A 57,671-nucleotide genomic window follows, 5' to 3' on the forward strand; every position below is an offset into this window, starting at 1 on the left:
TCCCATAAAAATTGCTCCCTCTATAGTAATGACAGTTTTATTATTTTAACTGTCTACTATAAAGGGAGCATATCAATTTTTGATTTGCAACTGCTTTTTTTAAATCATTTTTTCAAACTCTTCCTCTGATAGTACAGTAACGCCTAAATCCTGAGCTTTTGTAAGCTTAGAACCTGCTTCTTCCCCTGCTATGACATAGTCAGTTTTTTTACTTACACTACCAGATACCTTTGCACCTAGTGATTCTAATTTAGCTTTAATTTCGCCCCTAGAATACTTTTGTAAGGTTCCTGTAACTACTACTGTTTTCCCATTAAATGAGCTTTCAATTATTACTTTCTCTTCAAATATAGGACTTACTCCTAAACTTAATAATTCTTCTATAGTATTTAATACTTTTTCCTCATGGAAAAACTCTAAAACACATTTAGCTACTATATCACCAACATCTTGAACAGATACTAATTCGTCAAATGTGGCATTCTTTAATCCTTCAATAGATTTAAACTTATTAACTAAATCCTTGGCTGTTTTAACACCTACATTAGGTATTCCTAAAGCATAAATAAATCTATATAGCTCTGGATTTTTGCTTCTTTCAACTGCGTCTAATAGGTTTTGAGCCTTCTTTGGCCCAAACTTATCTAAAGTCAATAACTCCTCATAATTTAACTTATATAAATCTGCAATTGATCTTATATCAAGCTTTTCAAATAATTGCTCTGCAGTTTTTTCTGAAAATCCTTCAATATTCATAGCATCTCTACAAGCAAAATGAACTATGCTTTTTACCATTTGTGGTTTGCAAGATAATGTATTTTCACAGAAATAATGTGCTCCATCTAAAACTAAATGACTTCCACAAGCTGGACAAGTTTCTGGAACCTTAATTTCAGTAGCATTTTCTAAGCTTGACTCAACAACTCCCATAATCTCTGGAATAACATCATTAGATCTTCTGATAAATACTTCTGAGCCTATCATTACACCTTTTCTTTTAATATCATCCATATTATTAAGTGTAGCTCTCTTTACTGTAACCCCAGCAAGTTCAACTGGTTCAAGTATTGCTGTAGGTCCAACCCTACCGCTTCTACCTACATTCCATTCAACATCTAAAAGAGTAGTTGTAGCCTCTTGAGCTTCAAACTTAAATGCAATAGCCCATTTTGGGAATTTAACAGTATATCCTAAAAGTTCTCTAGTTCTTATATCATCTATAGCAATAACTACTCCATCAATATCATAATTTAAATCAAATCTCATATCCTTAATTTCATTTATGTATTTTTTAACTTCTTCTAAAGTAGTTGCATACCTTATATAATCATCCATAGGTAAGCCTTTTTCTTTTATAAACTCAAGCATTTCTTCATAGCTTTTAAAGTTTTGTCCATCTTTATAACCTACATCATAAAAGAATGCTGAAAGCCCCCTTCTAGCAGTTTCTCTAACATTTAAATTTCTTAAGGCCCCAGCCGCACCATTTCTTAAATTTTTAAGTGGTGTCTCTGACGTTGCATTATACTTTTCAAAGGCTTCAACAGTCATTATAGCTTCACCATGAACTTCAAATAAATCTCCTCTTGAAGTCCTTAATGGGATTTCTTTTATTGTCTTAACTTGAGCCGTTACTTCTTCTCCAGTTTCACCATTACCTCTAGTTGCTGCTGTTTGAAGAATTCCATCTTCATTATATGTTAAATTAATAGTTAACCCATCAAATTTTTTTGTTATAACATATCTAAGATCAGGTAAATTTTCACCTCTATTATTCATTTCATTTACAAACTTAATATTTCTATTATGCCAATCCTCTATCTCTTCAAAGCTCTGTGCTTTATCTAAACTCCAAAGTCTAGCTTTATGAGTATACTTATTGAACCCCTTAAGAACTATATCTCCAACTCTTTGTGTTGGTGAATAAGGTAACACATATCCTGTTTCTTCTTCTAACGACTTTAATTCATCATATTTAATATCATATTCCTTATCTGATACTGATGGATTATCTAAAGAATAGTATTCATATGCATATCTATTTAAAAGTTCAACTAATTCCTCTATACGTACTTTCTTATCCATTGAAATCACCCTTTCTTAAATAACAAATTAAGATTTATAGGATAAAATCAAATTAACCTGACTTTATCCTATAAATAATTAAAAGAATGTTTATAAAAGCTCTAATTTTGCCATTGATAACATTAGCATTTTTACTCCTTGTTGGTTAAATGCTATTGTTAATTTCTTATCTCCATTTACATCAGCTATTGAAACTATTGTTCCTTCACCAAATTTATCATGCTTAACTTTTCTTCCTACAGTAACTTCATTTGCCGTTATTGTAACTTTTGGACCTCCAGAATTTGAAGTAGCTACCTTTGAATTATTGCTTACTCCAAAATTTCTATTTTCAAATGTTCCATAATTACTTCTTAAACTATGAGGATTACTATAAGATGGTTTAAATCTACCATTTACCGTTCCTGACCCCGAAGCTGATGTTACATCTTTATTTTCTCCTGTCATAGTTACATATTCTCTAAGATCAGATTTAATTTCTGAGATAAAGTCTGATTGTGGATATGCAACAGTTCTACCAAATACTCTTCTTACTTCAGCAGATGTCATAAATAAAGTTTCTTTTGCTCTTGTTATACCAACATAGCAAAGTCTTCTAGATTCCTCCATTTCAGAATCACTATTAAATGAAGATTGCCCTGGGAATATACCATTTTCCATACCAACCATAAATACTACTGGGAATTCCAATCCCTTTGCACTATGAATAGTCATTAAAACAACAGTTCCATTTTCATCTTCTTCATCTTCAAGTTTATCTGTATCTTGAACAAGAGATACTTTTTCTAAATACGCTTCTAATTGTGTTTTATTTATATCAAAATCACTAGAACTAGCAGCCTTTTCTTTTTCATAATTTTTTTCAAAATCAACTGCATCCGATACTAATTCCTTTAAGTTTTCTATTCTACTCTTATCCTCAATTTGTTTTGAAGCTTCAAGCTCTTTAATATAACCTGTATCTTCTAATATAGTTTCAATTAAATGTGATACCGGTACAGTTTCTGAAAGCATCATTAGATTTTCCATAAGTTCCATGAACTTTTCAATTCCTGCACAGTTTCTAGCCGTTAAAGTTGGAATGGTTCTAACTTCTGATAATGCATCCCATAAAGGTAGCTCATAGCTTTCAGCAAAGTCTAAAACTTTTTGTATAGTAGCATCTCCTATACCTCTCTTAGGCACATTTATTATTCTTCTTAAAGCAATACTATCTGAAGGATTAACAAGAACCTTTAAATAACTTAGCATATCCTTGATTTCTTTTCTATCATAGAACTTAGTTCCACCCACAATTTTATATGCTATAGCAGCTCTTCTTAAGCTTTCTTCAAATATACGTGATTGAGCATTTGTTCTGTAAAGTATGGCAAAATCCTTATACTGTTTATTTTGCTCTTTCTTTATCTTTTCAATTTGATTAGCTACGAATGTACCTTCATCACCATCCGAATATGCTCTATATATTTTTATTTTACTACCTGCCTCTTGTTCCGTTCTTAAAACCTTGCTCTTTCTTGTTGAGTTATTAACTATAACTACATTTGCAGCATTTAATATATTTCCTTTTGAACGATAATTTTGCTCTAACTTTATAACTTTAGCTTCAGGATAATCTTTTTCAAACCCAAGAATATTCTTTATATCAGCACCACGCCACTCGTATATGCACTGATCATCATCCCCCACCACACAAATATTTCTATGTTTAGCTGCAAGTAATGTTACTAGTTCATATTGAGCCCCATTTGTATCTTGATATTCATCTACCATAATATATTGGAATTTTCTTTGATAAAACTCTAAAGTTTCAGGATCTTTCTTAAATAATTCTACTGTTTTACAAATTAAATCATCAAAATCTAAAGCATTATTTTCTTTTAGTCTCTTTTGATACATTGTATAAACTTCCGCAATCTTCTTTTCCCTAAAATTAGATTCATGCTCTCTATAATAAGAATCTGCACTTTGCATATTATCCTTTGCCTTACTTATCTTACCCATTATTTCTTGTTCTGTTATTTCTTTATCATTTATATTAAGAATCTTTATACACTCTTTTATAAGTGTCTTTTGATCTGTACCATCATATATAGTAAAATTCTTCTTATATCCAAGCTTTTCAATTTCTCTTCTTAATATCCTTACACAAGTTGAGTGGAATGTTGATATCCACATATCATTAGCCTTATCCCCTATAAGAGTATGCACTCTTTCTTGCATCTCTTTAGCTGCTTTATTAGTAAATGTTATTGCTAATATCTTATAAGGAAAAATATTTAGATCTTCTATCATATGAGCCATTCTATGGGTCAAAACTCTAGTTTTTCCTGAACCTGCTCCCGCTAAAATAAGCACAGGTCCTTCTACAGTTACTGCACCTTCATACTGTTCTTTATTAAGTAAAGATTTTAAATCCAAAAGAACATCCTCCCTTCATTTTTAAAACTAAAATATATCCTTTAATCGAACATACAATCTATATAAAATTTATTATAACATAGTTAGTATATATTATTACCATAATTAATTAAATTTAAAAAAACCATTATCTATACTATTATCTAAAAAAATAAGCTTTAATTACTACTATTTTATTTACTCTAGTAAACACGCCAATGAAACCATTTACTAACTTTATTTTTTGGGACGCAAAAAAACGCAACCCTTGGGGCCAGGTTGCGCTTCAGCAATAAGCAATAAATAAAAAGGGGGCTATTTAATTCCTTTTATTTATCCTTGCATTAATATTATAGTAAAGAAAATTTTATATTGCAAGGTATTTTTGATAAATATCTTGCTATTTTTTATATATATGAATGTTTTTCTATCATATTTTGTTTTCTTTCGTTAAAAGTTCTTTAATGTAGCTAATTCCTCATCCGTAAGCTCCCTATATTCGCCTTCTTCTAAATCTTCATCTAAAGGTAGTGTACCGAACTCTGTTCTCTTTAAATACACAACCTTCTTTCCTACAGCTTCAAACATTCTTTTAACTTGATGGAACTTTCCTTCCTGAATAGTAATCATAACTTCAGAGCCATCATCAGTTGCATTTAATATTTCCAATTTAGCTTCTTTACAAAGGTATCCATCATCTAATGTAATCCCAGCTTTAAATTTCTCAACATCATCTTCTGTTACCTTCTTATCTATCTTAGCATAATAAACTTTATCTACTTTCCACTTTGGTGATATTAATCTATGATTTAATTCTCCATCATTTGTTAATAATAATAATCCTACTGTATCCTTATCTAATCTACCTACTGGGAATGGTTCAAAAACTTGATGCTCAACTTCTAATAAATCAATTACAGTTTCATCTCTATTATCATAAGTTGCAGACACTACTCCATCTGGTTTATTCATCATTAAATAAATAAATTCTCTGTAAAATATTTCTTCACCATTAATAACTATTTTATCTTTTTCTGGATCTACTTGCATTCCACTATCCTTAGCCATTTCTCCGTTAACTTCTACTAGTCCACTTCTACAGATTTTCTTAAGTTCTTTTCTTGTACCATATCCTAAATTAGATAGTACTTTATCTAGTCTTTCCATAAAACACCTCGTAAAACTTTTATATAGCTTATTCTATTATTAATATTCCTCAAATGCAATAAAATAGTTAATGTGTATTAATAAAACTACTATTAAATAAAATATAATTACTACTAAGCAATTATATTAAAAAGCTTAAATTTCACAGTCACTAACTTCAAACTCAATAGTATCGTAATCCTCATAAGGAACATCTTTATGAAAACTTTTATCTAAAACTAATACTCTATACTCTCCAGCTTTAAATGGTATAAATGTATAATAATTTTTTCTGCTATACCCTTGGGCTAAAATCCATTCTCCATTTATCATTATATAAAACTCATAACAAACTTCTTTTCCACCTTTAGATATAGCTTCAAATGTTATTTCTTCACCTATTTTTAAACTGTTAGAAGATAATTGTAATTTAGTTGAATTTACTGAAACAACCTCATGAACATAAATAGAAACTTCCTTCTTACTATCATACTCTTCTGTAGACTTAATATTTTTAGCATATATTGTAAAAGTATATTTCCCAGGACATTTTGGCTTTATTTTTATTGATTTTTCTCCTATAAATCCTGTACTTTCTACTTCATATCCATTTATTTTTGTAACAAATTTGGTTAAAACATATTTTGTATTTTTAACTATTGTCTCAATATTAATTATGTCTCCAACTAAATACGTTTCTTTACTACTTAATAAAATATAATCTATATCTGCAGCTACATAATCTTTTGCTTGAATAAATAATGATGTAGAAGCATCATAAGTCTTTGATGAGAATTCATCCTTAACCTTAATATCAACTTCATACTCTCCTGGTTCTGTTGGTATAAAATTAACCCAATTATTTGTTCCATATTCTAATCTTTCTTTTTCAATACCATTTTTATATATTGTAAATTTATATAAAGGTTTAATACCACCTTCTGTTTTTACTTTAATATTTACAGGTTCATTAATAATACATCTTCTTCCTTTATCACATTTAATATCTACTATTCTAACCGGCTTTTCACCCTTATTATAAATCTCATATTGAATAGATGCCATATCTTCATGATCTCCACTAAATGATATATCCTTAACCTTGAGAGTTATCTTGTATTTTCCCTCTTCCCTTGGTTCCCATATGCATTCATTTCTTCTTATATAACCACTATCTTCTGAAACAGGTCCCTCTATAATATATCTATATAATAGCTCTCTTCCACCATCTACCAATGACACTAAATTAATTTCAGTTCCTGATGCTTGTGGAGATTTTATATCACTCTTAAATGATCTAATTTTAATATCATTATATGGATTTACATTATAAATAATAACAGCTCTATCATCAAATGATTTTGTTGAAAACATATCTCTTACTTGACATAGAAGCTTATATTCACCTGCAATTTTCTCTTTAAAAGTAACTATACTCTTTGAAGAAAAATCCTGAATACATACAACTTTTCCCTCTTTATTAACTTTTAAAAATTTGTATAATAATGGTCTACTTTTTTCATAATTAGCTTCTACCTTAAAAATCAACTCTTCGTTAATTAGCATATTTTGAGTCAAGCAAACAAAATTAGTTATTTCAACCTTTTCTAATTCTGTAACTTCAAATTTTACAGTGGTAAAATCATCAACATTTCTTTCTGAATCAACTCTCTTAGTTTCTATTAATATTTCGATATTACCTGATTTTGTAGCTGTAAAAACAAATTCATTTTCAGTGCTATAATCCCGTAAAACTTCCCAATCCTTTTCACCATTTATCCAAAATCTATACAATACAAGCTCTTCGTTAGATATAACCTTAATTGGTAATTTCTCTCCAATACTTATTTTATTTTTATCTATTTTAACTTTATTTATTATATTTGAATTTTCTACTATTTCATACTCCGATCTACCAAGATAGTCATATGCATTTTTACAGTTATTTGATTTACCCTGAACCATTATCATATATTTTCCTGGTTTAGTAGGCTTCCAAGTACAAATATTGCTTTTTGAAAAGTCTTGTATAGGCTTCCATATACCTTCAATTCCCTCCATAAATTTATATTCAACTTCATCATTTTCGCTTAAAAATGCTGCAATATTTATATTTTTATTTAAATCAGCAGGGCTTTTATTGTCAAAATCAATTAAAACCTCTTTCATATTTCTCTCCACCTCACCATATCCTATATATTTAGTTCCATTTCTTTACATAATTTCCTATTTAAATTATACTATTTTAGTTTTAAAATAAAAACTGAAATTTGTCTAATAGATATAAAAAAAAGAACAAACTATAGATATATTTCTACAGCTTATTCTATATTTTTATCTTTTATTAAATATAATAAATTTTTTTGTAATCTATTATCATCTTCTATAGTTCTTTTTTTAGCATTTGGAGTTTTTCCTCCACCCTTTCTTATCTTCTGAGATAAATGTCTTTGTTCTAACATTGAGTCTATATTCTTATTTGTATAAATATATCCTTTAGGGCTAATTACTCTAGCCTTTTTTCCTAAGCAAATAGCTGCAACTCCATAATCCTGCGAAATTATGATATCACCACTATTACATTCATTAACTACCTTCATATCTACACTCTGAAAACCACTATCTACAACTCTAACTTCCCCATAATTAACTGTAATAAAATGATGTATATCACAATAAATTATAAGCTCTAACCGATACTCTTTAGCTATTTTCTCAATAAGAGGTACTCCAGGACATCCATCTCCATCAACAATAATCTTCATATCTCATTACTCCCTTAAATTTAAATATATAGACACACTTTATATCTTTAAAACTATAACTACTATTAGTAATAAGTAAAAAAGTATTTCTTATACATTTTTAAGATTATATAAAAATAATCCTCCGTAAAAGAAATACTTTTCACTACTAAAAAATTATAAAAAATTCCCTAAGGAGTTTTTTAATTAACTCTTTAACTTTTTAACTCTTTAACTATTTTAATCTTGCTTCTAACTCAGCTTTTAATTCTTCAAATCCTGGCTTACCAAGTAAAGCAAACATGTTTTTCTTGTATGCTTCAACACCTGGTTGGTCAAATGGATTAACACCTAATAAGTATCCACTAATTGCACAAGCCTTTTCAAAGAAGTAAACTAATTGTCCGAAGTAGTATGGTGATACTTCTGGAATATTTAAAATCATGTTAGGAACTCCACCGTCACAGTGAGCTAATAATGTTCCGTTAAACGCTTGTTTGTTAACAAAGTCAACTGTTTTACCAGCTAAGAAGTTTAATCCATCAACATTTCCTTCTACTTCTTCTATAGTAAGCTCTTTAGTAGCCTTTTCTACATTAAGAACTGTTTCAAACATTATTCTGCTACCATCTTGAATGAATTGTCCCATTGAGTGTAAGTCTGTTGAGAAGTCAACAGCTGCAGGGAATATACCCTTTTGATCCTTACCTTCTGATTCTCCATATAATTGTTTCCACCATTCATTGAAATAGTGTAATGATGGTTCATAGTTAACTAAAACTTCTACATTTTTACCTTTGTTATATAATGCATTTCTCATAGCTGCATATTGATAACAATCATTTTCTTTTAATGATGGATTAGAGTATTTTTCTCTAGCATCAGCTGCACCTTCCATCATTTCATCAATGCTTATTCCAGCAACTGCAATTGGTAATAAACCAACAGCTGTTAAAACTGAGAATCTTCCACCAACATCATCAGGAACTACGAATGTTTCATAACCCATAGTATCAGCTAATCCTTTTAATGCTCCTCTTTCTTTATCAGTAGTTGCAAATATTCTTTCCTTTGCTCCATCAACCCCATACTTCTTTTCCATGAAGTCTTTGAACATTCTGAAAGCTATAGCTGGTTCTGTAGTTGTACCAGATTTAGATATAACATTAACTGAAACATCTAATCCTTCAATAGCTTCAAATAAATCTGTAATATATGTTGAACTTATGTTATTTCCAACGAAGAACACCTTTGGAGTCTTTCTCTTGTTATTTGGTAACATGTTATAGAAGTTATTTGTTAACATCTCTATAGCAGCTCTTGCACCTAAATAAGAACCCCCAATTCCGATAACTATTAAAACATCAGAATTTGATTTTATTTTTTCAGCTGCAGCCTTTATTCTTCCAAACTCTTCTTTATCATAATTTACAGGTAAATCTAACCATCCTAAAAAGTCACTTCCTGCTCCAGTTTTTTCATGAACTGTTTCATGAGCCCACTTAACCATACCTTCCATCTTGTCTAATTCACATAAAGATGCATATGGTTGAACTTTTGATAAATCTAAACTTAAACCATTTCTCATTTTCTTACCTCCAAATAATGTGGGATTTTTAACAATCCTTATTATATCATAATTTTTCTTATATTAACAAATTTAACAATAATATAATTGATTATTTTACATCAATTATATTCTAATTATTTAATTACTTTCAATATTAATTTTATAAATTACTAACACACCATAGATTTTTGTAAATTCATACAAAAAATACAAATAAAAAAGTCGTTTTATAGTGTTTTATTGCATATCACTATTATGAGTATTTGCTTTTATAAATTATTCACTCATTATCTCAATTGCTCTTTGAACTTTTTCTTGATTTAAATCTTTAGCCTTACCAATAGTTCCTCCTAATTTGCTCCATACATAGTTATGAACTTCCACTCCATTTGAAAAATCTAATTCTAACCATTTTTCTAATTCACTTGAAAGATAATCATCTTGATCCTTCAAATCGTTAATAAGCTGAGTAACTGCATCTCTACTCATTTCACTTTCTCCCCATATATTTCCATCTTCTGCTACTATTATAGTATTAGCCATATAATGAACCCTTTGATAACATTCATTTAAATCAACCGGTGTTGCTGTCGTATTTTCATTTTCAACAATTTCTTTATTCTCTTCAACTTCTTTTTCTTCACTAATTTCATTTACTTTATTAAATGCAAAATTAACAATTTCATATCCATTACTCCACAATACTAATATTGTGGAAAGTGATATTATTAATACTAAAAGAATTACCACTATTTTCTTCCCATTTGAGGACTTATCATCAAACTCATCTTCAAACTCTTCCTCATCCATATCTTCTTTATCTTCTATCATTTCTTTAATTTTTTCATTCATAAAATCCTCTACATTTGTTTCTTTCTCCTCTTTTTCTACCATTTTATTACCCTCTTCATCAATTTCTCTCTTATCACGTTTAATAGTTTCAGTTAATCGCTCTTTAACGCTTTTCCCCATAAATGTACCCCTCCTATTTTACAGCTAGTTGTATAATAATTATACCATATAATTACATTTATGGTTATTAAAAGCATGATTTTTCTAATTTTTTATATTAGTTTTATCTTTTAAAACTTTAATTTTATTTCTTATCTCATTTATATATTCCTCAAAAGCTAATCCTCTATTCATTATATCTTCTGCTATTTCTTCATTTCCTATATATCTAAAATGCCACGGCTCATAATTATACCCCGTTATATCTTCTTTACCTTTTAAATATCTTAATATAAAGCCATATTTATAACAATTATTGGTAAGCCATCTAAATGCATCTGTATTTTCAAATCCTTCATCTAATGTTTGATAATCATCACATAAAATATCTAAAGCTAGTCCACTCTGATGTTCAGAAGCACCAGGTTCTGCCGTATATGCCTTTGTTCTAGCTTCTCCCTTTTGCTCAATTCTAGTATTATATAATCCCTTTTGAATATCATAACTTCTATATCCAGATACTCCAACTAATGAAATTCCATCCTTTGCTGCATCCTCAAACATTTTTTTTGCTGCATCAGATGTTTTACTTTCTAGATTATTATCTTGAACATAATCTAAAAACTTCGCCTCCGATACTTTTAAATTATTAGGAACATAATTTTCATCTAATTTATTCTCTTTATTAATTAAAATAAGATATGGGTTATTTAATATGCTATCTAAACGCTCTATTTCATTATAGTCATTTTCCATTTCATTATATTCTAAACTTTTAGCACCTCTACTTGCTAAATTCATTTCATTTTTATTTATCTCAACATTGCTTATTTCTTCATTTTTATCTACATTATCCTTAGGCATTACTAAATAAATACTAGTACCTAAAAGTATTAAAACTATTACTATTTGAATTCTTTTGTCTATTTTAAGTTTCATTTCACCCTCCTTACAATCATATATACAAGTCTACCTATATAAATAATAAATAATAAATAATAAATAATAAATAATAAATATATAGTATGACTTACTTTGTATACATATATTATTATATTAATACTTATTTAAGTATTTATCTATATAAACATTTAAACTTTAACATCTTAACCCTAACATAAAAAAATATAAAAGGCTGAAGCTTATTATTAAACTTCAACCTTTTATATTTTTTAATTTTATTTATTCTTCTTTTTCTTTAATACTATAGTTCCTAAAGTTATAGCTATCATTGAAATACTTGAAGCTACTATTGGACTCATTCCTCCAGTTTGAGGTAATTTTCCTCCATTGTTAGGTCTAGTTGATATTTTTTTAGTTGTAAATGATATAGTTCCTGCTTCTGATTTATTTCCTGCTGCATCAACAGCTTTTATACTTAAATTATATTTAGTACCTGCTTTAAGATCACTTATTTTAACAGATGTTTTATCTTTAACTGTTACTAATAATTTATCTCCATTGTATACCTCATATGCTACTACTCCTACATTATCTGTAGACTCTTTCCAGCTTATATAAACACTATTTTCTGTAATCTTTTCTACTTTAATATCTTTTGGAGCTGTAGGTGCTTCTGTATCAACTTCCGGCTTTATTTCTTCTGTTTTAAATGATACAGTTCCTGCTTCTGATTTATTTCCTGCTGCATCAATAGCTTTTATACTTAAATCATATTTAGTATCAGCCTTAAGATCACTTATTTTAATAGATGTTTTATCTTTAACTGTTATTAATAATTTATCTCCATTGTACACCTCATATGATACCACTCCTACATTATCTGTAGATGCTTCCCAGCTTATATCTGCACTATTTTCTGTTATATTTTCTGCCTTTATATTAGTTGGAACTGTAGGTGCTTCTGTATCAACTTCTGGCTTCATTTCTTCTGTTTTAAATGATACAGTTCCTGCTTCTGATTTATTTCCTGCAGCATCAACAGCTTTTATACTTAAATTATATTCAGTTTCAGCTGTAAGTTCATTTAATCTAGTAGATGTTCCTTCTGTAATTGTAGTTAATAATACATCATCATTATAAATTTCATATGCTACTACTCCTACATTATCTGTAGATGCTTCCCAACTTATATCTGCACTATTTTCTGTTATATTTTCTGCTCTTACATTAGTTGGAACTGTAGGTGCTTCTGTATCAACTAATTCAACATCTTTATATACTATTCTTGGAGTTACATGAATAGATGGTTTAGATGGATTCTCTATATTTCTTGCCTCTACACGAATAAAGTCGCCTTTATTAACTTCAATCTCCATAGATTCAACATCAACCTTAACCAAACTTTCTGATAATTCATATGAATTTATTTCTTCTCCATTATGAGTAAAGCTTAACTTAACTTTTCCACCACTATTTCCACTTTGGCGTAAATATGGTTCATCATCCTTAACAGATAATGTTATTACTCCTGATTTAGGGACTCTATATACCATAGAATGTCCATCTTCACGTCCTGTAGTTCCCATTGTATCTACTAGCAATCCATGTGTTGCATCGCTTGGAGTAGTTGAATGATTAGGAGCATCTATACCAACTCCACCATAATTATTACCATTCCATTGTGGATACTGTGTATCATATACTGTTAAATTTTTATACCCGTCATTTGATTTCTTTTGAGCAAACCACACATTTCCTTGTTTACCTGTATAATCAATAGCCCATTGATAATCATTTTTTACTTTTATAGTATATGCATTTTCAGATTCATTTTCAGCAATAACCTTTAAAGTCATTCCATCTTTTATATTTTCTGATTTAATTTCTTTATCACCATCAAAAACTTTAATATCTGCTGTGCTATGAGTAATTACTCCTTCTTTTAACTCACTAACAGTTGTAGGATTAGTATCTAAGCTAGGCACATATAATATTTTATTACTTTCATCTTGCATATATATTGAGCTATGAATACTATTATCTTCATTAGCTGAAATTATATATTCTTTTACTCTATCATTTAATGATATTCTAACCTTATATCCACCACTTACTAAGTCACTATTACTTAATATATTATCTTTCTTATCTAATATTTCTATTGTTATTTCCTTATCATAAGATAAATTACTTAATAATACTTCAACAGTTGTATTCTTTTCCACTCCAGAAATTGTTAAACTTTCTTGGTTTATATCATAAACATCTGAGTATAAAATTAAAGTAGTTATATTAGATTCATAAGCTCCAATATCAGGAGTTCCTTTAACTTCATTTCCAAAGAAGTCAATACCTCCATTATTTTCAATAAACTTTCCTGCATTTATTGCTGGTGAATCATCTTGTAATTTATATCCCTCAAATGCAGTTAAATCATGAGTAATTTTATCATCATTACTTGGTAATATTCCTGTATATGAGCTTGGTGCATTTCCAGCATTAACAAACTTAGGATCTTCTGTAACAGCATTTTGATCCTCTGATGGTGTATTACTATAGTTAAAATACAAGTTATTACTATAAGTTGCCCTAGTATTATTTAATGTCCAATTTTCTTCTTTCTCACTACCTGCATTATAAATAATATTATTTTCTATAGTTGCTATTCCCCCAGTCATACCTGGTCTAATAAACGGAACACCCTCTTTAATATAAAACGTATTATTATATATATCTGCATTTGGATGATTTGGTAAGTTTAATATTCCACCTAAATCATTTTGACTTATATTATAGCGGAATACTGTATTGATAGCTTCACCAAGACAAACCATAACAGTTCCCCCACCATTATTGTGACTGTAATTATATTGATAAATTGTTCCATCTCCAGAATCAGCATCCCAAGCTTGACCATCTTGATTCACACAAGTATCAAAAGCTTCATTATATTGGAATACAGCATTCTTACACTTCCATGGCCATATTCCTGCAGCAACTCTTCCAGAACCTGTTTGTGAATAATCAGTTGTGTTGATTTGTCTTGCTGCCCCATCTGAAACATTATATTCTATAATAGGTCTATCACAATACATAGTTGTAATAGAATCTCCACCAGCATCCTTTACATAATTATTTCTTATTTCAACTCCAGTTGATCCATACTTGGCAATTGCTTCATCAGATATTTCTGCACCAGTAAATTGATCCCAATATGCTGTATAACCTACTGCTATACCCCATCTATTAACATTTTCAACTATACAATTTTCAATTTTTACATCATTATATTTTGATATTCCTGTTTCTGATTCATTATCAGGTTTGAACACAGTAAAATAAATACCACCATTATTCATGTGTTTATCATAAACATTTCCCTTAACATCATGAACATTTAATCCATCTAAATATATATGGTCTACTGTTCCCTTATTTTTTGCAACAGCAGCTACTCCTGTACGGTTCATTGTGTTCAAATCATTATATACAGAATCTATTTCTGGGGCATTATTTGTAATCTCTAAATTTTTAATATTTATATATTCAACATCATATAACAATATAGATGATGATACATAACCCTTAAGTTTATGAGAAGAACTATCAAGTGGCTTTCCATAATCCTGATACCAAATTCCTTGCCCATTTGTATCAATTCTAGGATTATTACCTTCTCCATATTTATTAATTTCTATTGGAGCTTCTTCTGAACCACTACCATTAACATGTAAAAATCCATTTGTAAAAACAGATCCAGCCTCTAAAAGAACCTTATCACCTGGTTTTAATTCTATATCATTAATTTTTTGCAAGCTATAAAATGCATCTTTTTCTGATAACCCATTATTATTATCATTACCATCTAATGAACTAACATAATAAGTAGTTCCTACTATATCATCATTAACTGTCTCTGCTTTAACTATTAATGGTGAAGCTAGAGTTTGTAATAACATAGTACATGATACTGCCATGGCAAAAACTTTCTTTATCATACTATTGCACCTCCTCATCAATTGCCTCAATACCCAATCTAATTTCTGCTGCTGAAACATATATACTACTTGAATTTGTTTCACTTTCATCAGCATGCAACTTAACATATCTTGCATTTACAGTATTAAAATAAGCATATTTAGCTTGATTATTTACTTCCCAAACATCCTTTTCTGTTTCAACTTTTATCCATTCATCACTCTCATTCTCTTTAACATAAATAGAATACTTTTTAATTATTCCGTTATTACCAGATTGTCTAGGAACATATTTTAACATTGATATAGGTTGTACCTTTCCCATATCAATACTAATCCAAGCTTCATCACGTTGACACCCATTCCAGTTAGTATGCCACATAGTAGACAGATTATTGTCTATTGCAAGGCTTCCAGGTCCCTCCGTTGAATTACCTTCTTGATGACTTCCATCAGTAGCAGTCATGTTATCTATGGAATATTCTACAAATGTTCTATTAACATTAATTATATATTCTTTTACACTACCATCTACAAATGTAACCTTTAATTTGTATCCACTCTTAACAATCTCATTTTCATTTACAACTTTATTTCCATTAAGTACTTTCAAGTTAACTCCATTAGAATACTTAAAGTTACTTATGAAATTACTAACAGTAGTTTTCTTTTCTACCCCACTAATATCATTTTCGTTAATGTTATAAACATTAGAATAAATTACATTAACAGGTTTTTCATTTTTAGTATCAACTTCTTGTATTCCTATATCAGGAATAAGTCCAACAATATTCCCAAAGAAATCCTTATCATTTCCACCAGCAACATATATACCTGAATTTATAACTGGCGAATCTTCTTTAACCTTGTATCCATCAAATACACTTATATCATGAACCTTTCCTATAGAACTTGTAGGTGCTGATCCTGGATTTATAAACTTAGGATCTTCAGTTATTGCAAACTTATCACTATTTGGAGTAGTATCATACCCATAATATAAGTTATGTGTAAACTGTTGATTTCCTGGCTCCCACTCATCATTTGGATTACCTGTACTAATATTATAGAAAATATTATTAGCTAAATATCCTTGTCCACCTCTTTTTCCTGGTTGAGGATGATGTATTCTTGTTTCACGATCTCCATCCACATAAAAAACATTATTATATATTTTAGCTAATGGATTACCTTGGAATGTAATTAAACTATTTAAATCATTTTGGCTAATATTATAACGGAACACCCCATTATATGCTTCATTTAAACATATAAGCATTGCTCCTCCACCATTATTATGGCTGTAATTATATTGATATACTGTTCCATCTGACCAGTCAATATCCCACGCTTGACCATCACCATTATTTTGACCTATTGTATCAAATGCCTCGTTATTTTGGAAAATAGCATCTTTGCATTTCCAAGGCCATATAGTAGCACAGAAATTTTGCCAATAGCTATACTCTAACATATCTACACCAGCTCTATCTGATACATTTTTTTGTATTAATGGACGATATGAATACATAACACATATAGCATCATTTCCTGAATTTTGAACATAATTTTCTTCAATTAAAATATTAGTATGTCCATACTTCTTAACAGTTTCATCATCAATTGCAGCCCCATTAAATTTACCATGATTATATGTGTAGCCCATTACTATTCCAGCACGAGATACATCCTTTACATGACATCCTCTAATTACTATATCATCATACCTAGCAATACCAGTTTCAGACTCATTATCTGGCTTTGAAACATTCATTTGAATTCCGCCATTATTCATATGCTTATCTTGTATATTTCCATCAACATCATGTATATATAAATCTTCTAAATAAATAGATTCCATAGTGCCACCATTTTTAGCTATAGCAGCAACACCTGTACGATCCATTCTAGCTGATACTTTATCACTTGCACTTAAATAATCAAAGTCATCTGATTTATTTGTAATCTCTAAATTATTAATCTTAATAAAGTCTGTATCATAAAGTAACACTGTAGATGATACATATCCTTTACTCCTATGACCAGAGTTATCCATAGGTTGTACATAATCCTGATACCAAACACCCTCACCATCACCATTAATTATAGGTTTAGCTTCTCCACCATACTTAGTTATCTCTATTGGATTTTCCTTTGTTCCGCTTACATCTTTTAAGTGAATAAATCCATTAAAAACAGATCCTGATTCCAATAACACTCTATCACCAGGCTGTAAGTCAACGCCAACAAGTTTATCTAAAGTCTCCCATGCTTTATCTTCTGTTGTAGCATCATTGCTGTTATCACCATTAAGACTACTTATATAATAATCTCTTCCAGTAGTACGTTTTAAACTTTTTTCTGCATAAGTCTCTACTGTAAATAAAGAACTAAAAACTCCTACAGTAAGTGCTAAACTAACTGATTTTAATAACCTCTTTTTCATAACTCCCCCTATTTAACATTATTTTTTGTAAAACTATAAACATTGTTAATATCATTACTAACCTCTAATTCATTAGCACGTTTTGTAATAATATCCTCATAACGTTCCTCACGTAACGCTTTCTTTACGTTATCAGCCACCTCCTCATATGGTATATAATCATAATTTATTCTATTGATACACTGTATCAAGTATAAACATCCATTTTGATCTATTACTTGTGTAACATCTCCAGATTGAAGATCCATAGCAATTTCTAATACATCACCCATTATTTTAGCCATAGAAGATACTTCAGCAGATAATATTGTTTCCTTACTAAAATATTCATTAAGTAATTCATTATTTTTACATAAACTTTCTAATGAATTATTAGCATCTATCTTTTTACTTACTTCTATCATGCTATTTTTTATTTCATTAGTCTTATTTTCATCTAGCTCTAGCGCACTATAGTATACCTTTACAAAAGCTAGTTCAAAATCATCATTTTTAAGAAAAAGCTTATCTTTACTGTTGTTATAATATGTCTTTCCTTCATCTATAGATATCTTCATTCCTTCATTTGTTAAATCATTACAATATGCCTTTTGGATACAATCAGTTTCATACTCTAAAAATATATCTTCAGTATATTTAGACAACCCATAAATAGGTTTTCCTTCTTTTACACTTTTTTCTCTTGCCTCATTCTCATTATTTAATCGTTCAATGAATTCCTTGTACTCTACAGAATCAACATAACCTTTATCCTTTGCCACTTCATAAATACCATGTATTCTCTTTAACTCTTCTATAGTTTTATCAGCTAACATCTTATAAGGATATTCTCCTTCAAATTCTTTAGTCCAAAAATCATCAGTAATTTTCGCTCCATATTTTTCAATAAAATACTGTGTAACTTCATATTTTTTACTATTCATAGCACGAATATATTCATTATTACTAATTTTACTTCCTTCAATTTGTAAGTTTATATTATTAATCGTTCTAGAATACACAAGGGTACTTACTATTAATATTAGCGCTATAGTTATAGATACAGTACATACTAACTTACTTCTAATTTTAAATTTACTTTTCATCTTCGTTGTTTTATTCTTTTTCATCCTATCACTTCTTTCCCTATTTATTCTTAATATAGAAAATATTAGATTGTTATATTATAATTATATCAATAATTAATTTTTAAATCTTATATAATAAAGCCTGGTTTAGAAATAAAGTTGTCTAAAACGGAACAAATAAAAGAGAGGTACTTATATGATTAAAGTTGATAATGAAATCTTCTCTGATACTTTAATAAATATAAATAAAAAATATATTATAAGCGCTACTATTCAGGAAAGAGAAAATTATTATACATTTCCTAGACATACACATAGAAGTGTTGAAATTTATTATTTTATAGAGGGATCTTGTAAGATGGATATTGGAGATGAGGTTATTGATGCTAATAAAGGACATATTATTATAATTCCACCTAATATAGTTCATTCATTTTATTTAGAAACAAAAGAAAAAACTAAATTTATTCATATTCACATTGATGTTAATGAATTAGAATTACTTCTTACAATGGATAATAATATTAAGATTAATTTAATTCCAATTATCTTTTCAATAAAGTATCATTATAGAATAGTTGCAGATAACAATTTAAAATCTTTATTATATTCAATAATTAAAGAAAAAAATGATACTAGCATTATTTCAAGAACATTATGTAATCTATATTTAATTGAATTTATAATAAATGTTATAAAGAAAGAAGATATAACATCTTTATTTTCAAACTTTAAAAATACAATTACACCTAGATATGTTTTACTTTCCTTTGAATATATTGAAAATCACTACTCAGAAAAAGTTCTTATTTCTGATATATCTGAAAGTCTTAATATATCCTCACGTTATTTAAGTAAACTATTTTACAAAGCAACTAATTTAACTATTTTTCAATATTTAACACTTTATAGAGTTAATAAAGCCATTAATCTAATGCTTACTACTAATGAATCACTTACAGATATTTCTTTAAATGTTGGACTTGGTGATGTACAACATTTTTCTAAAGTATTTAAAAATATAATAGGAATAAACCCACGTAAATATAAGCAATTATTACTTGAATCATAAAAAAACTGTAACCTTAGATTTTTCTAAAGTTACAGTTTTTATTATTTTTATTCGAATTCTATAGTTGCTGGTGGTTTTCCTGTACAATCGTACATTACTCTGTTAACACCATTAACTTCATTTACTATTCTAGTTGTTACTTTTCCAAGTACTTCCCATGGAAGATCAGCAGATTCTGCTGTCATGAAATCACTTGTAGTTACTGCTCTTAAAGCAATTGCATAGTCATAAGTTCTTTCATCTCCCATAACTCCAACAGATCTCATATTAGTTAATGCTGCAAAATATTGACCAATTTCTTTATCAATGCCAGCTTTAGCTATTTCTTCTCTGTAAATTGCATCTGCATCTTGAACTATTCTTACCTTCTCAGCAGTTACTTCACCAATTATTCTTATACCAAGACCTGGGCCTGGGAATGGCTGTCTGTATACTAATTTTTCAGGAATTCCAAGCTCTAATCCAGCTTTTCTAACTTCATCTTTAAATAATAATCTTAATGGTTCGATTATTTCTTTAAAATCAACGTAGTCAGGAAGTCCTCCAACGTTATGATGAGATTTAATAACTGCAGATTCACCTAATCCACTTTCAATTATATCTGGATAAATTGTACCTTGAACTAAGAAGTCCACAGCTCCAATTTTCTTAGCTTCTTCTTCAAATACTCTTATAAATTCTTCACCTATGATTTTTCTCTTAGTTTCTGGATCTTCTACTCCAGCTAATTTTTCATAGAATCTTTCTTGAGCATTTACTCTTATGAAGTTTAGGTCATATTGTCCTTCTGGTCCAAATATAGCTTCTACTTCATCACCTTCATTTTTTCTAAGTAGACCATGGTCAACAAATACACAAGTTAATTGCTTACCAATTGCCTTTGATAACATTACTGCTGCAACAGATGAATCAACACCACCTGATAATGCACATAACGCTTTACCATTTCCCACTTTTTCTCTTATTTCTTCAATTGTCTTTTCAACAAATGAATCCATTTTCCAATCTCCTGAACATTCACAAATGTTATAAACAAAGTTTGATAACATTTTAGTTCCTTCTACAGTATGCATAACTTCTGGATGGAATTGAACTGCATAAAGATTCTTTTCCTCACATTCCATAGCTGCTACTGGACAAACAGGAGTATTACCTACTATTTTAAATCCTTCTGGAGATTTTTCTATATAATCAGTGTGACTCATCCAACAAATTGTTGTTTCATGTACACCATCAAATAACTTTGATTTATTATCAACTTTAACTACAGTCTTACCATATTCACTTACTGGCGCAGTTGCAACACTACCTCCAAGAACATGAGCCATAAGTTGTGAACCATAACAAATACCAAGTACAGGTATTCCTAATTCAAATATAGCTTTATCACATAAAGGAGAATTTTCACCATATACACTATTTGGTCCACCAGTGAATATGATTCCTTTTGGATTCATTTCTCTTATTTTTTCAATGCTTAAATTATAAGGATGAACCTCACAATATACATTACACTCTCTAACTCTTCTTGCAATTAATTGGTTATATTGACCACCAAAGTCAAGTACTAATACTAATTCTCTACTCATTAGAATCCTCCTAATGTCTTTTTCTTTATTATCTCGTAAAATTATACATTTTTCAACAAAAACATGAACATTTATTTGCTTTTCAAAATAATAGTTCGTTATATTAACTATAATGTAAATGGCAAACAACAATTTAAATTGCTACTTGCCATTATCAATTTATATTACTCTCTAACGCTATAGTTTGGAGCTTCCTTAGTAATATTTATATCATGTGGATGACTTTCCCTTATTCCTGACGCAGTTTGAACAACAAATCCTGCATTTTCATATAAATCTTCTAAAGTTGGAGCTCCAAGGTATCCCATACCAGATCTTATTCCACCAATTAATTGGTATAAAGTATCTGCTACATAACCCTTATAAGCAACTCTTCCTTCAACACCTTCTGGAACAAACTTCTTAGTTCCATTTTGGAAGTATCTATCAGATGAACCTTTTTCCATTGCTCCTAAAGATCCCATTCCTCTATAAACTTTGTAGCTTCTTCCTTGATATATTTCCATTTCTCCTGGAGCTTCTTCACAACCTGCAAGCATTGATCCCATCATACAAGCACAAGCTCCTCCAGCTAAAGCCTTAACTATATCCCCTGAGTACTTAAGTCCACCATCAGCAATTACTGGAACTCCATATTTTCTTCCTTCTTCAGCACAATCCATAACTGCAGTTAATTGAGGAACACCTACACCAGCAACTATTCTTGTTGTACAAATAGATCCTGGTCCTATACCAACCTTAACACAGTCTGCTCCAGCTTCTGCTAAATCTCTTGTAGCTTCTGCAGTAGCAACATTACCAGCTATTATTTGAAGTTCTGGATACTTAGCTTTTATTGTCTTAACGCCATTAATAACCCCTTGTGAATGTCCATGAGCTGTATCTAATGTAATAACGTCAACCTGTGCTTTAACTAAAGCATCAACTCTATCCATCATATCAGCTGTTATTCCAACTGAAGCTCCACAAAGAAGTCTTCCTCTTGAATCTTTTGCTGCATTTGGATATGCTCTAACTTTTTCTATATCTTTTATTGTAATAAGACCTTTTAAGTTATTATCTTTATCAACTAAAGGTAATTTTTCTATTTTATGAGTCTTTAATATTTCTAATGCTTCATCTAAAGTAGTTCCTTCTCCAGCTGTTACTAATGGGCTCTTAGTCATAACTTCTGAAACTAATTTATCGTAATTTGTTTCAAATACAATATCTCTATTAGTGATTATACCAACTAATTGAGTTCCTCTTGTAACTGGAACTCCTGAAATTCTGTATCTAGCCATTAATTCTAATGCTTCTCTTACTGTATGGTCTTCATTTAAGAATATTGGATCTGTGATTACTCCATTTTCTTGTCTTTTAACTCTATCAACTTCTCTTGCTTGATCTTCTATTGGCATGTTTTTGTGGATAATTCCGATTCCACCTTCTCTAGCCATAGCTATAGCCATTTTCGATTCAGTAACTGTATCCATACTTGCACTCATTAATGGTATGTTTAATGTTATTGTTTTTGTTAATTGAGTTTTTAAACTAACCTGATGTGGTAAAACCTCTGATTTATTTGGTACTAATAATACATCATCAAATGTGTAAGCTGTTTTTAATATTCTTGCCATACTTAATCTCTCCCATCACTTTTATTTTTATTAATCTATGTATTTGCAAATGCCTTTTTTATTTTACTCTTAGGGCTGATTAAAATAAAAAAAAGCATATTAAGTCCACTATCTATGAAGTGAACGTTAATATACTTTTACTTTAAACATTATTCGTGTTTAGGTAAATATATCAAATTCACTCATAGATGAAAATTTAAGGTTTTCAGTAGAAACGCCCTGCCATATTCAGGGCTTATATGAGTTGTTTTATTATTCGTGTTTTTTCGCTTTTTATCATTATAGTTTATGGAAGATAGCTTGTCAATATAATAAATCTTATCCTTTTTATTATATTAATATTTTTCTCTATTCTTAATTATTTTATTATTACATATCCTTTATTTTAGTAATTTTATTTTAGATAATATTAAATTAATCTAATCTAAAATCTACTCAAATATATCTCTATTAAATAATTTCCATAAAGGCATGATATTATTCCTCCAATTGCTAAATAAGGTCCAAATGCAATTTCTGCCTTTCTGTCTTTAAGTTTTAAAATTAAAATTATAGAACCTACAATTCCCCCAAGAATTATTGCTATAAATAAAGTTACTATAACTCCTTTTATCCCCAAAAATAATCCACAAATCAATGCAATATCCACATCACCTTCACCCATTCCACCTGTTAAAATAACTATTAGATAGATAATTCCAAATCCAATAAAAGCACCAACTATATAATCCCACTGAATAGATTTATTTTCTATCCATATTAGTGCATTAAATACTATTCCTGAAATTACACCAAATATAACTGTAGAATTGTAAATATATTTAGTTTCAAAATCAATAAATGCTATTACTATCAATAATGATGCAAACATACAAAATTTAAATAACTCTAAAGTAAATCCAAATCTTAAATAAATTAATACATATAAACAAGAATTTAAAATTTCAATTAAAGGATATTTTATAGATATCTTTTCTTTACAACATCTACATTTCCCACCTAAAAATATATAACTAAAAACAGGTACTAAATCTTTAGGTTTTAAATTATATCCACAGCTTGTACAATGAGATTGTGGAAAAGATATTGATTCTTCTCTTGCTATTCGATATATACAAACATTTAAAAAACTTCCTATAATTAACCCTAATAATACTATAAAAACAATTTCCATTATTACTCCTTTAAATACTACTTATTAATTATTACTTAGCTTAGATATTATACCATCTTTAGTAAACATTTTCTATAAATTGTTAAAATCCTCGTTACTTCTTACAAATATTTTTTTAATTTTAATACTTTTTATCATGTAAAATATTCACTTTTTCTCTATTAATACATATTTATTTCCATAACAAAATAACATAATAGCTTAAGCTATTATGTTATTTTTTATATTTATATTATATTAGTACATTCCATCCATTCCGCCCATTCCTGGTGCACCTGGCATTGGAGCCTCTTTTTGAGGAATATCTACAACAGCTGCTTCTGTTGTTAAGAATGTTGATGCTACAGATGCAGCATTTTGAAGTGCGCTTCTTGTAACCTTAGTTGGGTCAACTATTCCTGCTTTAAGCATATTTACATACTTATCATGTAATGCATCATATCCCATTCCAGTTTCTGAATTCTTAATTCTTTCTATTATTACAGAACCTTCAACACCTGCATTAGTAGCAATTTGTCTCATAGGCTCTTCTAATGCTCTAACTATAATATTTATACCAACTTGTGTATCAGCAACATCTGATTTTAATTCTGCAACTTTGTTGATTACATTAACATAAGCAGTTCCACCACCTGGTACTATACCTTCTTCAACTGCAGCCTTAGTAGCAGCTAAAGCATCTTCAATTCTAAGCTTTCTCTCTTTAAGTTCTGTTTCTGTAGCAGCACCAACTTTAATTACTGCAACTCCACCAGCAAGCTTAGCTAATCTTTCTTGTAATTTTTCTTTATCAAATTCAGAAGTAGTTTCTTCTATTTGAGTTCTTATTTGGTGAACTCTTTCTTTAATAGCTGTGCTATCTCCTCTACCATTTACTATAGTAGTATTTTCCTTAGAAATCTTAACACTTTCAGCTTGACCTAGCATATCTATAGTAGTTTCTTTTAGGTCTCTTCCTAATTCTTCAGAAATTACTTGACCACCAGTTAATATAGCTATATCTTGAAGCATCTCTTTTCTTCTATCACCAAATCCAGGAGCCTTAACAGCAACACAATTAAATGTTCCTCTTAATTTATTAACTACTAATGTAGCCATTGCTTCTCCCTCAATATCTTCTGCTATAATTAATAACTTTTTACCAGCTTGAACTATTTGCTCTAATACTGGTAATATTTCTTGTATGTTTGTAATCTTTTTATCAGTTATTAAGATAAGTGGATTATCTAATACAGCTTCCATTTTTTCTGTATCAGTTACCATGTATGGAGATATATATCCTCTATCAAATTGCATACCTTCAACTACGTCTAATTCAGTTCCCATTGACTTAGACTCTTCAACAGTAATAACTCCTTCATTACCTACCTTTTCCATAGCATCTGAAATAAGCTTACCTATTTCATCATCAGCTGCTGAAATAGCTGCAACTCTAGCTATATCTTCTTTACCATTAACAGGCTTAGATATTTCTAATATTTCTTTAACTGCAGTTTCTACAGCTGTTCTTATACCATTTCTAAGTAACATTGGGTTTGCACCAGCTGTTACATTTTTTAATCCTTCTCTTATAATAGCTTGAGCTAAAAGAGTCGCTGTAGTAGTACCATCCCCTGCAACATCATTAGTTTTTGTTGCAACTTCCTTTACTAATTGAGCTCCCATATTTTCATATGGATCTTCTAATTCTATTTCTCTTGCAATTGAAACACCATCATTAGTAATAAGTGGTGAACCAAACTTCTTATCTAAAACTACATTTCTTCCTTTAGGTCCTAAAGTAACCTTAACTGTATCTGCTAACTTATCAACACCAACTTGCATTGCTCTTCTAGCTTCTTCACCAAATTGAATCATCTTTGCCATAATAATTTACCTCCCAACTATTCTACTATTGCTAATATATCATCTTGTTTTAATATTATATATTCTTCGCCATTAACTTTTACGTCTGTTCCTGCATATTTAGAATATAACACCTTATTTCCAACTTCTACATCCATAGGAACTCTCTTTCCCTCAACCATTGCTCCTGGCCCTATTGCAACTACCTTAGCTTCTTGTGGTTGCTCCTTTGCACTTCCTGTTAATAGTATTCCACTCTTTGTAGTTGTTTCAGCTTCTAATTTTTGTATTACTACTCTATCACCTAATGGTTTTATATTCATAAATAAACCCTCCTATATTTTCATTATTAGCACTCGCTTTACTAGAGTGCTAACATCTTTATATTTATAATATAATTTTAACTGTAATCTTTCAACAATTACTTTCTATATTATTACCCTACTAGGTTCAAATATTACTAATTATAGTAATTTATTTTTAATTTACTTTGTTTTCCATTAATTTTCTAGTATTTTTAAATCCTCTGTATAAAAAAATTTTTCTGTACCTTAAAAGCTATGAATTTATTACTTTATTCATAAATTCATAGCTTTTAATTTTAAATCCAAAATACTTTATTTACATATTTCGCATGCCCCTGGGGCAACTTGTACAATATTTATTTACTTTCTTCTAAAATACTTTCTCTCTCTAAATTAACATCTTCAAACTCTTTTAGAGTTGTATTCTTAAGAACAGCTTTAATAGTTGTTCCATTATTAATCTTAGTAAATGCTACTTTAGCTCTAAGTGGTGGTACTATTGTTCCTGCACCATTAATACATCCACCTTCGCACATCATGCCCTCAATAAAGTTTCCAGGTAATTTACCTAACTTGGCAAGCATCATAGTCTTCTTACAATCCACTCCTGATACTTGAACAGGCTTAAAGTCTACTTGTACTCCACTATCAGCAACATAATTCTTAATAGCTGCAGTTAATCCTCCTGCTGCTCCAAAGTTTCTTCCAAATACAGAAGCATCATTAACATTTTCTTCTTCACACTCAAAAGGATTAATATCAAATGCTTCAAATAAAGCAAGTAACTCTTCAAATGTCAATACATAGTCAACAGCATCGGCTATTCCTACTCTAACAGCTTCACCCTTCTTAGCTGTACAAGGTCCTATAAATACAACCTTTGCATCTGGATCATTTTTCTTTATAAATCTTGCTGCTGCAACCATTGGAGATACTGTTCCTGAAATTCTATCCTTTTCACTTGGATTAGTCTTTTCTATAAAACTTAAGAAGCCTGGACAACAGGAGTTTGTCATATATTTATCCCCTCTTTCCATTCTCTCAACAAATTCATTAGCTTCATGAACTGTAACTGCATCTGCTCCTAATGCTGCCTCAACCATATCTTCAAATCCAAGAGACTTTATTGCATTTCTAACTTTACCATAATTCATAGTTGGACCAAATTGACCTGTTATTGCTGGTGCAACTACGGCATACATTTTTCTATTTCTACCTAATCTCTTAGCAACTGGTACTATTAAACTTTTATCAGAAATAGCTCCAAATGGGCATGATCTCATACACGATCCACAGTTAACACAAATTTCTTCTTTTATCATAGCTCTTCTATCATCAGGATTTATATCTAAAGCACCTGTTGGACATGATCTCTTACAAGGTCTCATAACTTCTGATATAGCATCATAAGGACATGCCTTTTTACAACCTCCACACTCTTTACATAATTCTTGATTTATATATGCTCTTCCATTAACAATTGTTATAGCTCCAAAATTACATGCCTCTTGACATCTATGTGCAAGACAATTTCTACATGAGTCTGTAACATTAAACTTATTTATAGGGCATCTGTCACAAGCTGCTTCTATAACATAAATAATTTGCTCATCTGGTCTTATATCTATTAGAGACTCTTCTGCATTATCTCCATTTGCTAAATATCCAGCAGCAAGCTTTGCTCTTTCTAAAACTATAGCCCTTTCTTTATAAACACAACATCTATATTGCGCTACATCCCCTTTAATAACTTCATAAGGAACCTTTTCAATACTCTCTAAATTAATATCATCATTCTTAGCAAGTCTTGCAACTTCCGTTAATACTTCATGCTTTAACTTCTTTAGCTGAGTTTCAAACTTAAACATATCACCACTCCCATCCGTTCTGTATACCACTTCTAATTATACAATATTTTGCCATTTTTGACCTTTATTTCATAATATTCTGACAATTTTATTTATCAAAATTATTTTACATTATAATACATATTTTTTGTGATTTTTTTACTATTTAACTCGTAATAAAAATAAAAAAAGCCTTACGAAATACATTCATAAGACTAATTTTTATAATACCCTAATAAATCTTGCTATCACTCTTTATTATAAAGTCTACTAAAGCATCTTTAATACTCTCTATTAACTCAAAGTCAACAATAGACATATTATCATCTTCACTATGAACAACTCCTACTATTCCATCTTGCCCAATTACTAAAGATGCATCATTATCTCTTCTAAATGACATATGGTCACTACTACCTACGATTCTTCCCTCTTTATTACTAGCATATGGAACCATTTCATAATAAACTTTATCCTCATCTAGCACTTCAATAAAATCATCATATAGTTCTTGACATAATGGATTAGTATTTTTTACAGCTAATCCCTCGTCTCCTTTTATGCCAACACAATCAATATTTATATTATACCAATCTTCATAATTATCTTTAAAATCATTTACAAATTTTGAGCTTCCTATTAACCCCAACTCTTCTGCATTAAAGGCTACAAAAATTATATCATGTTCTGGTTTTTTATTATTATAATATTTAGCTAAATCCTTAGCTGCCTCTAGCAATACTGAAATTCCTGAAGCATTATCAATAGCTCCTTCAATTTTTGTTACTTTTATTTGTGAAGTATCATTATTATTAGATGCCTCTTCAAGCCTTTGCCTTATAGTAACATGATCAAAATGAGCCGAAATTACAACTGCTTTAGAGCTATCTTTACCTTTTATTAATCCAATAATATTATTTACTTCATTATTATTTTCCTCATTTGGATTAAATATGGATCTCATCTCTTTATTTAAAGGAATTTGATGATAAAAGCTACCATTATTAAATGCTTCTAATCCAACTTTTTCAAAATAACTTTTTATAAATTCTGCTGATTTAGTATTTTCATCAGTACCAACAACTCTAGATAAATATTCATCTGATGTTAGCTCTTTCATTATACTCTCAATATCTAAATTTTTAGGATCTTTATATGCTTTATTATTTATCTGCTCACTATTTGAAATTATATCTTTACTAGATACATTCTTCTCTATTCCATTAGTACAACTAGTGAAAAGAAAACTTAAAACTAACGTACTAGATATAATAGATATTAATTTATTTTTTATATTCATAATAACCTCTCCTAATATATTAAATTCTAGCCATTTCTTTTTATGTTACCCATTTCATCCTAAATATATTCTAAAGTTTTTTTCAATATATTTATACTATTATAAAAAAATAATATCAACAATAAATTAATAAAATCTATTGTTGATATTACTATCTATAAACTAAAACTAACTACTTTAATTATTCTACTTTAATATTGTTTTCTCTTGCATAATAGAATAGATATTGTTGTGCAAGCCCTGCTAACTCACCAAATTTTTCTCTTCCAAATACTCTTATTTTATTTAATGATACATCTGGTGCTAAATAAAAATGTATCATTGCTCTTTTTATCCAAACATCTACTGGAAAGGCTGAATGTTTACTCATTGAAAATAACATTATACAATCGGCTACCTTAGCACCTACCCCCATAAAATTTTGTAGTGCTTTATGACATTCATCAACAGGCAATGATTTTATATATTCTAAATCAAATTGCTCTAGTTCTTCTGTTAATTCTCCATTATTCTTAGCATCAAGTGCTGCATTTACTTTTGAAATAGTATCTACTATATACTTACTTCTAAAAGATGCTCCTGTCTCTTTTATTTCTTCTAAAGATACTTCCTTTAATTGCTCTGGCGTTGGAAATGCATAATAAATATTATCTTTATATTCTATCCTATCTCCCCATCTTTCAGATATTTTTTTAATAGTTTTCATTATTGAAGGAATACTATTTCTTGCTGATATTATAAAGCTTATTAACATTTCAAAAGGATCTTGATTCAGTATTCTTATACCATATCCAAACTCAACACTTTTCTTTAAAAGCTCATCCTTTGATAATTCCTCTTTTACCTCTTCATAATTAACATCTAAATCAAAGTAATTTTTCCATATTTCATTAAAATCATTCATATTAGTATTTAGTATTGTTACTGTACTTCCTTCTTGAATAACCTCTATTACTCTTCTATATGCAACTATTATGTAATTAGTATCACTTATTCTTTCCCATCTAAAGCATTGTCCACACTCTAGTATTTGTTTTATATTAAAATCTTTAACATTCTCTAATACTATTGAGTTTTCTTTTTCTATTATATTTGTATAATTCATATTTCCACCTCATTATTTATGGTATCTTTTTAATTTATTATTTATACTTTATTCTTTCTAAGTTTATAATTTTATATTCTAAAGAAAAATATTATTAATTAATAATTTATATTATCTATGCTATATTAATTATCATTACTTTTCAATAGAAAAACCTATAATTAATTTAAGCCATTATAGTTATATTTACTTATCTATAATGGCTTAAATTATTATATAAATTTTATCTATTAATTGAATATATAGTCTTATACTCTTCTACTATTTCTTCTAAAACTTCAGCTGATACTCTCATCATTTTTGAGCATCTAGTTTCAAATTCAAAATACTTATCTTTTAATGGAATACAATCTAACGTCCCCATTCTTCTATTAAACTCACTTAAAAATCTTCCTGTCATCTCTCTTACGTGAGGACTATTATGCCCTCGCTCATTAGTAAACATTATACCTAATGCAGCTATTGCTCCAGTTGCAGCCCCACAAGTACTACCTATTGCCATACCACCCCCAAATGATGACATAGTCATTAAGGTTTGCTTAGAAATATTTAAATCATACTCTTCATTTACTGCTACAAGTATACATTCAGCACAATTTAAATCATATTTATTATCGTAATATTTCATTGTTGTTTCTAATAACATTTAATTAGTCTCACTTTCTATATAAAACCTAATTTATTATAAGGTTGCATACTCATTTATAACACTAAATACCTTTTTAAGTAATTGGTCCATATTCTTTCCTCTTAAGAATTGCATTTCTATTTCTATTCCCCCAGTTAAAAATAGCTTAATTTCTGAGTCAATATCAAAATGACCTGCTGTTTCTATTGAATAAGTTACTATTTTATTATAAGGAATTGCATAATACTCTGTCTTCTTGCCAGTAATTCCTTGTTTATCACATATAAGTACCTTTTTATCTGTAAATAATGCTGCATCCCTAACAGTCTTTACAGCAAATAAAGGCTTTTCATTACTACCTACAAATTGCATCAATGATGTTGGAATTTCTATTTCTCCATAAAAATTAAATTCTCTTTTCTTACTTTCTTCCATACTATAGCTCCTCCAATCATATATAACTATAATAAAATCTTATTTAAATTATATCACGAATCGAGTAGGAGGCAGATAATTATTTTATCTACCGACCTCTCACACCACCGTGCGTACCGGTCTGGTACACGGCGGTTCCTTAAGTTTAATGAATTTTAATATATTGACGTGTTAGGCTTTTCAAGCCTAAGTCGTTAAAGAATTGATTTGTTAGTGTAGTATTTAATATTGCACTATTTGCTACTCGCCAGTATCCTTTACGGGTATTGGCGAATTTTATTGCTTGATAGTGATTAAGTCCTAATTTCTTAAGGTTTTTATATCTTGTTTTAACCTTCTTCCATTGTTTCCATATACACATTCTTAATCTCTGTTTAATCCATTTATCCAATTGAGCAACAATACCTTTGCACTTTGCTATTCCATAATAATTAATCCAACCTATATTAACTTGATTTAGCTTAATTATTCTTTGTTCCAAAGTCATCGGTTTTGACCTTGATAATATTTCTCGGAGTTTGTCTTTATGCTTCCTTACTGATTGTTTAGATATGCTTGAGTATGCCTTACCAAACATAATTCCTAGTGTGAACCCTAAGAATTTTCTTTTCCAAGGTGTTTCAACTGCACTTTTATTAATATTTACTTTGAGTCTTAGTTTCCCTTCAATAAATCTGGTTATGTTTTCCATAACCCTCTCTCCAGATCTTTTACTCTTTACATAAATATTACAGTCGTCCGCGTAGCGACAAAATCTATGTCCTCTTTTCTCTAATTCCTTATCTAATTCATCTAGTATAATGTTAGATAATAACGGACTTAGCGGCCCACCTTGTGGCGTTCCTTCTTCGTTTGATACCACTATTCCATTAATCATTATTCCTGATTGTAGATATTTTCTTATTAATTTCAAAACTCTTTTATCTTTAATGTCTTTCGATAGCTTATACATTAAAATATCATGGTTTACTTTATCAAAGAATTTCTCTAAGTCTATGTCTACAACCCATCTATAACCTTCATTAATATAACTTTCAGCTTTCTTTATTGCATCTTTTGCACCTCTNCGGAATCCAAAGCTACTTTCTGAGAAATTTTCATCATAAATTAGGTTTAGTTCTTGCGCAATTGCTTGTTGGATAAATCTATCTAAAACCGTAGGTATTCCTAGTAATCTAGTACCTCCATCTGATTTTGGAATTTCAACCCTTCTAACTGGCATTGGTCTATACTCATTATTAAATATATCTTCTCTAATTTGAGGCCAATTTGTTTGTAGAAATTGTTTAAGTTCATAAACTGTTATTCCATCAACTCCATGACTTCCTTTATTAGATATTACTCTATTCATTGCTAGAAGCAAGTTTTCCCTAGATAATATTCTTTCTAATGAGCCATATTCAAATTCACCGTTCTCTCCTTTTGAAGTTGCCGAGAATCCTCTATGCGCTCTTTGCTTATGTTCAAGTTCCACTCTATCTTGGGCACTAGAGCCTAAATATTTAGTTTTCTGCAATCTTTGATTATTCTGCGAAACTTTCAAAATTCAAAACCTCCTTAAAGTTCAGTCCTTCATCCGCTATCGCGATTAGCGGAGTTACTATGACTTCTGCTGACTTCTGATAGTTCAGCTACATATCACTATGTAGGTTATTGCTTTAGAAAGTCATCTTTATTAGCAATATATCTATCAGACCTCCCCAGGTAAGAGCAACAACCTTCATCTCATACATCTGCTACATTTACTCCTAAAGTTTCGGGTAGTGTTGGACTTTGTTTTGTGTTGCAAACTCGTCCGACCTTAGTAAGCCTTATATGTAGTTCGTGTCCCTCAGACCGAGATTTTGCCTCCGACTTCCTTCAGATTCCACCTCACGATGGACACCCTTGTCATTAGCTAGTGGTTCCCACTACCAAGCCCACAACGGACTTTCACCGTCAAGTTGTTACCCATGCTGGGCGCACAACAAAAAAGGTTGTAGTTTAAACTACAACCTATAACAATCTAAAATTATCTTCTATTTTGTTCTTTTTTAGCTCTTCTGCAAGCTAAACATCTTGTAGGTTCGTTATCGAATCCTTTTTCTTTGTAGAATTCTTGTTCTCCTACTGTGAATACGAATTCGCTTCCGCAATCTCTACATGTTAATGTCTTATCTGTCATAAATATTCCTCCTAAAATTAAAGATTCTAAATTGATATAATAATCTCTAATTTTCGAGAAACTATCTACCTAAATGAAACTTTTTTATTTGTTAGCAAACTTGTTACTCCTTTATAATACCATAATATATATTTAATTGCAACCTTTTTTAATTATTTTTTTTAAATATTTAAAATAAACACAATATTTTCCATATAGATGGTAAATATTTTTAGATTTACATCATTGTTTTGTACACTTTTTAACTGATTTTTGAGAAAGTCCTTTTTTAATTTCAAAGCATCCAACTAAAAACAAAAAAATACCAAAGGCCTTTTTTAACCATTCAGAAGATAAATAATTTGCTAAAAAAGCACCTACAATAGATCCTAATACTCCAAATAAAGCTATTGGTATTACTAACTTAAGTACAACATTTTTATTTTTAATATGAATTATAAGCGCAAAAATAGCCATTGGTATAGATGAAAGTAAATTAATACTTTGAGCAATTTTAGGATCAATATTTACAAACATAATTAAAGCTGGGATAAGAATTGTTCCTCCACCCATTCCCATTCCACCAATTATTCCTGCAAAAAAACCTATTATTGTATATATCATTAAAACACCATCCTAAAAGCAGCTATTATCATTATTATTCCAAAAATTATTCTTAAAAACCTTCCTGTAACTTTAGATAATAATTTAGCTCCAATAATTCCACCTACTATACTTCCTATTGTAACTCTCCATGTTAACTGAAAGTCATAAGTTCCTTTAAATATATAAATAGTCGAACTTGCTGCAGTTAAAAATACAATTATAGCTAATGCTGTAGCATGTGACTTATGTTCTTCTACCTTAATAATATCATTTAGAATTGGTACTAAAAGAGTACCTCCACCCGAACCAAAAGTCCCATTTATAAATCCTGTAAATAAGCCAATTAAAGAATTTTTTATACTAAAACTTCTTTTTTTATTTTCCATCTAATTCACCACCTAATCGTATTTTAACCAATTCATATTGTTTTAATTAAAAGTAAATCTATGAATTAACGATATTTTTAAAATACTTTTTAATGATTCTATTTAAATAATTTGTAAAAGAGATAATATTAATCTTTAAAATACAAAAGCATTACTAGAAACTTAAATTTCTAGTAATGCTTTTTAGTTTTTTATCTATTTTTTATTTTTTTTTAATATTGATGTTCCTAAGATAGCTAATGCTCCTCCAATTGCAGCAACTACCCCTGCACCTATAGGTGCTCCTGTATTTGGTAACTTTCCATTTGGTTTTTCTGTATCCTGAGATGGTTTGCTTGGTTTTGATGGAACTTCTGGTTTTTTATCTTCCTCTGGAGCTTCTGGTTTTTCACCTTCTCCAGGATTTTCTGGTTGCTCCGGTACTTCTGGTGTTTCTTCACCTTCATCTGTTGCTACACCAACAAAAGTAGGCTTAATTTCAAATATTTCTGGTTTTCCAACATTTTCTGACCATTGAAGTTTTACTGTTACAATATTAGTTGCTTCATCTAAAACAAATTCATTATAACCTTCAGTTAAATTTCCTAGTTCTATCCATTCTCCTGATGATTTTTGTGCTGTAACCTTAGCTCCTGAGATATTATCAATCCCTTGAACTACTGTTATTTTAGATGATAATTTATTATCTAAAATTTTATAAACTAATTCATCTCCTGCAACAATATCTCTACTTGGTATATATGCCGAATTTAAATTATTATCTCTTGTATTTTCTGCTCTATCAATATAAGTTCCCTTAGCTGTTGTAGTTACTAAATATTCTTCAGTTAAATTATTTACAGTAAATTCTCTTACCTTTATCCAACGATCTCTATATTTTGTTGATGTTGCTTTTAAATATCTAGCTTCAATATCTAAATCCTTAATTACAATATCATTAGGTCCAAAATCAACATCTATTTGAGTCCAATTTTCACCATCTACAGAATATTCAAGTACTCCATTATTTATAAAGTCTTCATCATGACCTTGTAATAATCTTATATCTCTAACATTCATTGTCTTTCCTAAGTCTATTTGAATGTAATCTCCCTCTTGAATAAATGGAGTTGTTACAAGTTGTGTCCCTGTATCATAATCATCTCCATAGATAGCTTGTCTGTGTGGTCTGTCAGGATTTATTGGTCTATTAGTTGTCATTGTTATCTCTGGCATACCCTCTGTATGGATTTTTATAGATTCCAAGTTAACCTTTGTATCCTTTAATGCCCTTATTCTAAAGTACTTACCTGTAACAGGTTTTACTTCTCTAAATGATGCACCGCTTTTTACTTCTTGCCAATTCCAACTTCTATTATCTAACGAAGTTTCTATTACAAAGTCTTCTGTATTTAAAACTCCTATAGTATTTAATGCAACTACTCTTTTTATATCATTTAAGGCAATTCCTATAGTTTCTCCTTCTTTTAAAGATACTTCTCCGATATTATCTAATGATACAAATTCTTCATCTCCATCTGTTCCCTTTAGTATATTTACCTTTGATGAATCAACCTTTCCTAATGCCTTTTCACTACTTTTATTTACATTTACTTTAAAATCCCTAACAAATAATTTATTATCAATATCCTTAGTAGCTCTATATCTAACATATCTTGCTTCAATATCACACTCAACTAATACTTCTCTATTACTCGGATTAGCTGTTAACTCTGTCCAATTAGTACCATCCACAGAGTATTCTAATGTTCCATCTAAAAGTATTTCTGTATCATATCCAGTCTTACCCATTAATAAATACACATTATTTAATTTTTCTACTGTACCTAAGTCAAATCCTATATATTGATTAGATTTAATATTATCCTTTGACCAAAAACCATTATCTAGTAACTTATCAAACATCTTATCAGGTCCATGTGTCCCTTTAGGCATGTACCATTGTTCATATTCATTATGCTCTATATTTCCAATAGATGTGTAATTATACTCTTTATCTTTTAATACTGTTGTTTTATTATCAAAATATTTATTTCCAACTTCATGAGCTTCCCTTATAAATGGATCTACAACTAAATTAGCTATTAATTCCTTCTTACTATCTAATTCTAGCAATGCTTTTGTTCCCTTATATTTATTGCTCCAGAATCCAATCATATTATCTGATTTTATATCTTTCAACATTTCAACTGTCATTAATCCTGTATTAGCATACATTTCGAATTTTTCTAAATGACCTTCAATTTGTTCTAATAACTTTTCATTTCTTAATGTATTTCTTAAAGTATCTGGAGTAGATTTCATTTTTTCAAATTCAGAAGTTAATTCATTTAACTCACTACTTACATCTTCTCCTTTATTCCACTTTTCCCACATTGAAGTTATAAGAGAATTTAACTCTGGTGAATCTGGTCTTCCTGTATCTAATCTTGTAGTATGATTTGCAAATTCTTTTAATGAATCTTTAGCTTCCCCACCTACTATTTCTAATGCTGTATCCCAAGATCTATTATAGTCATAATTCTTAGTATTCCATGCATAGTCAGCCCCTGTTATAGTTGATATTTTAGATGCTTCAGCAAATCTCATTGGATTGACAATAAATCCTGATATTTCATCATCTAAATTTGTGTCTAAATCATATATTGGTCCTAATGCTAATTTATCCTCTTTATAATCATTAACAGGATAGTTCCACCATAACATCATTTTCTTACCATATATATCAGTTACCTTATTAGCATCATCCATAGATACTCCTCCTGGAGGAATAACATCATTTCCTGTCCACATAACTTCTATATCTTCAGCTAAAGTGTTAGCAAAATCTTGTGTATATTGCTTTATATTTGTACTATTCATTTCAAACATAGAGCTAGCCCAGTACTCTTTAGGAACTGTTATTAATGTTTTAACCCCTTCTCTTGTCTTAACAAACTCTTCATTAAATCTATTTAATATTTCAGCTTGCTTAGCTCCCTCATTATTTTCTATATCATCCCAAAGTATGGCAAATCTTCTAACACCCATATCATATAATGTTTGAGCTTTATTAATTAAAGCTTGGAAATCTGCTTCTGCCTCTGCTGCATTTTCTCCATTTTCACCTTCAAACTTAATATCTAAACCTGGAGAAATAGCAAATACAAAGTCCACCTTATTTTCATCTGCAGTATGTATTAATTCTTGCATTCTATCAAGTTCTGATGCTGGATAAGGTTCTCTCCAAAGTTTTCTATGATATGGATCAGATTTAGGTGCATATATATATGCATTCATCTTATTTTCACCATACATTCTTAGTTGATCTAGCCTTTCTTCTTGAGTCCAAGGTGTTCCATAAAACCCTTCTACTACAGCTCTTAATTTTACACTTGGTTCATCCTTTATAGTAACTTCTTCTATAATTTTATTGTTATCATTTTCTATAATTTGCTTTAATGTTTGAACTCCATAAAAAGTCCCTGATTCATCATTACCTCTAATAATTATTTTATCGCCCTCTTCATTATCCCTAGTTACTAAAACATACCCTTCTTCTTTAGTAATCGTAGATGCATCTACTCCAGTTTCATTAAGAGCTTCTTCCAATTCAGTTATATTATCATTAACTTCACCTATATATATAGTTGTAGCACCTTCAACTAATGTTTCATTAACAGTTATATTCATGCTAGATAAAATATTTTTTAATAATTCAACAGCATACTTATCTGCTTCACTTCCTCCAATTATATTAATTGTTTCTGTTAATTCTACTTCATTTTGTAAAATTTCCATGCTTTGTGGTAATGGATTAATTGTTAAATTATTATTAGATAAAGTGCTTACCACTTCTCTTGTTATTTCATTAGATGCTTGTACACTTATTGATGCCATAGAATTTACAGCTAACATTGCTACTAAGCACATACCCAATTTCCTTGCAAATTTTGCTCTTGACATATCTCATCTCTCCACTCTATAAAATACTTTCAATATAGTTTTTTCTATAAATTTAGCTTTTTTTATAAAAAAAAAAGCTAAAGGATATAGAAAAAATCTATTCCTCTAGCTAATGCCTACTTATTTGTAGTTACACGCCTGTTAATTTATTAATTATATTAACTACACTTTACCATAGGCTTTCTTTTTGGTAAACATTTTCATACATAATTCCTAGAATTTCTCCATAATTTCTAAAATTTTTACTATAACTCCGATTTTATAAATTACTATATTGCCACTCTTGTATTAATCATAGCAGAATTTTAATATATCGTTAAAAAAATTAAAATTTTAAGACAATTTAGAATTTTCTTTCAGAAACCCTTTACATACTTTGTCGAATATTGTATATTATAGTTGTAATTTGTATAAACTAAAAAGTTAAATATATTTATGTAATATAAAGAAAGGGTGATATTATGGCTAATATCGGAATATTCGACGTTTTAGGTCCAATTATGATTGGTCCATCATCATCTCATACAGCTGGAGCTGCTAGACTTGGAAAAATAGCAGGAACAATTGTTAATAAACCTATTAAAGAAGTAAGTTTTCTTCTTCATGGATCCTTTAGGGAAACATATAAGGGGCATGGAACCGATCGTGCTCTTGTTGCAGGAATATTAGGATTTCTTCCTGATGATCCTAACCTTAAAGATTCTATTTCAATTGCAAATGAAAAAGGAATAATCATTAGATTTCTTCCAGCTGATTTGGGACAAGTTCATCCTAATACAGTTAAATTTTTAATTAAAGATATTGATGATATTGAATGGGAAGTACTAGGCTCTTCTATTGGTGGTGGATTGGTTGAAATTCATGAGATTAATGGAAAAAAAGTTAAAATAACTGGTGAATATCCTACTATTATTACTTGCCATGATGATGTTCCTGGTACTGTTTCTAAAATATCTACCCTTTTCTATGAAAATAAAATAAATATTGCTTTCATGTCACTTAGTAGAAATCAAAAAGGTAAAGATGCTACTATGACCTTAGAAGTTGACACTAATATTTCAGATGAAATTATAAATGAAATAAAATCAATAAATGGAGTAAACCGTGTTATTGTAATTAATTCTTTAAGAGGATTTTAACTATGAATATTGCAAAATCAGGTAAAGAACTTATTAATATATGTCAAAAAGAACAAATATCATTAAGCGAATATGCTATTCGTAAGGAAGTTGAAGCTAAAGGTGTTTCACGAGAAGAATTATTTTTACAAATGAAAAATACACTAAATGCAATGAAAGAAAGTGCTACTTTAGGTAGAGAGAAAAAGGTGTATTCTCTTAGTGGACTTATTGGCGGAGATGCTTATCGTCTACAACAATATAGCAATTCTGGTAAATCCCTAATGGGTAGTGGTATTGTTACTGCAATGGCTATGGCTATGTCATCCTCTGAAGTTAACGGTTCTATGGGTAAAATTGTAGCGTGTCCAACTGCTGGTTCATGCGGTATATTACCTGCAGCAATGGCATCAGGTGCTGTTGTTGAACTTATGGGTGGAACTCCAGAAATGAGTTTAGATGCTGCCGCTATTATTTTCAAAAATGTATTAGGTCTTGTATGTGACCCTGTTGCTGGTTTAGTTGAAATACCTTGTGCAAAAAGAAATGTATCCGGTGCAATAAACGCCCTTTGTACAGCTGATTTAGTAATGGCTGGTGTAAATTCAAAGATTCCTTTTGATGATGCCCTTTCAGCAATGTATAAAGTTGGACTAGGAATGCCTGCTGAATTAAGAGAAACTGCTTTAGGTGGTGTTGCCATTACTGAAACTGGTTTAAAACTTAAAGAGAAAGTATTTGGAAAAACTAATAATTAATAGGGGGATTAAGATATGAATATTATATTTGGAACGATTCTTTTACTTATAGTTCTTGGATTATTTACTTTATTCAGTTATAAAGCTCCAAATGGAATGAAAGCTATGGGGGCACTAGCTAATGCCGCTTGTGCGAGCTTCTTAGTTGAAGCATTCCATGATGCATTCTTTGGAGGAGTATTAAATATTGGATTTTTACAAAGTGTTGGTGCTGCTAATGGTAGCTTAGGTGGGGTTGCTGCAGCAATACTTGTGCCCCTAGCTCTTGGTGTTTCTCCAGTTTATGCAGTATTAGTTGGACTTGCATGTTCAGGATTTGGTATTTTACCTGGTTTTATTGCTGGATACCTTATATCTTATGTTATTAAATTCTTAGAAAAGAAAGTACCTGCTGGTTTAGACCTTATTGCTATTATAATTATTGCAGCTCCACTTTCTCGTTTAATAGCATCAGGTATGACACCAATTGTTAATAGTACATTATTAAAAATAGGTGATGTATTACTTTCATCTGCTAATTCAAGTCCTATAATTATGGGAATTATTCTTGGTGGAATATTAACAGTAGTTGCTACAGCTCCACTTAGCTCAATGGCTCTTACTGCTATGCTTGGATTAACAGGAGTCCCAATGGCTATAGGTGCCCTAGCAGTGTTTGGTTCTTCATTTATGAACTATGTATTCTTTGGAAAAATGAAATTTGGTTCTAAAAAAGATACTATTGCAGTTGCAATAGAACCTCTAACTCAAGCAGATATAATTAGTGCTAATCCTATTCCGGTTTACGTAACAAACTTTATAGGTGGTGCATTAAGTGGCATAATAGTCTCTCTTATGGGATTAGTAAATATGACCCCTGGTACTGCCACTCCAATTGCAGGCTTTGCAGTTATGTTTGCCTATAATCCAGCTATAAAGGTATTAATAGCTGCTGCTGGTTGTATTTTAGTAAGTGTTATCAGTGGATATATCGGATACTTCATCTTTAAGAATAAAAAAATTCTTACTGCTGATGAGATTAGAAATCCACAAGCAGCTTAAATATATATAACACAAATTACAATTCATTGTGAATAAATCCCTTAATTACAATCTGTGTTGCTAATAATTTAATTTATAAATTTTATCCTTATATAAAAAACGTACCACTACTTATGGTACGTTTTTTTATCTATATAATATAATTTTTTATAGAGCTCCAATTTTCTTAAGTGTATCAGTTATATGTCTTCCTTCTTCAACACCTTCAATAATTCTTCTAGCTCTTACACTATCCCCTATGTTAACAACTTCAACATTAGTTCCAACAAAGTTTTCTTGTAATTCAGCCATTAATGGAGAGTATGCTCTCATTCCTAAACATACAAATCCATAATCAAAGTTGATTTCTTCATCTACTCCATCTTTATTAACTATGAAGCTACTATCCTTAATTTCTAATAATGAAGTTTCAACTCTTACATCTACTTCCTTCTTCTTAAGCATAGTCATGAAATCAAGCTTAGTTATTATATCCATTCCATTACCTACAGCTGGCATTCTTTCAACTATAGTAACATGAGAACCCTTGTGAGCGAAGTATTCAACTACATCTAGTCCAACAGCTCCTCCACCTATAACTCCTATTTTCTTCCCTTCTAAGTCCATTTCATTAAACTTTTCAATATTATTTATTAATCCAAATATTGATAGTACTTTTGAATCTTCCTTATCAACTCTATCATGTAATCCAGCTATTGGAGGTAATAATGGAGTAGATCCTGTAGCATTAACAACTACATCTGGCTTTAAGTTTTCTATTGCTTCCATTGTAGCAGTAGTATTTGTAAATATATAAAGATTTCTTAACTTCTTAGCTCTATTAATTAAGTAATCTGGGAAATCATTAATTCTATCCTTAGCTGGTAATTTAGCTATCTCTCTAGCTAATCCACCTAAGTAAGGCTTAGCTTCAAATAAGAATGTTGTACATCCAACTTCAGCAGCTGTACAAGCAGCTTCAAGCCCTGCAGTACCTCCACCAATAACAACAACGTTAACTGGCTTATTTACTTTCATTGATGTATGAGCTTCTTCCCCTAAAATAACTTCTGGATTTATTGTACATCTTACAGGTCTATTTATTCCTATTCTGTGACCAGCACATCCAATGTTACAAGATATACATTTTCTTAACTCATCTTCTCTTCCGCTTCTTACTTTATTAACCCATTCTGGATCAGCTATAAGGCCACGTCCCATTGCTAATAAATCAGCATGTCCTTCTGCTAATATCTTTTCAGCAACTTCTGGATTTCTTATGTTTCCTGAAGTTATAACTGGCTTATTAAACTTTTCTTTAAAAGCTTTAGCCATGTATGATCTCCAACCATCTTTTAAGTAGTTAGCATCTATTTGATATTGAAGCGTATCATTAACTGCTGCAGATACATTTAATATATCTATTTCATCAACAAGATATTCCATCATTTCTAATGTATCTTCTAATGTATTTCCACCCTCCATAAATTCATCAGCACTAAATCTAAAGCTTATTGGGAACATTGGTCCTACTGCAGCTCTAACCTTTTCTAATACTAACTTAGGGAATCTTACTCTATTTTCTAAGCTTCCACCAAATTCATCCGTTCTTTTATTATATAATGGTGATAAGAATTGACATAATAAATAAGAATGTCCCCCATGAATCTCAACAGCATCAAACCCAGCCATTTGAGCTCTTCTTGCAGCATCTGCATACTTATCTGCAATTGCATATATTTCTTCTACTGTAAGTGGTCTTGGAATAGCTCCTCCTGCTTTTGAAGGTACATTTGAAGAAGATACTGGAGTATGTCCTTCTATTCTTCCTGGCACAGCTGATGCTCCAGAATGATTTATTTGAATAGCAACACAAGCACCATGTCTATGTAATCTTTCAGTTAATCTAAATAAATTTGGCATATATCTATCATGGTCTAATCTAATTTGAGTTGTTCCATTTGAACCTACAGGAAAATCAACACAAGCATTTTCTACTATGATTAATCCTGTTCCACCTTTAGCTCTCTTTTCATAATATTGAACATGTTCTTCAGTGAAATCACCCATTGCTCCACCATAGTTTGTTCCCATTGGAGGCATAGCAACTCTATTTCTAATAGTCATATTTTTAATTGTTAATGGTGTAAATATGTTTTGGTACTTATTCATCCTACATTCTCCCTACAAATATATATTGATAAAGTTTTAACTTTTGTTTTCATACGATCTCTTACTTAAGTATACCCGTTGAAAAGCTATAAATCTAATGAATATTTATATCATTATTTATAGATATTATCTATATAAATTAAAAGTGAAAGGCTGTGCATCTCTGCAACAGCCTCTTTCATTTAAAAGTACAATTATTTGTTATTTTTAGTTATATAGTCTTCTAAAGCTTCCATTGCTAAAACATAACCTTTTTCACCGAATCCACACATTTGTCCTATACAAGCAGGAGCAGTCTTTGATTCTTTTCTAAATTCTTCTCTAGCATGTACATTTGAAATATGAACTTCAACTGTTGGAATTCCAGTATTTCCCTTAATTGCATCATGTAAAGCTATGCTGTAGTGAGTGTATGCACCTGGGTTAATAACAACACCATCAAACTTTTCAAAATATGCTCTTTGTAAGAAATCTATCATAGTTCCTTCACAGTTACTTTGAAGAAGTGTAACTTCGTGTCCTCTTTTTTCCCCTTCTTCTTTTATATAATCACAGATTTCAGTAAAGCTCTTTGATCCGTATATTCCTTTTTCTCTAACACCTATCATATTTATGTTTGGTCCATTTATCACCATAAATTTCATAATAAATTCCTCCTAAATTTTACTTATTGCTACCAAATAAGAATTCTTTCATGTGTTCTATCGGCATTTCTTCTCCAGTCCAACATTTGAACGCTTCTGCACCTTGGAATAACATCATTCCTAATCCATTGATTGTTGGACATCCAACTTCTTCAGCTAATTCTAATAATCTAGTTTTTGCTGGTTGATATACAACGTCACTTACTATAAGATCTGGTCTTAACATATCTTTTTCTATGTAAGTTTGACCAACGTATGGCTTCATACCCATTCCAGTACCATTTGTGAATATTGCAGAGTCAGCAATTTCTGCTCTTAAAGCTTCTTTATCTTCTAATCTAAATAATTTAGCTTTACAGTTAGTTTTTTCATTTATTTTCTTAACTGTTTCTTCTGCTCTTGCAAAAAATTCATCATCTTGATTGAATATTGAAAGTTCAGCTACTCCATCTAAAGCTGCTTGGATACAAATTGCTGTAGCTGCTCCCCCAGCTCCAACTATAGTCATCTTCTTACCAATAACATCGAATCCAGCATCGCTTAATGATCTCATATAACCAACACCATCAGTTATGTGTCCAGTTAAAACACCATCATCATTTATTACTGTATTTACAGCTCCTGCAAGTTCTGCAGCTGGAGTTAATTTATCTAAGTATTTATGAATAACAGTTTTATTTGGCATTGAAACATTGCACCCTCTAGCTTGCATTGCTTTTAAGCCTTTTACTGCATCTTCTAATCCATCATTTCCAACTTCAAATGCAAGGTAAGCATAATCTAAACCTAAGTATTGAAATGCTTCATTATGCATCTTTGGTGAGCTTGTATGTTTAATTGGTGTTGCTAATAATCCTATTAATGTAGTATAACCTGAAATACGTTTTTCCATTGTATTCTCTCCTTTATATCAATAGCTTCTTACTATAAGCTACTCTAATCAACTTAATCGTCTTAGTATTTTTGAATAAATATAATGAACGTTAAATATTTAACACTTAATTCACTTTTATTATATTCTAGTATTCTATACTATTCCAATTGATTTTAACCACATTATCTATAGATATAACCTATGTATTATTAAGAATTACATATTACTTATTTATAATTAAACATTAAATATATAAAAATAATGATGAATTATAGATTTGATTTATCTAAATTCATCATATAAATTTCTTATGCTATTGACTCTTCATTTTTCTTTACCCATTTATAGTACTTATCTTGACATTCTATAGAACAAAACTTATTTCCATTCCAGAAGTCTAAATAATTAGTTTCTCCATTACACACACTACATTTAAATGTTTCCTTGACTTTCATCATATTATATTGCCCCATATTTAATTTGTTGAATTTCATTTTATATGCCCCCTTATAATTTAAATTATTATATATATTTTATCACTTTTATATCTAATTAGTAATTCTTTTTATAGATATTTTCTATTATTTTTATAGTTTAAATCTATAATTTGTTATTTACATTAATTTAAACTTATATGTTTATTATTCTATTTCCTATTACATCCATTAGTTAAATTATTGACATATCATTTTATCTAATATATTATTTATCGTAGCGTTAAATAGTTATATTCCATTAATAAAATATTCAACACTTAATTTTCAATCTGTTAATTTATAACCTTTACATAGGCTAAATATTATCAGAATTTTAATATTAATTATTGGGAGATAATTTTATGAAGTTTAATTTTACAAAAGGAAAAAACAAATCTACTGAGCTTGCTGTAAGAATGGGAATATCTCTTGTACTTGCTCTAATTATTGGTTCTGCTTTCATATTATTAAGAGAAACATTAATTGCTAATGATAAAACCTCTATATGGAATGCTATTAATAATATTTTATTTCAAGATATAACTGCTGATGAAGGAAGAAATTCTCTAGGTATCTTTTACATATTAGGTCAGCTATTTATTAACTGTCTTCAATTAATAATAATTCCAATGGTATTTTCATCAATTGCCCTTGCTATGTGTCATATTAGTGATACTAAAAAACTTGGGAGAATATCATCAAAAACACTATTAGGATTTTTAACTACATCTGTATTTGCATTAGCAACTGCATGTCTCTTTGGTTTTACTGCTTACAAGCTTGGTTTCTTTAACATTAATATTTCTAGTAATGTTGCTACATCTGTAACTACAGCTAGTGGAAATAATCCCTTAATTGTAATACTTAATGCAGTTCCTAATAACATAGCTAATGTTATGACAAATAATTCAATGGTATTATCTATAGTATTTTTAGCTGTAGTTATTGGTTTATGTATTAATGCCCTCGGTGAAAAAATATTAGTTTTAAAGAATTTACTTATTGATATAAATAATATAATTAGTGTATTTTTAGGCTTTATTATAACTAAATTTAGTCCTATTGCTGTTTTCGTATTAGTTACTAGAACTTTTGCAGTATACGGTTTAGATCGTTTAAAGCCAGCTTTGGCATATATGCTTACAGTTGCACTTGCATCAGTAATATTTTTAATAATTGCTTATCCACTATTTGTTTATTTATTAACTAAATTAAATCCCTTTATATTTATGAAAAAAATTGCTAAAGTTGCTCTTTTAGGTTTTTCAGCTGCAGCCTCTTCTGCTGCATTATCATTAAATGAAAAAACAACAGTTGAAGAGCTTGGAGTTGATAAAGATATTGCCTCTTTTGTGCTTCCTTTAGGAATGACTATTAATATGAATGGTACTGCAATAATGCAAGTAATAGCAGCTATCTTTATTGCTGCAAGCTCTGGCTATTCATTAACTATTCAAAATGTAATATTAATAGCAGTTTTAGCACTGATAGCTTCTATAGGAACACCATCTGCACCTGGTTCATCATCAATAATACTTTTCACAGTATTAACAGGAATGGGATTTAATAATGAAGCTACACTTATAGCTTATTCATTAATTATTGCTATAAATAGACCTATAGACATGCTTATTACATGTTTAAATGTAATTGGAGATTCTGCAACGGCAGTTGTTGTTGCTAACTCTGAAGGATCTTTAGATAAAAATATATATAATAATTAAATTAAAAGGAGTATCTACTACTATCTTAGATACTCCTTTTAATATTTTTTAAATTGCACTAATAATACCCTATCTATATATTGTTTTCACTTATATTTCCTTGATTATATTCTATATTATTGTCCATTATCTTATTTCCTTCATGTAATGTAAAGGCTGTTGGAATAATGGATAATATTGCAGCTATAACACCAATCCTTCCAATTGGAATTTCTATTTCATAATTTAAAAAATCATAAACTCTCTTCTTAAAGTCTTTATTTATTAAAGCTTCTGTATTTATTTTCTCTTTTAATTCTGAAGTTAATTTTATATCATCAAAACTATTCTTTATTTTGCTTCTTACTTCATCATCAAATAATGAATCAAAATCTTTATTATCCAATTAAATTCCCTCCTTTTCAATAATCCTTTTTAACGCTATTTTACCTCGCTTAAGTCTAGTCTTTATAGTATTTTCTTTTTCTCCAAGTATAATTGCAATTTCTGTTATTTTCATTTCTTCAAAGTAAAACATATATAGCAATACTCTATATTTTTCAGGAATTTTCATTAAAGCTAATCTTATATTTTTAGCTGTTAAGCTTTTTAATATAATCTCTTCTGTATCCTTATTATCATTAATAAAGTCTATATATAAAGATATATCATCTAATTTTAATTTATTTTTCTTCTTTAATATATCAAAGCAAGTATTTATCGATATTTTATAAATCCAAGTATATATTGAAGAATCTCCTTTGTATCTTCTTATATTTTTAAATACTTTAAGAAATACTTCTTGAGTTGCATCTTCTGCCTCTTCTATATTGCCTAGTTGTACAAAACATAGCTTCAATATCTTATCACCATAAACTTCTATAATTTCTTCTATTACAGCTTGGCTATCATCATTTATTCTATTTAATAACTCTTTCCCCCTTAGGTTATCTATCATCATTCTCTTAAATACCACTCTCTCAATTTTTTATCAAAACCCGTTTTGTTAATTTCTTCTAATCTATTTATTAATTCATCACCAAACTCAATATTTCCTCTTTCATAAGCAATTCTCATTAATGGGTAAATATATTCTTTGTTCATAGGATCATTTTTCAACTTTTCATATAACCAATTATATCCTTCATCTATTTTATAATCTAATATCAGCTTTTCACCTTCATTTAACTTCTTCTTTTTCAGTTTAACTTCTATTGGCTTAGTAGATTTTGATAATATTATTCCATTTTCATCATAAGCATTAACACTTATATATATTTTTTCAGTATCTATAGCTCCCAAATAATATTCTGAACTCATTTTAAAACTTCCATCTTCATCTTCTGTTTGAGTCATAATTGAAAAACTTTGAAGTGAACCTTTAGTTAATGGAATCCTTATTTCATTATCACTTGTTATCTCCTTAAGATATATTACATAACAATCAATACCAATATCTACTCCATAAGAATAAGCATTAGGATATTCTTTACAATTAATAACTATTTCATCAGCTTCATTATCAACTCTTATATCATTAACTTTAACTTCATCATTTAAAGTAATATCAATATTAACTTTTTCACCTTCATTTAAAGATATAGGCGTAACATTTTCTTGCCTTGAAACCTTATCTCCATAAACTGATGGTATAGATAAAATTATTCCATAATCTACATTTGGAAAAACCTTATTAAAAGTAAATTCTCCATTCTCATCTGTATAAACAGTTTGATTATATTTATAGTTAGATCCATTAAAATCTAATCTACCATTTTCAGGGTTAATACCAATCCCACCCCATTGTTCATGTAAAATAACAGCTGTATTAGCTATTGCTTTTCCCTTAACTGTTACTTTTCCACTTATTTCTCCAAAATTAATGTTTTCTGTACTTACTCCTTTTTCATACCATTCTATAGGTCTAATAAAATCTATATCCTTTAAAATATTAGCTGAAACTATTAGCTTATTTTTTTCAGCCTCTTCTCTTAATTTTTCATTATATTTCTCAATATCTTGCGTATTTACTAAATTACCTTCTGTTTCAATTTTATCAATATCACCTTTAATATAATTAATAGAATTTTTATATCCCTTTAATACTGGTAGATATTCTTCATTTTCATCACATAAATTTAAAGCTTTATCATACTCCCCTTGCTTTGCATAATATATAATTTCATTTACTAAAGCTACTTGATTAATAACTTCACTTTTATTCTTTTTAGCTTCTATTATTAAATCAAATGCTTTATCAGAATTTCCTAAAACCATTTCTAGGTTTATTAAAGCATTTAAGTTTTTAACATAGTAATTATCATCTTCGCCTAATTCTACTCCCTTTTCAAAATAACTCTTTGCAATTAAAGCTTGTTCCATATTCCCACTTTTAATTGAAGTAAGAGTAGTTCCATTTGAATAATAATAAAGTACTTCCCTAACATAATCATAATTACTCATACCAATCATATAGTATGTTCTACCCATATCAAATTTAAATGTTGGATAGTACTCATATAGCTTTAAAAACCCTGAAGTATATGTCTTTACATTGCTTTCACTATTACTACCAATCTCAAAACCTATAACCCCTATAAAGTAAAATATATATGGAATAGTAAAAAATAAAATAAATATTGATAATATAATTGTTTTTATTTTTATTCTTATTACCTTCATTGATATGTGTCCCCCTTTTCCTCTTATATAATCTTAGACTTATATTTTTTAAAAAGGTTTCACAAATATAAAAATATTTATTAAAAAAACTCCGTTAGGAGTTTCTACCTAAATTCTTCAATCTTAATCTTACTTATTAGCTAATATCAAAATGATATTAATTTTATTTTATTGTATAATATATCTATTATTTAATAACCGAAGGGAGTTACATTTATGAAAGAATTAGAAACAAGAGTAATGGATATTGATGTTGAAGATATTAGAAGTAAAATGGAATCTTTAGGTGCTGTTAAAGTTAAATCTGAAGATCAAGTTAATGAAATATATGACTTTGAGGATGGAAGACTTTTGGCTGATAAAGGTTATGCTAGAGTTAGAACTACTATAGATAGACTTACTGGCAAAGAAACTGTATTTATGACTACAAAAAAAATGCTAAGTCAAGGTACTTTTAAAGTAATGGAAGAAAACGAAACTATAGTTGAAGATGCAGAAATGGCTAGAAGAATATTTAAATCTTTAGGACTTGTACTACAAGAATCTATTTCTAAATATAGAGAAAGTTATAAAATTAATGATTCTTTAATCGAAATTGATATTAATGATAAAAGTTTTTGTCCTTTCCCTTACTTAGAAATTGAAACTACTTCTGAAGAAAAACTTGAAGAGATACTTAAATTAATAGGTTATACTTTGGCTGATACTACTTCTAAAACCATTTATGAAATTCTTGCTGAAAGAGGAATTGAAGGTAAAATAAAAGGAAGATAACAAAAATGCTCACAAAGGTGAGCATTTTTTTATTTAATTGTTCTAAATTCATATCCTTGACTTTGTAAGTATTCAATTATCATCGGAAGAGCTTTTACAGTTTCTTCCTTTCCATAAGTGTCATGCATTAATAAAACAACACTATCTGCATTAGGTCCTAAAGCTTCTACACTTTCTTTAGTACATTGTAGTAATTGATCTGCATTTTTCTTTGCACCTTCTGCATCTTTATTTAATGCATTCCAGTCTACATTGTAATATCCGTCTTGTTCCATAGCCTCTTTCATGGCTGTACGCCCATTCCATGACCAATATCCACCCGGTAATCTAATAACTCTTGTTGTAAAGTCTTTTCCTAGTACCTCTTTCATTGCATTTTCATTTTTTTGAAGGTCAGATACAATATTATTTACATTCATAACTCTATTAGGATATAAGTATGAATAATCATGACTATATGTATGATTTGCTATTGCATGTCCTCTAGCAACCTCCTCTTTTAGTAATGCTTTTGCTTGATCATTAGCAGCTATTGATGTTCCTATAACAAAGAATGTTGCCTTTACATTATATTTATCTAATACATCTAATACACCTGGCGTATTAGTTGTTGATGGACCATCATCAAAAGTTAAATAAACAACCTTTTTACCATCTGTTCTTACTGGATATGTCTTAGTTCCATTTAAAAGTCCTTTAGTATTTTCTGCAACAACAGCTGCATCATCTGCATTAGGGTCCTCTTCAAAGGATGTATACCCACTATTATCTAATTTAGGAGTTTCTACCTCCTCTTTATTTTCTGTTTCTTCAGTGTTATTGGATTGTCCACTATCACTTGTCCCATTATTTTCTATTTGTAAATTTTGATTTTCACGTTTAGGAATAAGTTTAACTCCTACAAATACTGCAATTAATATTAAAATACATATTGCTAATATTACTCTTTTTCTTTGTCTTTTCTTCTTTTTATTAAATCTTTTATTCTTATGATCCATTATTTTATATTTTCCTCCACCACTTTTTTCCTAATTCATTTCATTATAAATCTTCTCTTTCTTCTAATAATACTATACAACATATCTATATATAAATTCGTTACAAAAGTATTACAATTATATTTCAATAAAAAAAATAAAGGGGCTGTATCATATTGAATTTATAAATTCAATATAGATACGGCCTATTTTAATATTTTTTATTATTATTCATATTTTTTTGTGCATATATTTCCATTTTATTTATTTAAAGATACAACAAAAAGAAGGTCAATACTGACTTTCTATAATATTCCTATTTTGTTTTATTTACGCAACATCCGTTTCGTGTAACAACTTTCCGTTACGTTTTTGCATAGTTTTATTATGAAGTTTGTTAACATTATAAGCAAATGCCATCAATAATACTTCAATTCTAACTTTTATATTTCCACGCATTAAAAATCTTCTGAAACCATAATCTTGCTTAATTACTCCAAATGCTCCCTCGACCTGAATAGATCTATTAACTCTTAATAATATACCTTTTTGTACATTATATCCAGGTTTGAGTTGACCATTTTTCATATGATATTCTTTCATATGCATGAAGATTGCATCATGATCAGTTTTTGAAAAACTATTTCGACCATTGAAAATGCTATTATAGTCATCATATCTGGTTTGTTTTTCTATAAAATCAATAAGAGCTTCTACATATTTCTGAAGTTTGCTTTTTCTACGTCCTTTTCCATAAACAAAATTTACACCTTGATTTTCTTTTATTTCTAATAATTTTTCATTTATAAATATTGCATCTTCAACCTCGATCTTAGAATCAGAAATTTCTATAGTTATATTGAAAAAATCAGATATTTCCATTACTATTTTTTTCACTTTTTTTTGAAGCTTTTCTTCAAGAATATCCGTAGTTTTCTTCCATACAAAAGTATATCTGTTAGCATCCGCTTCGATTTTTGTTCCATCAACAAATAAGTTTTTAAACTCTATTTCATTCCTTTTTTCTAATTCTATAACAAATTGATAAAATAAATCTTCTACTTGATGAATATGTATAATATTTTTGCTTTTTAAATTATTAGTATTCATAAAAATATTATACACAAAAAGGAGGATTAAAATTCGAATCCTCCTTTTCTTATCGGCTAGTATCAAAATTTATTTTGATACAACCCCTTATTTATATATCTCACTATTTGATAGTTTTAAATTCATATCCACTACCTTGTAAATATTCTATTATTTCTGGTAGAGCCTTTACAGTTTCTTCTTTTCCATATGTATCATGCATTAAAAGAACAACACTATCTGCATTTGGTCCTAGAGCTTCTATAGTCTCCTTAGTACTTTGTAGTAATTCTCCTGCATTTTTTGCCTTGCCTTCAGCATCTTTATTTAGTGCATTCCAATCTATATTACAATATCCTTTTTCTATCATTTTATCTTTCATAGGTGTACGTCCTTCCCATGACCAATATCCACCTGGGAATCTAATAACTCTTGTTGTAAAATCTTTTCCTAATATTTCTTTCATTAAATTATTATTTCTTTCAATATCTGAAACAATATTATCTACATTCATAGTTCTATTAGGATATAAGTATGAATAATCATGTCCATATGTATGATTTGCTATAGCATGTCCACCTTTTGCAATATCTTTTAATACATTTTGTGCTTCTTCATTGCCTTCAAGTGATTTTCCTAAAACAAAAAATGTTCCTTTGACATTATATTTATCTAATACTTCTAATACTGCTGGAGTATTTGTTGTTGATGGTCCATCATCAAAAGTTAAGTAAACAATCTTCTTACCATCAGTTCTTACTGGATATGTCTTAGTCCCATTTAAAAGTCCTTTAGTATTTTCAGCAACCATTGCTGCATCATCTGCATTAGGATCATCTTTCAATTCTAAGTAATTACTATTATCTAATATATTAGTTACTTTATCTTCTGTATCGTTTGTAACATCTTTATCTTCAAAATCATTTTTATCTTGCTCTTGATTTGTACCAACTTGTACATTAAATTTATCCTTTTTAGGAATAAACTTAACAGCTAAAACAACTACACATAATATAAAAAAAGTTACTACTAAAATAATAGCACTTTTTCTATTTTTTCTAGCCCTATACTTATTTCTATTAATCCTTTTTCCTTTCATTGTTAACATCCCCTACTTTTAAAATTACGTAATTTCTATTACTAATATATATTAACATATATTAAAATATTATCCAAAACTCTTTTAATAAATTTAAAGATATAATTTATATCCTTCGTCTCATTTTTACATAATAAAGAGAAAAAGTCATCACTTTTCCTCTTTATCTATTAATTAAAATAAGTTTTATAAATCTGGTTTCTTATTCATATGTTTTTATCTATTCATTATTTAAATGATTAGTTCTCATAAATTCAGTAGATTCTTTACTTAAAATTCTATTATTCATATACCTTTATTAATTATCTGTTAAAGGTACTCCATCAGCGTCTGTAGTTATTGTAGTTCCACATAAAATAAGTATTCCTTCAATAAAGCCCCAAAGGCTACCTGCACCACAAGTTAAAATAGTAACTACAATTTGTAAAATTCCTATTCCTACATATCCTAAGTAAAATCTATGAATCCCAAGTCCTCCAACCAAAATTCCTAATATTCCTGCTGCAACTTTTGATTTTTGCCTTCTTGTTACATAACCTTGGTTATTTCCTTGATTATTATAGTTATTAGAACAACCTGCATTATTATTTGAAGAATAATTTTGATTATTATAAGTATTTTCCTTTAAATCTTCCTTATAATTTTCTATTACATTTCCACAATTACTACAAGTAGCTCCATTTACCCTTACCCCACAATTTTCACAATACCCTTGTCCTTCACCTGCTTTAAATCCACAGTTAAAACAAAAATTAACACCTTCATTTAATTTTTCTCCACAATTTTTACAATACATATTCCTTTCCCCCTTAATCAACTATGTAAATATTATACATTATTTATCAAAAGCTTATCCATCTATTTCATTATATACTTCTATTATTATTACTTCTTATTATAAAAAATGTTGTTTTTAATATAATAATAACAAAAAACCTAGGTTATTCTTACCTAAGTTTTTTGTTAACTTTTATATTAATTTATTTACTTTTTTATTATGCAATTTCACTAAAAGAAACATTTTCTACTTTCTTTATTTCCTTTATTTGAGATACAACACTTCTTATACTTTCAAATATTATCTTATTTTTAATTCCTTTAGCTAATACAATATGCTCTTCAACTATTTCTATTATATTATCAATATTTTCTTTTCCTATCTGTGATAATAAGTTTAAATCATCAAGCATATATTCAACGTGTTTATACTTAACTTCACTTCTTTTTACTAATGCATATAATTGATAAATATCTACAACTAATTCCCTTATTTTATCAAAGTAAATAGAATCACCCTCAGTAACTGAATCACTGTTATTTGAAGAAATCCTCTCTTCTATCATTGAACTTACAAGTATTAATGTATCAATTTCATGAGTATTGTCATTCTCATTTTTTGCTTCTTCATATACCTCACTTAACATCTCAGATACTACTTCACTATACATATCCATTAATTCTTTATTTGCATCCTTCATTTTTACTGGTAATACAAATCTATTGATTATTATACCAATTATAATACCTACTATAACAAATAATATTCTATCTAATGTTAAAACAACTTCTCCACCTAACATTGCTGCTGAACCTATAGCAGATACCGTACTATAAATAGTTCCACACCTATAAGTTGTTGTATATGATTTTAAATAACCTGCAATCATTAATATTAATACCCTTGATAATGTACTTGTAAATATAGTAAATAGTATAACTATTATAACTCCTCCAACAAGTGTTGCGAACATTCTATCCTTCATTTTTTGTTTTGATAATTCATATATAGGAATTATTATAGATAATGCTGTAAAGTAAATCCATCTACCTTCTGCAAGCTTAAAGTAATCACAAATAAAAGCTGCAACAGTTATACCTAATGATACCCTTACTGAATATGAAAACTTTAATGACTTACTATAAAACTCTTTCTTATGAACATTAACCATTTTATACTTGTCCGGTATACCAGCTTTATCATTTATATTATTATAATTTTCTATACCTAATGATTTTAACTCTTCTAAAGATATATTTAACATATTAATAGTGTTTAATATTCTTAAATCATATACATCAGAAATATCTTCTTTAGTATAACTATTTATTAAACTTCTTATATTCTCATTAATACTAGTTAAATTATCTTTATCTCCTAAACTTTCTTTTAATTCCTTTAAGCACTTTACTAAATCATTTAATATTTTTCTATCATTATTACTAATTTTATCTATTTCATTTGAAAGTTTCTCTAGTATTACAACAATATTTAATTTTATTCTTCCTTCTTCTGTTATATAAAAATCATCTTTTCTATTATCAAAAATAATTTTTCTAAATTCATTAGAATTACTTTTTATTGATTTATTTATTTCATATTTACTAACACTATTGTCACTTATCTTTTTTATAATATCATCACAAATACTGCCTATTAACTTGTTTCCAACCTTAGTAGTTTTATTTTTATTAACTAATAATTGAATTAACATAATTCCAATTGGCGCTGCAAGCAATGAAATTAATCTCATTGGCAATTCAGCTAAAGTAATTGGTGTTGCTATTAAAAATAAATATTGTAATGAAAATGGTAAATATATCGGGAACTTTAAATTATAATAAAATGTATAACTTATTATAAATATAGCTATAAAATTTAAAGGTATAGCCCCCCACGCATTAAGATTCGCTAGATATGCAAATATACCCATCCCTATATTTATTACCAACAATTTCATCAAATTTTTTCCTGGAGAAATAGTAAGATTAACTTTTGTAATCATTAACATTGCTGTTATACTTGTTACTCCTATAAGTGTATTTTTATCTCCAAAAATAGTTTTAAATATAATTACAAATGCTACTATAAAAACATATAAAATAGTCTGTGATATAACAAATTGTTTAGTTATTCTTTTTTGCCACTCCAAAATACTCTCCCCTTTTACAAATAAATATACAAGAAACAATTCTACTACTAATTAGTTATTGAATCAA

The 57,671-nt window shown here is 29.1% G+C and carries 43 protein-coding genes, 1 pseudogene and 1 riboswitch; of the genes and pseudogenes, 6 read left to right on the top strand and 38 right to left on the bottom strand.

Annotated elements, in window-relative coordinates; genetic code table 11:
- Window positions 1-99: 99 nt before the first annotated feature.
- The 11 genes from ligA to HCG76_RS12110 form a co-directional block, all read right to left on the bottom strand.
- Window positions 100-2,085, bottom strand: a complete 1,986-nt coding sequence (gene ligA / locus HCG76_RS12060; protein ID WP_221701197.1) for an NAD-dependent DNA ligase LigA — start codon at window positions 2,083-2,085, stop codon at window positions 100-102.
- Window positions 2,086-2,175: 90 nt separating this feature from the next.
- A complete protein-coding gene (gene pcrA, locus HCG76_RS12065; RefSeq protein ID WP_221701198.1) occupies window positions 2,176-4,506 on the bottom strand; it encodes a DNA helicase PcrA in 2,331 nt (776 codons plus the stop codon).
- A 429-nt stretch (window positions 4,507-4,935) separates the two neighbouring features.
- Window positions 4,936-5,652: a pseudouridine synthase gene (locus tag HCG76_RS12070; RefSeq protein ID WP_221701199.1), complete on the bottom strand. Its 717-nt coding sequence runs from the start codon at window positions 5,650-5,652 to the stop codon at window positions 4,936-4,938.
- A 135-nt stretch (window positions 5,653-5,787) separates the two neighbouring features.
- Window positions 5,788-7,800, bottom strand: coding sequence for a triple tyrosine motif-containing protein (locus HCG76_RS12075; RefSeq protein ID WP_221701200.1), 2,013 nt, complete (start codon window positions 7,798-7,800; stop codon window positions 5,788-5,790).
- A gap of 152 nt (window positions 7,801-7,952) precedes the next feature.
- Window positions 7,953-8,396, bottom strand: a complete 444-nt coding sequence (locus HCG76_RS12080) for a YaiI/YqxD family protein (RefSeq protein WP_221701201.1) — start codon at window positions 8,394-8,396, stop codon at window positions 7,953-7,955.
- A gap of 214 nt (window positions 8,397-8,610) precedes the next feature.
- Window positions 8,611-9,963, bottom strand: a complete 1,353-nt coding sequence (locus tag HCG76_RS12085) for a glucose-6-phosphate isomerase (RefSeq protein WP_221701202.1) — start codon at window positions 9,961-9,963, stop codon at window positions 8,611-8,613.
- A 258-nt stretch (window positions 9,964-10,221) separates the two neighbouring features.
- A complete protein-coding gene (locus HCG76_RS12090) occupies window positions 10,222-10,917 on the bottom strand; it encodes a DUF6241 domain-containing protein (protein ID WP_221701203.1) in 696 nt (231 codons plus the stop codon).
- Window positions 10,918-11,001: 84 nt separating this feature from the next.
- Complete coding sequence (locus tag HCG76_RS12095) at window positions 11,002-11,835, bottom strand: M15 family metallopeptidase (RefSeq protein WP_221701204.1); 834 nt, start codon at window positions 11,833-11,835, stop codon at window positions 11,002-11,004.
- Window positions 11,836-12,074: 239 nt separating this feature from the next.
- Window positions 12,075-15,797 carry a fibronectin type III domain-containing protein gene (locus HCG76_RS12100; protein ID WP_221701205.1) on the bottom strand — a complete coding sequence of 1,241 codons (3,723 nt, stop codon included), beginning with the start codon at window positions 15,795-15,797 and terminating at the stop codon, window positions 12,075-12,077.
- 1 nt (window position 15,798) lies between these two features.
- Complete coding sequence (locus tag HCG76_RS12105; protein WP_221701206.1) at window positions 15,799-18,222, bottom strand: discoidin domain-containing protein; 2,424 nt, start codon at window positions 18,220-18,222, stop codon at window positions 15,799-15,801.
- Between the two features lie 8 nt (window positions 18,223-18,230).
- Window positions 18,231-19,331 carry a hypothetical protein gene (locus tag HCG76_RS12110; RefSeq protein WP_221701207.1) on the bottom strand — a complete coding sequence of 367 codons (1,101 nt, stop codon included), beginning with the start codon at window positions 19,329-19,331 and terminating at the stop codon, window positions 18,231-18,233.
- Between the two features lie 154 nt (window positions 19,332-19,485).
- Between HCG76_RS12110 and HCG76_RS12115 the strand changes: the two genes are divergently transcribed.
- Window positions 19,486-20,361 carry an AraC family transcriptional regulator gene (locus HCG76_RS12115; RefSeq protein WP_221701208.1) on the top strand — a complete coding sequence of 292 codons (876 nt, stop codon included), beginning with the start codon at window positions 19,486-19,488 and terminating at the stop codon, window positions 20,359-20,361.
- Window positions 20,362-20,408: 47 nt separating this feature from the next.
- Here the strand turns inward: HCG76_RS12115 and guaA are convergent, their stop codons facing one another.
- From guaA to HCG76_RS12190, 15 genes are all read right to left on the bottom strand, one after another.
- Complete coding sequence (gene guaA, locus HCG76_RS12120; protein ID WP_221701209.1) at window positions 20,409-21,950, bottom strand: glutamine-hydrolyzing GMP synthase; 1,542 nt, start codon at window positions 21,948-21,950, stop codon at window positions 20,409-20,411.
- A gap of 164 nt (window positions 21,951-22,114) precedes the next feature.
- Complete coding sequence (gene guaB / locus HCG76_RS12125) at window positions 22,115-23,569, bottom strand: IMP dehydrogenase (protein WP_221701210.1); 1,455 nt, start codon at window positions 23,567-23,569, stop codon at window positions 22,115-22,117.
- A gap of 165 nt (window positions 23,570-23,734) precedes the next feature.
- Window positions 23,735-23,832: riboswitch (purine riboswitch) on the bottom strand.
- A 161-nt stretch (window positions 23,833-23,993) separates the two neighbouring features.
- Complete coding sequence (locus HCG76_RS12130; RefSeq protein ID WP_221701211.1) at window positions 23,994-24,743, bottom strand: prepilin peptidase; 750 nt, start codon at window positions 24,741-24,743, stop codon at window positions 23,994-23,996.
- Window positions 24,744-24,980: 237 nt separating this feature from the next.
- Window positions 24,981-26,609: a chaperonin GroEL gene (gene groL, locus HCG76_RS12135; protein ID WP_221701212.1), complete on the bottom strand. Its 1,629-nt coding sequence runs from the start codon at window positions 26,607-26,609 to the stop codon at window positions 24,981-24,983.
- Window positions 26,610-26,626: 17 nt separating this feature from the next.
- Window positions 26,627-26,911 (bottom strand): co-chaperone GroES, encoded by a 285-nt coding sequence (groES, locus tag HCG76_RS12140; protein ID WP_221701213.1) that lies wholly within the window; start codon window positions 26,909-26,911, stop codon window positions 26,627-26,629.
- Between the two features lie 338 nt (window positions 26,912-27,249).
- Window positions 27,250-28,761: a 4Fe-4S dicluster domain-containing protein gene (locus tag HCG76_RS12145; protein ID WP_221701214.1), complete on the bottom strand. Its 1,512-nt coding sequence runs from the start codon at window positions 28,759-28,761 to the stop codon at window positions 27,250-27,252.
- A gap of 211 nt (window positions 28,762-28,972) precedes the next feature.
- Complete coding sequence (locus HCG76_RS12150) at window positions 28,973-30,040, bottom strand: M28 family metallopeptidase (protein ID WP_221701215.1); 1,068 nt, start codon at window positions 30,038-30,040, stop codon at window positions 28,973-28,975.
- 181 nt (window positions 30,041-30,221) lie between these two features.
- Window positions 30,222-31,145: a DNA-3-methyladenine glycosylase family protein gene (locus HCG76_RS12155; protein ID WP_221701216.1), complete on the bottom strand. Its 924-nt coding sequence runs from the start codon at window positions 31,143-31,145 to the stop codon at window positions 30,222-30,224.
- Between the two features lie 223 nt (window positions 31,146-31,368).
- On the bottom strand, window positions 31,369-31,791 hold the full coding sequence (locus tag HCG76_RS12160) for a C-GCAxxG-C-C family (seleno)protein (RefSeq protein WP_221701217.1): 423 nt from the start codon (window positions 31,789-31,791) through the stop codon (window positions 31,369-31,371).
- Window positions 31,792-31,827: 36 nt separating this feature from the next.
- Window positions 31,828-32,208, bottom strand: a complete 381-nt coding sequence (locus HCG76_RS12165) for a PH domain-containing protein (RefSeq protein WP_221701218.1) — start codon at window positions 32,206-32,208, stop codon at window positions 31,828-31,830.
- A 145-nt stretch (window positions 32,209-32,353) separates the two neighbouring features.
- Window positions 32,354-33,751, bottom strand: a complete 1,398-nt coding sequence (gene ltrA / locus HCG76_RS12170; RefSeq protein ID WP_221719007.1) for a group II intron reverse transcriptase/maturase — start codon at window positions 33,749-33,751, stop codon at window positions 32,354-32,356.
- A 468-nt stretch (window positions 33,752-34,219) separates the two neighbouring features.
- Window positions 34,220-34,372: a zinc-ribbon domain-containing protein gene (locus tag HCG76_RS12175; RefSeq protein ID WP_195986573.1), complete on the bottom strand. Its 153-nt coding sequence runs from the start codon at window positions 34,370-34,372 to the stop codon at window positions 34,220-34,222.
- Between the two features lie 222 nt (window positions 34,373-34,594).
- The gene (locus HCG76_RS12180) at window positions 34,595-34,975 is read right to left on the bottom strand and encodes a sulfite exporter TauE/SafE family protein (RefSeq protein ID WP_221701573.1); all 381 of its coding nucleotides are present in this window, start codon (window positions 34,973-34,975) and stop codon (window positions 34,595-34,597) included.
- Complete coding sequence (locus tag HCG76_RS12185) at window positions 34,975-35,343, bottom strand: sulfite exporter TauE/SafE family protein (protein WP_221701574.1); 369 nt, start codon at window positions 35,341-35,343, stop codon at window positions 34,975-34,977. The genes HCG76_RS12180 and HCG76_RS12185 overlap by 1 nt, the downstream gene beginning before the upstream one ends.
- A gap of 195 nt (window positions 35,344-35,538) precedes the next feature.
- Window positions 35,539-39,288, bottom strand: a complete 3,750-nt coding sequence (locus HCG76_RS12190) for a beta-N-acetylglucosaminidase domain-containing protein (RefSeq protein WP_221701575.1) — start codon at window positions 39,286-39,288, stop codon at window positions 35,539-35,541.
- A gap of 461 nt (window positions 39,289-39,749) precedes the next feature.
- Between HCG76_RS12190 and sdaAB the strand changes: the two genes are divergently transcribed.
- The 3 genes from sdaAB to HCG76_RS12205 are packed head-to-tail and all read left to right on the top strand — an operon-like array spanning window position 39,750 to window position 42,205.
- Window positions 39,750-40,427 carry an L-serine ammonia-lyase, iron-sulfur-dependent subunit beta gene (sdaAB, locus tag HCG76_RS12195; RefSeq protein ID WP_221701576.1) on the top strand — a complete coding sequence of 226 codons (678 nt, stop codon included), beginning with the start codon at window positions 39,750-39,752 and terminating at the stop codon, window positions 40,425-40,427.
- Window positions 40,428-40,429: 2 nt separating this feature from the next.
- The gene (locus HCG76_RS12200) at window positions 40,430-41,164 is read left to right on the top strand and encodes an L-serine ammonia-lyase, iron-sulfur-dependent, subunit alpha (RefSeq protein WP_221701577.1); all 735 of its coding nucleotides are present in this window, start codon (window positions 40,430-40,432) and stop codon (window positions 41,162-41,164) included.
- A gap of 15 nt (window positions 41,165-41,179) precedes the next feature.
- Complete coding sequence (locus HCG76_RS12205; protein WP_195986577.1) at window positions 41,180-42,205, top strand: PTS sugar transporter subunit IIC; 1,026 nt, start codon at window positions 41,180-41,182, stop codon at window positions 42,203-42,205.
- 147 nt (window positions 42,206-42,352) lie between these two features.
- On the opposite strand, the gene HCG76_RS12210 is transcribed toward HCG76_RS12205, so the two are convergent.
- The 4 genes from HCG76_RS12210 to HCG76_RS12225 all read right to left on the bottom strand — a co-directional run bounded on the left by HCG76_RS12210 (window position 42,353) and on the right by HCG76_RS12225 (window position 46,368).
- Window positions 42,353-44,356: an oxidoreductase gene (locus HCG76_RS12210; RefSeq protein WP_221701578.1), complete on the bottom strand. Its 2,004-nt coding sequence runs from the start codon at window positions 44,354-44,356 to the stop codon at window positions 42,353-42,355.
- 194 nt (window positions 44,357-44,550) lie between these two features.
- The gene (gene aroQ / locus HCG76_RS12215) at window positions 44,551-45,000 is read right to left on the bottom strand and encodes a type II 3-dehydroquinate dehydratase (RefSeq protein WP_221701579.1); all 450 of its coding nucleotides are present in this window, start codon (window positions 44,998-45,000) and stop codon (window positions 44,551-44,553) included.
- A gap of 19 nt (window positions 45,001-45,019) precedes the next feature.
- Window positions 45,020-45,892: a shikimate dehydrogenase gene (locus HCG76_RS12220; protein ID WP_221701580.1), complete on the bottom strand. Its 873-nt coding sequence runs from the start codon at window positions 45,890-45,892 to the stop codon at window positions 45,020-45,022.
- A gap of 290 nt (window positions 45,893-46,182) precedes the next feature.
- On the bottom strand, window positions 46,183-46,368 hold the full coding sequence (locus HCG76_RS12225; RefSeq protein ID WP_221701581.1) for a hypothetical protein: 186 nt from the start codon (window positions 46,366-46,368) through the stop codon (window positions 46,183-46,185).
- 344 nt (window positions 46,369-46,712) lie between these two features.
- Here HCG76_RS12225 and HCG76_RS12230 point away from each other — a divergent pair, with 344 nt between their 5' ends.
- Window positions 46,713-48,074, top strand: coding sequence for a dicarboxylate/amino acid:cation symporter (locus HCG76_RS12230; RefSeq protein WP_221701582.1), 1,362 nt, complete (start codon window positions 46,713-46,715; stop codon window positions 48,072-48,074).
- Between the two features lie 73 nt (window positions 48,075-48,147).
- On the opposite strand, the gene HCG76_RS12235 is transcribed toward HCG76_RS12230, so the two are convergent.
- The 3 genes from HCG76_RS12235 to HCG76_RS12245 are packed head-to-tail and all read right to left on the bottom strand — an operon-like array spanning window position 48,148 to window position 50,735.
- Window positions 48,148-48,459 carry a hypothetical protein gene (locus HCG76_RS12235; protein ID WP_221701583.1) on the bottom strand — a complete coding sequence of 104 codons (312 nt, stop codon included), beginning with the start codon at window positions 48,457-48,459 and terminating at the stop codon, window positions 48,148-48,150.
- Window positions 48,460-49,014, bottom strand: coding sequence for an RNA polymerase sigma factor (locus tag HCG76_RS12240; protein ID WP_221701584.1), 555 nt, complete (start codon window positions 49,012-49,014; stop codon window positions 48,460-48,462).
- Window positions 49,011-50,735 carry a carboxypeptidase-like regulatory domain-containing protein gene (locus HCG76_RS12245; RefSeq protein WP_221701585.1) on the bottom strand — a complete coding sequence of 575 codons (1,725 nt, stop codon included), beginning with the start codon at window positions 50,733-50,735 and terminating at the stop codon, window positions 49,011-49,013. Before HCG76_RS12245 ends, HCG76_RS12240 begins: the two co-directional genes overlap by 4 nt.
- Window positions 50,736-50,951: 216 nt before the next feature.
- On the opposite strand from HCG76_RS12245, the gene HCG76_RS12250 reads away from it, so the two are divergent.
- Window positions 50,952-51,509 (top strand): class IV adenylate cyclase, encoded by a 558-nt coding sequence (locus HCG76_RS12250; RefSeq protein ID WP_221701586.1) that lies wholly within the window; start codon window positions 50,952-50,954, stop codon window positions 51,507-51,509.
- A gap of 29 nt (window positions 51,510-51,538) precedes the next feature.
- Here the strand turns inward: HCG76_RS12250 and HCG76_RS12255 are convergent, their stop codons facing one another.
- The 5 genes and pseudogenes from HCG76_RS12255 to HCG76_RS12275 all read right to left on the bottom strand — a co-directional run bounded on the left by HCG76_RS12255 (window position 51,539) and on the right by HCG76_RS12275 (window position 57,604).
- Complete coding sequence (locus HCG76_RS12255) at window positions 51,539-52,507, bottom strand: polysaccharide deacetylase family protein (RefSeq protein ID WP_221701587.1); 969 nt, start codon at window positions 52,505-52,507, stop codon at window positions 51,539-51,541.
- 309 nt (window positions 52,508-52,816) lie between these two features.
- Window positions 52,817-53,140 (bottom strand): annotated as a pseudogene (locus HCG76_RS19550) (transposase); the annotation flags it as partial.
- Between the two features lie 559 nt (window positions 53,141-53,699).
- Window positions 53,700-54,674 carry a polysaccharide deacetylase family protein gene (locus tag HCG76_RS12265; protein WP_221701051.1) on the bottom strand — a complete coding sequence of 325 codons (975 nt, stop codon included), beginning with the start codon at window positions 54,672-54,674 and terminating at the stop codon, window positions 53,700-53,702.
- A 298-nt stretch (window positions 54,675-54,972) separates the two neighbouring features.
- Window positions 54,973-55,470, bottom strand: a complete 498-nt coding sequence (locus tag HCG76_RS12270) for an NINE protein (protein ID WP_221701050.1) — start codon at window positions 55,468-55,470, stop codon at window positions 54,973-54,975.
- Between the two features lie 199 nt (window positions 55,471-55,669).
- Window positions 55,670-57,604, bottom strand: coding sequence for an FUSC family protein (locus HCG76_RS12275; protein ID WP_221701049.1), 1,935 nt, complete (start codon window positions 57,602-57,604; stop codon window positions 55,670-55,672).
- Window positions 57,605-57,671: the final 67 nt, after the last annotated feature.

It is taken from the genome of Clostridium sp. K13, from assembly GCF_019734195.1.
In the GTDB taxonomy this organism is placed as follows: domain Bacteria; phylum Bacillota; class Clostridia; order Clostridiales; family Clostridiaceae; genus Clostridium.

Excerpts from the sequence above, each read along its gene's own strand:
- ligA (WP_221701197.1), bottom strand. The coding sequence starts at position 2,085 with ATGGATAAGAAAGTACGTATAGAGGAATTAGTTGAACTTTTAAATAGA.
- HCG76_RS12070 (WP_221701199.1), bottom strand. The coding sequence starts at position 5,652 with ATGGAAAGACTAGATAAAGTACTATCTAATTTAGGATATGGTACAAGA.
- HCG76_RS12075 (WP_221701200.1), bottom strand. The coding sequence starts at position 7,800 with ATGAAAGAGGTTTTAATTGATTTTGACAATAAAAGCCCTGCTGATTTA.
- HCG76_RS12080 (WP_221701201.1), bottom strand. The coding sequence starts at position 8,396 with ATGAAGATTATTGTTGATGGAGATGGATGTCCTGGAGTACCTCTTATT.
- HCG76_RS12085 (WP_221701202.1), bottom strand. The coding sequence starts at position 9,963 with ATGAGAAATGGTTTAAGTTTAGATTTATCAAAAGTTCAACCATATGCA.
- HCG76_RS12090 (WP_221701203.1), bottom strand. The coding sequence starts at position 10,917 with ATGGGGAAAAGCGTTAAAGAGCGATTAACTGAAACTATTAAACGTGAT.
- HCG76_RS12095 (WP_221701204.1), bottom strand. The coding sequence starts at position 11,835 with ATGAAACTTAAAATAGACAAAAGAATTCAAATAGTAATAGTTTTAATA.
- HCG76_RS12100 (WP_221701205.1), bottom strand. The coding sequence starts at position 15,797 with ATGATAAAGAAAGTTTTTGCCATGGCAGTATCATGTACTATGTTATTA.
- HCG76_RS12105 (WP_221701206.1), bottom strand. The coding sequence starts at position 18,222 with ATGAAAAAGAGGTTATTAAAATCAGTTAGTTTAGCACTTACTGTAGGA.
- HCG76_RS12110 (WP_221701207.1), bottom strand. The coding sequence starts at position 19,331 with ATGAAAAAGAATAAAACAACGAAGATGAAAAGTAAATTTAAAATTAGA.
- HCG76_RS12115 (WP_221701208.1), top strand. The coding sequence starts at position 19,486 with ATGATTAAAGTTGATAATGAAATCTTCTCTGATACTTTAATAAATATA.
- guaA (WP_221701209.1), bottom strand. The coding sequence starts at position 21,950 with ATGAGTAGAGAATTAGTATTAGTACTTGACTTTGGTGGTCAATATAAC.
- guaB (WP_221701210.1), bottom strand. The coding sequence starts at position 23,569 with ATGGCAAGAATATTAAAAACAGCTTACACATTTGATGATGTATTATTA.
- HCG76_RS12130 (WP_221701211.1), bottom strand. The coding sequence starts at position 24,743 with ATGGAAATTGTTTTTATAGTATTATTAGGGTTAATTATAGGAAGTTTT.
- groL (WP_221701212.1), bottom strand. The coding sequence starts at position 26,609 with ATGGCAAAGATGATTCAATTTGGTGAAGAAGCTAGAAGAGCAATGCAA.
- groES (WP_221701213.1), bottom strand. The coding sequence starts at position 26,911 with ATGAATATAAAACCATTAGGTGATAGAGTAGTAATACAAAAATTAGAA.
- HCG76_RS12145 (WP_221701214.1), bottom strand. The coding sequence starts at position 28,761 with ATGTTTAAGTTTGAAACTCAGCTAAAGAAGTTAAAGCATGAAGTATTA.
- HCG76_RS12150 (WP_221701215.1), bottom strand. The coding sequence starts at position 30,040 with ATGAATATAAAAAATAAATTAATATCTATTATATCTAGTACGTTAGTT.
- HCG76_RS12155 (WP_221701216.1), bottom strand. The coding sequence starts at position 31,145 with ATGAATTATACAAATATAATAGAAAAAGAAAACTCAATAGTATTAGAG.
- HCG76_RS12160 (WP_221701217.1), bottom strand. The coding sequence starts at position 31,791 with ATGTTATTAGAAACAACAATGAAATATTACGATAATAAATATGATTTA.
- HCG76_RS12165 (WP_221701218.1), bottom strand. The coding sequence starts at position 32,208 with ATGGAAGAAAGTAAGAAAAGAGAATTTAATTTTTATGGAGAAATAGAA.
- HCG76_RS12175 (WP_195986573.1), bottom strand. The coding sequence starts at position 34,372 with ATGACAGATAAGACATTAACATGTAGAGATTGCGGAAGCGAATTCGTA.
- HCG76_RS12180 (WP_221701573.1), bottom strand. The coding sequence starts at position 34,975 with ATGATATATACAATAATAGGTTTTTTTGCAGGAATAATTGGTGGAATG.
- HCG76_RS12185 (WP_221701574.1), bottom strand. The coding sequence starts at position 35,343 with ATGGAAAATAAAAAAAGAAGTTTTAGTATAAAAAATTCTTTAATTGGC.
- HCG76_RS12190 (WP_221701575.1), bottom strand. The coding sequence starts at position 39,288 with ATGTCAAGAGCAAAATTTGCAAGGAAATTGGGTATGTGCTTAGTAGCA.
- sdaAB (WP_221701576.1), top strand. The coding sequence starts at position 39,750 with ATGGCTAATATCGGAATATTCGACGTTTTAGGTCCAATTATGATTGGT.
- HCG76_RS12200 (WP_221701577.1), top strand. The coding sequence starts at position 40,430 with ATGAATATTGCAAAATCAGGTAAAGAACTTATTAATATATGTCAAAAA.
- HCG76_RS12205 (WP_195986577.1), top strand. The coding sequence starts at position 41,180 with ATGAATATTATATTTGGAACGATTCTTTTACTTATAGTTCTTGGATTA.
- HCG76_RS12210 (WP_221701578.1), bottom strand. The coding sequence starts at position 44,356 with ATGAATAAGTACCAAAACATATTTACACCATTAACAATTAAAAATATG.
- aroQ (WP_221701579.1), bottom strand. The coding sequence starts at position 45,000 with ATGAAATTTATGGTGATAAATGGACCAAACATAAATATGATAGGTGTT.
- HCG76_RS12220 (WP_221701580.1), bottom strand. The coding sequence starts at position 45,892 with ATGGAAAAACGTATTTCAGGTTATACTACATTAATAGGATTATTAGCA.
- HCG76_RS12225 (WP_221701581.1), bottom strand. The coding sequence starts at position 46,368 with ATGAAATTCAACAAATTAAATATGGGGCAATATAATATGATGAAAGTC.
- HCG76_RS12230 (WP_221701582.1), top strand. The coding sequence starts at position 46,713 with ATGAAGTTTAATTTTACAAAAGGAAAAAACAAATCTACTGAGCTTGCT.
- HCG76_RS12240 (WP_221701584.1), bottom strand. The coding sequence starts at position 49,014 with ATGATGATAGATAACCTAAGGGGGAAAGAGTTATTAAATAGAATAAAT.
- HCG76_RS12245 (WP_221701585.1), bottom strand. The coding sequence starts at position 50,735 with ATGAAGGTAATAAGAATAAAAATAAAAACAATTATATTATCAATATTT.
- HCG76_RS12250 (WP_221701586.1), top strand. The coding sequence starts at position 50,952 with ATGAAAGAATTAGAAACAAGAGTAATGGATATTGATGTTGAAGATATT.
- HCG76_RS12255 (WP_221701587.1), bottom strand. The coding sequence starts at position 52,507 with ATGGATCATAAGAATAAAAGATTTAATAAAAAGAAGAAAAGACAAAGA.
- HCG76_RS12265 (WP_221701051.1), bottom strand. The coding sequence starts at position 54,674 with ATGAAAGGAAAAAGGATTAATAGAAATAAGTATAGGGCTAGAAAAAAT.
- HCG76_RS12270 (WP_221701050.1), bottom strand. The coding sequence starts at position 55,470 with ATGTATTGTAAAAATTGTGGAGAAAAATTAAATGAAGGTGTTAATTTT.